Raw genomic sequence first — 57,155 nt, forward strand, 5'->3', positions numbered from 1 at the left:
AAAGCTTTTCTGTAAAGCTTGTAAAAGCTAGGCACACGGTTCTCTGTGGATAACTGGCTAAAGGCCTTGTTTCAAGCGATGTACAGAGAATGACAACTACAGTGGAAAACCGTGTTCAGCCTGTGCTGCGCTGTCGGATAACCTGTGTGTGGAATGGGTTGTTATCCACAGGCTGGTTATCCACCGAGTTTCGCCCCCGGTTGTCCAGTGTGCTCAGATAGGGTTATCCACAGAGCTTATGCACACACCGTCGGTCGCCTTTTTCTCGTTTAACGCATTGATAAATCATGTCCACCGGGCAACCTGCATGTGGATAAGTAGACGACTGGCCGCTACAATGGCCGCTTGTTTTTGCCTCACCGGCTTTCAACTTAGGGGATATCCGTGTCAGTGGAACTTTGGCAGCAGTGCGTGGAGCTTTTGCGCGAAGAGCTGCCTGCCCAACAATTCAACACCTGGATCCGTCCACTACAGGTCGAAGCCGAAGGCGACGAGTTGCGCGTCTACGCACCGAACCGTTTTGTTCTGGACTGGGTCAACGAAAAGTACCTGGGGCGCGTCCTTGAACTGCTGGATGAGCATGGCAACGGTCTGGCACCGTCGCTCTCCTTATTAATAGGCAGCAAACGCAGTTCAGCGCCGCGTGCCGCACCGAATGCGCCATTGGCTGCTGCGCAAGTGTCCCAGGCTCAGGCCAATGCCGCGCCGGCCAGCGCGCCAGCGCCAGCTCCCACGCCTGCACCGACCAAGCGTTCGACGCAGAAAACCGAAGAAATCAGTGAAGAGCCGTCCCGCGACAGCTTCGATCCGATGGCCGGTGCCGCTTCGCAACAAGCCCCGGTTCGCGCCGAACAGCGCACCGTGCAAGTCGAAGGCGCGCTCAAACACACCAGCTACCTGAATCGCACCTTCACCTTCGAAAACTTCGTCGAAGGTAAATCCAACCAGCTCGCCCGTGCGGCGGCCTGGCAGGTGGCAGACAACCCGAAGCACGGCTACAACCCGCTCTTCCTTTATGGAGGCGTGGGTCTGGGTAAGACCCACTTGATGCACGCGGTGGGCAACCATCTATTAAAGAAGAACCCGAATGCCAAGGTCGTATACCTGCATTCCGAGCGTTTCGTGGCCGACATGGTCAAGGCGCTGCAACTGAACGCGATCAACGAGTTCAAGCGTTTCTACCGTTCGGTGGACGCCCTGTTGATCGACGACATTCAGTTCTTCGCCCGCAAGGAACGTTCCCAGGAAGAGTTTTTCCACACCTTCAACGCCCTGCTTGAAGGTGGCCAGCAGGTCATTCTCACCAGTGACCGCTACCCGAAAGAAATCGAAGGCCTTGAAGAGCGCCTCAAATCCCGCTTCGGCTGGGGCCTGACGGTTGCCGTCGAGCCGCCGGAACTGGAAACCCGCGTCGCCATCTTGATGAAGAAGGCCGACCAGGCCAAAGTCGAGTTGCCACACGATGCGGCGTTCTTCATTGCCCAGCGTATTCGCTCCAACGTCCGTGAGCTGGAAGGCGCGCTGAAACGCGTGATCGCCCACTCGCACTTCATGGGCCGCGACATCACCATCGAGTTGATTCGCGAATCCCTGAAAGACCTGTTGGCGCTGCAGGACAAACTGGTCTCTGTGGATAACATTCAGCGCACCGTCGCCGAGTACTACAAGATCAAGATCTCCGACTTGCTGTCCAAGCGCCGTTCGCGTTCGGTCGCTCGTCCGCGTCAGGTCGCCATGGCATTGTCCAAGGAACTGACCAACCACAGCCTGCCGGAAATCGGCGATGTGTTTGGCGGTCGCGACCACACGACCGTGTTGCACGCCTGCCGCAAGATCAATGAACTTAAGGAATCCGACGCGGACATCCGCGAGGACTACAAGAACCTGCTGCGTACACTGACCACTTGATGAACACCAGCGCAGCTTATTAAGGCAAGGGACTAGACCATGCATTTCACCATTCAACGCGAAGCCCTGTTGAAACCCCTGCAACTGGTCGCAGGCGTCGTCGAGCGCCGACAGACCTTGCCGGTACTGTCCAACGTGCTGCTGGTTGTCGATGGCCAGCAACTGTCGCTGACCGGTACCGACCTGGAAGTCGAGCTGGTCGGTCGCGTGCAACTCGAGGAGCCGGCTGAAACGGGTTCCATCACCGTGCCTGCGCGCAAGCTGATGGACATCTGCAAGAGCCTGCCAAACGATGCGCTGATCGACATCAAGGTCGACGAGCAGAAGCTGGTGGTGAAAGCCGGCCGTAGCCGTTTCACCCTGTCGACCCTGCCGGCCAACGATTTCCCGACTGTGGAAGAAGGCCCGGGTTCGCTGACCACCAGCCTGGAACAGAGCAAGCTGCGTCGCCTGATCGAACGCACCAGTTTCGCCATGGCTCAACAGGACGTGCGTTACTACCTCAACGGTATGTTGCTGGAAGTGTCGACCGGTGTGATCCGTGCCGTGGCTACCGACGGTCACCGTCTGGCCATGTGCTCGATGCAGGCCGACATCGGCCAGCAGGATCGCCATCAGGTGATTGTGCCGCGTAAAGGTATTCTCGAACTGGCACGTCTGCTCACCGAGCCGGATGGCAATGTCAGCATCGTGCTGGGCCAGCACCACATCCGCGCGACCACCGGCGAATTCACCTTCACCTCGAAGCTGGTCGACGGCAAGTTCCCGGACTACGAGCGTGTTCTGCCGAAAGGCGGCGACAAATTGGTACTGGGCGATCGTCAGGCGCTGCGTGAAGCATTCAGCCGTACCGCGATTCTGTCCAACGAGAAGTACCGCGGTATCCGTCTGCAACTGGCCAGCGGTCAGTTGAAGATCCAGGCCAACAACCCGGAGCAGGAAGAAGCGGAAGAAGAAGTAGGCGTGGAATACAACGGCGGCTCCCTGGAAATCGGCTTCAACGTCAGCTATCTGCTCGACGTGCTGGGCGTGATGACCACCGAGCAGGTTCGTCTGATCCTGTCCGACTCCAACAGCAGTGCGCTGGTGCAGGAGTCCGACAACGACGATTCGGCTTACGTTGTCATGCCGATGCGTCTGTAATCAGCTGACTCTGGATGTCGCTAAGTCGCGTCTCGGTCACCGCGGTGCGCAATCTGCACCCGGTGACCTTCTCCCCCTCTCCCCGAATCAACATTCTTTACGGCGCCAACGGCAGCGGCAAAACCAGTGTTCTGGAAGCCATTCACCTGCTGGGGCTTGCCCGTTCGTTTCGTAGCACGCGGCTGTTGCCGGTCATCCAGTACGAACAACTCGCCTGCACCGTATTCGGTCAGGTTGAACTTGCCGAGGGTGGCCATAGTGCATTGGGGATATCTCGCGATCGTCAGGGCGAGTTCCAGATTCGCATTGACGGTCAGAATGCCCGCAGTGCGGCACAACTGGCGGAGATCCTGCCGCTGCAGTTGATCAACCCCGACAGCTTCCGCCTGCTGGAAGGCGCGCCGAAGATTCGCCGGCAGTTTCTCGACTGGGGCGTGTTCCACGTCGAACCGCGGTTCATGGCCACTTGGCAGCGTTTGCAGAAGGCCTTGCGCCAGAGAAACTCCTGGCTGCGGCATGGTACACTTGACGCCGTTTCGCAAGCGGTTTGGGACAGGGAACTGTGTCAGGCCAGCGCTGAAATCGATGAATACCGCCGCGCTTACATCAAAGCCTTGAAACCAGTCTTTGAACAAACCTTGAGCGAACTGGTTGAGCTCGAAGGTTTGACGCTCAGCTATTACCGAGGCTGGGACAAAGACCGGGAATTGAGCGCTGTACTCGCTGGATCCTTGCAACGGGACCAGCAGATGGGTCACACCCAGGCTGGGCCACAACGGGCTGACTTGCGTCTTAGGTTGGGCGCACACAACGCCGCGGACATCTTGTCCCGGGGTCAGCAGAAGTTGGTGGTCTGTGCATTGCGGATTGCCCAGGGGCATCTGGTGAGCCAGGCCCGACGCGGCCAGTGTATTTATCTGGTGGATGACTTGCCGTCCGAGCTGGACGAGAGCCACCGTCGCGCGCTGTGCCGCTTGCTGGAAGACTTACGCTGCCAGGTTTTTATCACCTGTGTAGATCACGAATTATTGAGGGAAGGCTGGCAGACGGAAACGCCAGTCGCTCTGTTCCACGTGGAACAGGGCCGTATCACCCAGACCCACGACCATCGGGAGTGAAGGCATTGAGCGAAGAAAATACGTACGACTCATCGAGCATTAAAGTGCTGAAAGGCCTGGATGCCGTGCGCAAACGTCCCGGTATGTACATTGGTGACACCGACGATGGCAGCGGTCTGCACCACATGGTGTTCGAGGTGGTCGACAACTCGATCGACGAAGCGCTCGCCGGCCACTGCGACGACATCAGCATCATCATCCACCCGGATGAGTCCATCACCGTTAAAGACAACGGCCGTGGCATCCCGGTAGACGTGCACAAAGAGGAAGGCGTTTCCGCCGCCGAGGTCATCATGACCGTCCTCCACGCCGGCGGTAAGTTCGACGACAACTCCTACAAGGTATCCGGCGGTCTGCACGGTGTAGGCGTTTCGGTTGTGAACGCGCTGTCCGAAGAGCTGGTCCTGACCGTTCGCCGCAGCGGCAAGATCTGGGAACAGACCTACGTCCACGGCGTACCTCAGGCACCGATGGCGATCGTTGGCGACAGCGAAACCACCGGTACCCAGATTCATTTCAAGGCTTCCAGCGAAACCTTCAAGAACATTCACTTCAGCTGGGACATCCTGGCCAAGCGCATTCGTGAACTGTCCTTCCTCAACTCCGGTGTCGGCATCGTCCTCAAGGACGAGCGCAGCGGCAAGGAAGAACTGTTCAAGTACGAAGGCGGCCTGCGTGCGTTCGTTGAATACCTGAACACCAACAAGACTGCGGTCAACCAGGTGTTCCACTTCAACATCCAGCGTGAAGACGGCATCGGCGTGGAAATCGCCCTGCAGTGGAACGACAGCTTCAACGAGAACCTGTTGTGCTTCACCAACAACATTCCGCAGCGCGACGGCGGCACCCATCTGGTGGGCTTCCGCTCGGCACTGACGCGTAACCTGAACAACTACATCGAGCAGGAAGGTCTGGCGAAAAAGCACAAAGTTGCCACCACCGGTGACGATGCCCGTGAAGGCCTGACCGCGATCATCTCGGTGAAGGTGCCGGATCCGAAGTTCAGCTCCCAGACCAAAGACAAGCTGGTGTCTTCCGAAGTGAAGACCGCGGTCGAACAGGAAATGGGCAAGTACTTCTCCGACTTCCTGCTGGAAAACCCGAACGAAGCCAAACTGGTCGTCGGCAAGATGATCGATGCTGCCCGTGCCCGTGAAGCCGCGCGCAAGGCCCGTGAGATGACCCGTCGTAAAGGCGCGCTGGACATCGCCGGCCTGCCGGGCAAGCTCGCTGACTGCCAGGAAAAAGACCCGGCACTGTCTGAACTGTACCTCGTGGAAGGTGACTCCGCGGGCGGCTCTGCCAAGCAGGGACGTAACCGCAAGACCCAGGCCATCCTGCCGCTGAAGGGCAAGATCCTCAACGTCGAGAAAGCACGTTTCGACAAGATGATCTCGTCCCAGGAAGTGGGCACCCTGATCACCGCGCTGGGCTGCGGCATCGGTCGCGAAGAGTACAACATCGACAAGCTGCGCTATCACAACATCATCATCATGACCGATGCTGACGTCGACGGTTCGCACATCCGTACCCTGCTGCTGACCTTCTTCTTCCGTCAGTTGCCTGAGCTGATTGAGCGCGGCTACATCTACATCGCCCAGCCGCCGCTGTACAAAGTCAAGAAAGGCAAGCAAGAGCAATACATCAAAGACGACGACGCCATGGAAGAGTACATGACGCAGTCGGCCCTGGAAGATGCGAGCCTGCACCTGAACGAAGACGCCCCGGGCATTTCCGGTGAAGCGCTGGAACGTCTGGTGAATGACTTCCGCATGGTGATGAAGACCCTCAAGCGTCTGTCCCGCCTGTACCCGCAGGAGCTGACCGAGCACTTCATCTACCTGCCGGCCGTCAGCCTGGAAATGCTCGGCGATCACGCCAAGATGCAGGACTGGCTGGCCCAGTACGAAGTCCGTCTGCGCACCGTCGAGAAGTCGGGCCTGGTCTACAAGGCCAGCCTGCGTGAAGACCGCGAGCGTGGCGTGTGGCTGCCAGAGGTCGAACTGATCTCCCACGGCCTGTCGAACTACGTCACCTTCAACCGCGACTTCTTCGGCAGCAACGACTACAAGACCGTCGTCACCCTCGGCGCTCAACTGAGCACCCTGCTCGACGAAGGCGCGTACATCCAGCGCGGCGAGCGCAAGAAAGCGGTCACCGAGTTCAAGGAAGCCCTGGACTGGCTGATGGCCGAAAGCACCAAGCGCCACACCATCCAGCGATACAAAGGTCTGGGCGAAATGAACCCGGATCAGCTGTGGGAAACCACCATGGACCCAAGCGTGCGCCGCATGCTGAAAGTCACCATCGAAGACGCCATTGGCGCAGACCAGATCTTCAACACCCTGATGGGTGATGCGGTCGAACCTCGCCGTGACTTCATCGAGAGCAATGCCCTGGCGGTGTCCAACCTGGACTTCTGATCCTGGTCAGCACCAACGAAAAGGCCAACGCACCAGCGTTGGCCTTTTTTTATTGCCTGCGATTCACTCCCCTGCCGCCACACTCTCCAACCGATACCCATACCCATAAATCGTCAACAACTGCCAACCCCGATCCGCCGTCAGCCCGAGCTTGTTGCGCAGGCGATAGATATGCGTGTCCAGCGGTCGCGACGTGGACATCTCTTCGTGGGGCCAGAATCGTTCGTACAGGTAATCCCGTGACAGTGGTCGGCCGAGGTTGCTGAACAGACAATGGGCGAGGCGATACTCGCGCTCGGTCATGACGATCGGTTTACCGTCGCGGGTGACGGTGAGTTCGGCGTCGTCGAACACCAGGTCGTTGAAACGCAGAACCTCGGCCGGTGCGCTTCGTTGCAGGCTGTGCCGGCGCAATACCGCCGCCACGCGCGCCTTCAGTTCATTGGGCCGAAACGGCTTGCTGACATAATCGTCGGCACCCGCATTCAGGGCCTGGACGATATCGCTCTCACCATCGCGGCTGGTGAGCATGATGGCCGCCGGCGGGGCTTCCATGTGTTCGCGGGTCCAGCGCAGCAGCGCCAGGCCGGTGAGGTCGGGCAGTTGCCAGTCGAGGATCAGCAGGTCGAAGGTTTCCCGGCGCAACTGTCGCAGCAGGTCTTCACCGCTTTCGAAGCTGTGCAGTGACCAAGGCTGTCCTCCGGCCTCGGCCATTTGTTGCAGGGTCTGCTCGACCCGGCGCAGTTCGGCGGGTTCATCGTCCAGTATCGCAACGCGCATACGCGGTGGTTCCTTGTCGCTCGGGCAATGGGTGCCGACCGGATCGGCTCACTCCATGCAGTGAAAGTAAGCGGCACGCCGAGGGGTGAGCCGCTATGATTCTTCGGGTCTACGTCCTCAGACCGGCCGCCTATGAAACTATTCAACCCGCCCTGCCCTGTTCCCCATGAATAACCACCGCCGACGCGAAAGCCGCGTACCCAGCCAGGTTCAGCGTTTGTTCCGGCAACTGGTGCGCGAGTGGGTGTGGATAAGTCTAGTGCTGTTGCCGCTGACTGCACTGCTTTCCTGGCGTGCGCAGATCAATTTGCATGATCCGGCGCCGTTGATGGGCGCGGGACTTTCAGTTGTCTTGGTCGCGTGCGTACTTGGGTTGTTGCTGTGGCGCCCGCGTCTGGCACTCTGGCTGACATTGGGCGGGATGGCCGGCGTGCTGCTGACCAGTGCGGGTCTGGCGGAGATGAGGCGTTGGTGGTCGCCGACGCCGGCGGTGCTGGGCATGTTATTCGGTTATCTGATCTGGAACTGGCGACGCCTGAGTGTGGTGCTGACCTACTTCGGCTGGGAGCTGGCGCGGCTGGACAGTGAACCGAAAGTCTTTCCCGAACGGCGTCGGGCGCAGTTTCCCAGCGCCGACCGCTTGCAGGGGCAGATCATGGCGCTTGAGCAAGCCATGAGCCGTACCCGCGATACCCGCCGATTCATTGCCGACGGGCTGGAGTATCTGCCGGTCGCGACCCTGATCAGCGATCCACGGGGGCAAGTCTTGTTGGGCAATCGCAAGGCCCGCAGCCTGTTCGATCACAATCTGGTGGGCGAGGATGTGCTCGATCAACTGGCGAGCCTGGGCTATCCGGAGTTGTCCACAGAGTCGCGCCCACCGCTCTCCGAGCTGCCTCTGCTGGAGTTTCGTGACCACAAAGAACGTAGCCTGCGTCTGGAGCGCGCCGCTTTATTGCCGGTCGATGGCGACTTGCCGATCGGTTGGCTGCTGAGCCTCACTGACCTTAGCGCCGAACGCGCCGCCGAGGAGCAGCGCGGTGTGTTGCTGCGTTTTCTGTCCCATGACCTGCGTGCCCCCCATTCGGCGATTCTTGCCCTGCTCGAGGTGCACCGGCATCAGACAGGAACGGATTCGCCGCTGTTCGAACAGATTGAGCGCCAGGTACGCCGGGCGCTGGAACTCACCGACGGCTTCGTTCTGCTGGCCCGTGCGGAATCCGAGGCGTACCAGTTTCAACCGAGCCTGTTCGGGATGCTGGTCATGGACGTTCTGGATCAGGCGTTGCCCATCGCTCAGCAAAAACGCATCGAGCTCTTGAGCGACATGGACGAACAATCACAGGAGCGTCTGATTCTGGCCGATCAAGGCTTGTTGACCCGCGCCCTGTTCAACCTGCTGGAAAATGCGATCAAGTACAGCCCGGCCGGATCCACAGTGAATCTGCATGTCAGTTGCGACAACGACTGGCTGCGTTGTGAGCTGTCCGATCAAGGCAAAGGCATCGCTGCAGAAGAACTGCCTGACCTGTTCAGCCAGTACCGGCGGTTTTCCTCTGCGCAGGGTATCGATGGCGTGGGGCTTGGACTGTCGATGGTCAAAGCCGTTGTGGATCACCATGGCGGCCGAATCGAATGCCTGAGCGTGGTCGATCAAGGCACGACGTTCCGTCTGGAACTGCCACTGATTCCTGAAGAGCAGGCATAAAAAAACCGGCTATATCAGCCGGTTTCCTTACTTCCGAAAAAAACTTATGCACCTTTTACGGTGTTTTATCAGCTTCGGAAATATATAAGTAAATCAGTAAGTTAATTCGATAATTCGGGATTTTGCGAACAAACCGTACACAGGTTATCCACAAATCTCAGACAGCGATCTGATCGTTCGCAGCCGGTGCCTGAGGGGCCGGAGGCAGCGAGCCCATTTCCCGCTGCGTCTTCTCGTTCCACGCCTGCACCCGGTCATTCAGATCGGCGATGGCGCGCGGGCCACTGCCCTCGGCGTACATCGGCTCACCGATGACCACGGTGATCACACCCTGCTTTTTACCCCAACCGATTTTCGGCCAGAACTTGCCGGCATTGTGTGCAATCGGCAGTACCGGAAGCGCCGCATTCACCGCCAATGCGCTGCCACTGCGGGAGAACTTGCCGATGGTGCCATGGGGAACGCGAGTGCCTTCAGGGAAAATCAGCACCCAGACATCGTCCTTGAGCAGCTCGTCACCTTTCGCCGCCACCTGCTTGAGGGCGGCTTTCGGGTTGTCGCGGTCAATCGCGATCGGCCGCAGCATGGCCATCGCCCAGCCGAAGAACGGCACGTACAGCAGTTCGCGCTTGAGCACCTGGCTCAAGGGCGAGAAATAAGCGGAGAGAAAAAACGTCTCCCAGGTGCTCTGGTGGTTCGATTGAATCACGCAGGGCCGGTCAGGCACGTTTTCCGCGCCTTTGACTTCGTAACGGATACCGAGGAACACCTTGGTCAACCACAAGGCGCAACGGCACCAGTACACGTTGATGAAACGATAGCGCGCCTTGAACGGCAGAAAGGGCGCGATAAAAAAGCTCAGGCTGCACCACAGCAGAGCGGTGGTACCCAGCAGCAGGTAAAAGAGGAAGATTCTGATGGCCTGCAGTATCGACATGGCGACGTTTACCGTTACGGGCAATGCCCGACTGTTCAAGCGCACTCCCGATCAATCCCTGGTCAGGAACTTCAGAAGCACTCTAGTTGTGGATAAGTTCTGCGGCAATCGCCGCGAGATCGTCAAAAATCAGGGTGCCCACCGGCAAGGTCTTGGCCTGAGTCTTTTCGCCTTTCCCGGTCTTTACCAAAACGGGCTGTGAATCGACGGCTTTGGCGGCCTCCAGGTCACCAAGGCTGTCGCCGACGAACCAGACATTCGTCAGCGCGACGTCGTAATGCTGGGCGATGGTTTTCAACATCCCCGGTTTCGGCTTGCGGCAGTCGCAACCCTCGTCCGGCCCATGCGGGCAATACACGATCAGCCCGACTTCACCGCCCTGCTCCGCCACCAGTTCGCGCAGGCGCGCGTGCATGGCATCGAGGGTGGCGAGGTCGTAGTAGCCGCGAGCAATGCCCGACTGGTTGGTGGCGACCGCCACCGTCCAGCCGGCCTTGCTCAACTGCGCAATCGCTTCGATCGAGCCGGGGAGCGGAATCCACTCCTCCACCGACTTGATGTAAGCGTCGGAGTCGTAATTGATCACTCCGTCCCGATCGAGAATCAGCAGTTTCAACAGCAATCCCTCAACCCAGCAGCGAAATGTCGGCAACGCCCAGGAACAGGCCACGCAGACGCGCCAGCAGCGCGTAACGGTTGGCCCGCACATTGGCGTCGTCGGCATTGACCATCACCGCGTCGAAGAACGCGTCCACCGGCTCGCGCAGTGCAGCCAGGCGTGCCAGCGATTCGTTGTACTGACGCGCCGCAGCCATTGGTTGTACAGCCTGGTCCGCTTGCTGGATCGCCGAGTACAGCGAGAACTCGTTGGCGTTATCGAAGTACTTGGCCTGGACTTCGGTCGGCACCGAGCCTTCTACCTTGCTCAACAGGTTCGATACGCGCTTGTTCACCGCCGCCAGTGCTGCCGCTTCCGGCAGTTTGCGGAAGGCCTGAACCGCTTGCACACGCTGGTCGAAGTCCAGCGCCGAACCCGGCTTCAGGGCACGCACCGACAGGTAGGTGGCGACATCCACGCCTTCGTCTTCGTAACGCGCACGCAGACGGTCGAAGATGAATTCCAGCACCGCGTCGTTCAGGCCGGCAGCCTTGACCTTGGCACCGAAGGCATTCACGGCGAATGCCACGGCGTCGTTCAGGTCCAGATCCAGTTGTTTCTCGATCAGGATCCGCAGCACGCCCAGTGCCGCACGGCGCAGGGCATACGGGTCTTTGCTGCCGGTCGGCAGCATGCCGATGCCGAAGATGCCGACCAGGGTGTCGAGCTTGTCGGCAATGGCCACGGCCGCACCGGTCAGGGTGGCAGGCAGTTCAGCGCCGGCACCGCGCGGCATGTACTGCTCGTTCAGCGCCAGGGCGACGTCTTCCGGCTCGCCGTCATTGAGGGCGTAGTAGTAGCCGGCGACACCTTGCATCTCCGGGAACTCGCCGACCATTTCGGTCGCCAGGTCGCACTTGGACAGCAGGCCAGCACGGGCAGCCCACGAAGCGTTGCCGCCGATGCGTGCGGCAATGTAGGCCGCCAGTTTCGACACGCGCTCGGCCTTGTCGTAGACGCTGCCGAGTTTTTCCTGGAACACCACGTTCTGCAGGCGATCGTTGAACGCTTCGAGCTTCTGCTTCTTGTCCTGCTTGAAGAAGAACTCGGCGTCGGTGAGGCGTGGGCGAACCACCTTCTCGTTACCGGCGATGATCTGCTGCGGGTCTTTGGATTCGATGTTGGCCACAGTGATGAAACGTGGCAGCAACTTGCCGTCGGCATCCAGCAGGCAGAAATACTTCTGGTTGTCCTGCATGGTGGTGATCAGCGCTTCCTGCGGCACGTCGAGGAAGCGTTCCTCGAACGAGCACACCAGCGGCACCGGCCACTCGACCAGCGCGGTCACTTCGTCGAGCAACGCAGGAGGCACGATCGCGGTGCCTTCCTGACGGGTCGCCAGTTCTTCGGTGCGCTTGCTGATGATTTCGCGACGCTCGTTGGCGTCGGCCAGCACGTAGGCGGCACGCAGGTCGGCCAGGTAGCTCGACGGCGAACCGATGCGCACGCTTTGCGGGTGGTGGAAACGGTGGCCACGGGATTCACGGCCAGCCTTCTGCGCGAGGATCGTGCAGTCGATGACCTGATCGCCGAGCAGCATCACCAGCCATTGGGTCGGACGCACGAACTCTTCCTTGCGCGCCCCCCAACGCATGCGTTTCGGGATCGGCAGATCGTTCAGCGAGTCTTCGACGATGGTCGGCAGCAGGCTGGCGGTCGGCTTGCCGGCGATGTTCTGGCTGTAGCGCAGTTTCGGACCGCTCTGGTCGATTTCGCTCAACTCGACGCCGCACTTCTTGGCAAAACCCAGTGCCGCTTGAGTCGGGTTGCCTTCGGCATCGAACGCGGCCTGACGCGGCGGGCCGTCGAGGTTGATGCTGCGATCCGGCTGCTGGGTGGCCAGCGCAGTGATCAGCACAGCCAGACGGCGCGGCGCGGCGTAAACGGTTTTGCTCTCGTAATTCAGGCCAGCGGCTTGCAGGCCCTTGTCGATACCGGCCAGGAACGCTTCGGCCAAGGTGTTCAGGGCTTTGGGTGGCAGTTCTTCGGTGCCCAGTTCAACCAGAAAATCTTGAGCACTCATTGTGCAGCCTCCAGCTTGGCCAGTACTTCGTCACGCAGGTCCGGGGTTGCCATCGGGAAGCCCAGCTTGGCGCGGGCCAGCAGGTAGGCTTGGGCGACAGAACGCGCCAGGGTGCGTACGCGCAGAATGTATTGCTGACGCGCGGTCACCGAGATCGCCCGGCGCGCATCCAGCAGGTTGAAGGTGTGTGAGGCCTTCAGGACCATCTCGTAGCTTGGCAACGGCAGCGGCTGGTCGAGTTCGATCAGGCGCTTGGCTTCGCTTTCATAGAAGTCGAACAGTTCGAACAGTTTGTCGACGTTGGCGTGTTCGAAGTTGTAGGTGGACTGCTCCACTTCGTTCTGGTGGAACACGTCGCCGTAGGTCACTTTGCCGAACGGACCGTCAGCCCAGACCAGGTCGTAGACCGAATCCACGCCTTGCAGGTACATGGCCAGACGCTCGAGACCGTAGGTGATCTCGCCGGTCACCGGGTAGCACTCGATGCCGCCCGCTTGCTGGAAGTAGGTGAACTGAGTCACTTCCATGCCGTTCAGCCAGACTTCCCAGCCCAGACCCCAGGCGCCGAGGGTCGGCGATTCCCAGTTGTCTTCGACGAAGCGGATGTCGTGGACCAGCGGGTCCAGGCCGACATGCTTGAGGGAGCCCAGGTACAGTTCCTGGAAGTTGTCCGGGTTCGGCTTCAGGACCACCTGGAACTGGTAGTAGTGCTGCAGACGGTTCGGGTTTTCGCCGTAACGGCCGTCAGTCGGACGGCGGCTTGGCTGCACGTAGGCGGCGTTCCAGGTTTCCGGGCCGATGGCGCGCAGGAATGTCGCGGTGTGGAAAGTGCCGGCGCCTACTTCCATATCGTAGGGCTGAAGTACCACACAACCTTGCTCGGCCCAGTACTGCTGGAGCGCGAGGATCAAGTCTTGGAAGGTACGCACGGCTGGCGTAGGCTGGCTCACGAAATTCACCTGTTTCTTGGGCTGCGATTTAAAGAGCGGGAGTATACCCGATTCAGTCGCACCTCCACCCCCTGGAGCCTTATGCCACGCTGCTTTTGGTGCAACGAAGATCCGCTGTACATGGCTTACCACGATCAGGAGTGGGGTACGCCGCTACGCGATGCGCAGGGTTTGTTCGAGTTGCTTTTGCTCGAAGGGTTCCAGGCCGGGCTGTCGTGGATCACCGTGCTGCGCAAGCGCGAGCGATATCGCGAGGTGTTGTTCGGCTTCGACGTACAGCGCGTGGCGCAAATGAGCGACGCGGAAATCGACGAATTGATGCTCGATCCGGGAATCATCCGCAATCGCCTCAAACTCAATGCCGCCCGGCGCAACGCCCAGGCCTGGCTGGCGCTGGAGGATCCGGTGGCCTTCCTCTGGTCGTTTGTGGATAACCGCCCGGTGATCAATCATTTCAAGGATCGCAGCGAAGTCCCGGCGATCACCCCGCAAGCCGTGGCCATGAGCAAGGGCCTGAAAAAGGCCGGTTTCACCTTCGTCGGTCCGACCATCTGCTACGCGCTGATGCAGGCCTCGGGCATGGTCATGGATCACACTCAGGACTGCGACCGCTACGCGCAGCTCGTCAACGGCGGTTAGAATGGCCGCCTCGCGCACAGCACAAGATCAGGAGTGACCTGTGGAAAAGTTTAAAGGCGCCATGCTGGTTGGCGCTCTGCGGCTGTTTGCCCTGCTGCCGTGGCGGGCCGTGCAGGCCGTGGGTTCGGCAATCGGCTGGATCATGTGGAAAACCCCCAACCGTTCCCGCGATGTGGTGCGGATCAACCTCGCCAAATGTTTTCCCCAGATGGACCCGGCCGAACGCGAGCGTCTGGTCGGCCAGAGCCTCAAGGACATCGGCAAGTCCCTGACCGAAAGCGCCTGCGCCTGGATCTGGCCGGCCCAGCGTTCCATCGACCTGGTGCGCGAAGTCGAAGGCCTCGAGGTGCTGAAAGACGCGCTGGCATCGGGCAAGGGCGTGGTTGGCATCACCAGTCACCTGGGCAACTGGGAAGTGCTCAACCACTTCTATTGCAGCCAGTGCAAACCGATCATTTTCTACCGGCCACCAAAGCTCAAGGCTGTGGATGAATTGCTGCGCAAGCAGCGGGTGCAATTGGGCAACCGCGTGGCGGCGTCGACCAAGGAAGGCATCCTCAGTGTCATCAAGGAAGTGCGCAAGGGTGGTCAGGTGGGGATTCCCGCGGATCCGGAACCGGCGGAATCCGCCGGGATCTTCGTGCCGTTCTTCGCCACCCAGGCCCTGACCAGCAAGTTCGTGCCGAACATGCTGGCTGGTGGCAAGGCCGTCGGGGTGTTCCTGCATGCCCTGCGCCTGCCGGACGGTTCCGGCTACAAGGTGATCCTCGAGGCGGCGCCGGAAGCGATGTACAGCACCGACACCGAAACGTCCTGCGCGGCGATGAGTCAGGTAGTCGAGCGTTATGTGGCGGCTTATCCGAGCCAGTACATGTGGAGCATGAAACGCTTCAAGAAGCGTCCGCCGGGCGAGGCGCGCTGGTACTGATCGGCGATGGGTGTTTGTGGATAACCTGAACAAACGGGTTATCCACAGCCGTCATGGCTTCCGCCGATCCAGCTTCTTCAGAAACACCGTCATTTCCTTTTCGGCCTGCTTGTCGCCATGGGCCCGGGCGGCTTCCAGCCCCTGCTCCCACGCCTGCCGCGCAGCCGCCAGATCACCCAGCGCCAGTTGCGCCTTGCCCAACAGCTTCCACGCCGCCGAATACTTCGGATCTAAGCCGACGCAATGCTGGAAATGCTCGGCCGCCTTCGTGTTCTCCCCCTGATCCAGATAACCCTTGCCCAAGCCGAAGCGCAGCAGCGAGTTATCCACACCCTTGGCGAGCATTTTTTCCAGGGATTCGATCATCGGTCTCGTCTCTAGGTCGATCAGAAGAAACTCAGGCCCACGTGGAACAGCTTCTCCACATCGCGAATATGCTTTTTATCCACAAGGAACAGAATCACATGGTCGCCGGCGGCAATCACCGTGTCGCCATGGGCGATGATCACTTCTTCATCACGGATGATCGCGCCAATGGTAGTTCCCGGCGGCAGCGCAATGTTTTCGATGGTCTTGCCGATCACCTTGCTCGACTTCGAATCTCCGTGGGCCACCGCTTCGATGGCTTCCGCCGCGCCCCGGCGCAATGAGTGCACGCTGACGATATCGCCGCGCCGCACATGCGCCAGCAAGGTGCCGATGGTTGCCAGTTGCGGGCTGATGGCGATGTCGATGTCACCGCCCTGGATCAGGTCGACGTAGGCCGGGTTGTTGATGATCGTCATCACCTTCTTCGCGCCCAGGCGCTTGGCCAGCAGCGACGACATGATGTTGGCTTCGTCATCGTTGGTCAGGGCGAGGAAGATGTCGGCGTCGGCGATGTTCTCTTCCAGCAGCAGGTCGCGATCCGACGCGCTGCCCTGCAACACCACGGTGCTGTCGAGGGTGTCGGAGAGATAACGACAGCGCGCCGGATTCATCTCGATGATCTTCACCTGATAGCGGCTTTCGATGGCCTCGGCCAGCCGTTCGCCGATCTGCCCGCCACCGGCGATGACGATGCGCTTGTAGCTCTCGTCTAGCCGGCGCATTTCGCTCATCACCGCGCGAATGTTCGCACGGGCGGCAATGAAGAAGACTTCGTCGTCTGCCTCGATCACCGTGTCGCCCTGGGGAAGAATCGGTCGATCGCGGCGGAAAATCGCGGCCACCCGTGTTTCCACATTCGGCATGTGTTCGCGTAACTGGCGCAGCTGCTGGCCTACCAGCGGCCCGCCGTAGTAGGCGCGCACCGCGACCAGTTGTGCCTGGCCTTCGGCGAAATCGATCACCTGCAATGCGCCGGGATGCTGGATCAGACGCTTGATGTAGTTGGTGACGACCTGCTCGGGACTGATCAGCACGTCGACCGGAATCGCCTCGTTCTGGAACAGCTGCTCCTCGCGGGTCAGATAAGACGCTTCGCGCACCCGGGCAATCTTGGTCGGGGTGTGGAACAGGGTGTGAGCGACCTGGCAGGCAACCATGTTGGTTTCGTCGCTGTTGGTCACCGCGACCAGCATGTCGGCGTCGTCGGCACCGGCCTGACGCAGAATGTTCGGCAGCGAGCCTCGGCCCTGCACGGTGCGGATGTCGAGGCGATCGCCAAGATCGCGCAAACGGTCGCCGTCAGTGTCGACCACCGTGATGTCATTGGCCTCGCTGGCCAGATGTTCAGCCAGCGAACCGCCGACCTGTCCCGCACCGAGGATGATGATTTTCATCCAGTCACTCCATTGAATCCGTTTAGCCGCGCGCGGCAGCGATCTTGATCAGCTTGGCGTAGTAGAACCCGTCATGCCCGCCCTGCTGGGCCAGCAATTGGCGACCATGGGGCTGCTTGATCCCGGCGGCGGTGGCCAGATCCAGCTCCCGCGCGCCCGGCGTACGCTCAAGGAACGCAGCGATGACTTCGGTGTTTTCGGTCGGCAAGGTCGAGCAGGTGGCGTAGAGCAGGATGCCGCCCACTTCGAGGGTTTTCCACATCGCGTCGAGCAACTCGCCTTGCAGGTGCGCGAGGGCGGCGATGTCGTCGGCCTGACGGGTGAGCTTGATGTCCGGATGACGGCGAATCACCCCGGTGGCCGAGCATGGCGCGTCGAGCAGGATGCGCTGGAACGGTTTGCCGTCCCACCAAGCTGCCGTGTCGCGACCGTCGGCGGCGATCAGTTCAGCGTTCAGACCGAGGCGTTCGAGGTTTTCCTTCACCCGCACCAGCCGCTTGGCTTCCAGGTCCACCGCCACCACGCCGGCCAGTGCCGGTTCGGCTTCGAGGATGTGGCAGGTCTTGCCGCCCGGCGCGCAGCAGGCGTCCAGCACTCGCTGGCCCGGCGCGAGGTCGAGCAGGTCGGCGGCCAGTTGCGCGGCCTCGTCCTGTACGCTGATCCAGCCTTCGGCGAAGCCCGGCAGGCTGCGTACGTCGGCGGCAGTGTCGAGGATGATGCCGTCGCGGCTGAAGGTGCATGGCTGTGCGGCGATACCCGCTTCAGTCAGCAGACTCAGGTAGGCATCGCGGCTGTGATGACGGCGATTGACCCGCAGGATCATCGGCGGATGCGCGTTGTTGGCTTCGCAGATCGCTTCCCATTGCTCAGGCCAGAAGGCCTTGAGGGATTTTTGCAGCCAGCGCGGGTGAGCGGTGCGCACCACCGGATCGCGTTCCAGTTCGGCGAAGATCGCCTCATGTTCGCGCTGCGCATTGCGCAGTACGGCGTTGAGCAGGCCTTTCGCCCAAGGCTTTTTCAGCTTGTCGGCGCAACCGACGGTTTCGCCGATGGCGGCGTGTGGCGGGACGCGGGTGTAGAGCAGTTGATAGAGACCCACCAGCAGCAGCGCCTCGACATCGGCGTCCGCCGCCTTGAACGGTTTCTGCAGCAGTTTTTCCGCCAGCGCCGACAGCCGTGGCTGCCAGCGGGCGGTGCCAAACGCCAGGTCCTGGGTGAAACCGCGATCGCGATCCTCGACCTTGTCCAGTTGCGTCGGCAGGGAACTGTTGAGCGAAGCCTTGCCGCTGAGGACAGCGGCGAGTGCCTTGGCGGCGGCCAGACGCGGGTTCATTGCGCGTCCACCGCTGCGCCCAGCACGGTGCCGTTGGCGAATTTCTCACGACGGCTGTTGAACAGATCGCTGAAGTTCAGCGCCTTGCCGCCGGGCAATTGCAGGCGGGTCAGGCACAGCGCCTGTTCGCCGCAAGCGACGAGCAGACCGTCCTTGCTGGCGCCGAGGATGGTGCCCGGTGCGCCTTTGCCTTCGGCCAGTGTCGCCGCCAGCACTTTCAGCGCTTCTCCGTTGAGCGTGCTGTGGGTGATCGGCCATGGATTGAAGGCGCGGACCAGACGTTCCAGCTCAACGGCCGGTCGGCTCCAGTCGAGGCGTGCTTCGTCCTTGTTCAGTTTGTGCGCGTAGGTGGCGAGCTCATCGTTCTGCACTTCGCCTTCCAGGGTGCCGGCGGCCAGACCGGCAATCGCCTGCACCACGGCAGGCGGGCCCATTTCGGCCAGGCGATCGTGGAGGCTGCCGCCAGTGTCTTCGGCGCTGATCGGGGTGACGACCTTGAGCAGCATCGGCCCGGTATCCAGGCCCGCTTCCATGCGCATGACGGTCACGCCGCTCTCGGCGTCGCCCGCTTCCACGGCGCGCTGGATCGGCGCCGCTCCGCGCCAGCGTGGCAGCAGGGAGGCGTGGCTGTTGATGCAGCCCAGGCGCGGAATATCCAGCACCGCTTGCGGCAGGATCAGGCCGTAGGCGACCACCACCATCAAGTCAGGCTTCAGCGCAGCAAGCTCGGCTTGAGCGTCAGCGTTGCGCAGGGTCGGCGGCTGCAACACCTGGATATTGTTTTCCAGGGCGAGCTGTTTGACCGGGCTCGGCATCAGTTTTTGCCCACGACCGGCCGGACGATCCGGTTGGGTGTAGACCGCAACGATCTCGTAAGGGCTGTCCAGCAGGGCCTTGAGGTGTTCGGCGGCGAATTCCGGGGTGCCGGCAAAAACGATGCGCAGTGGCTCAGTCATGGGGAGTCTCATAAAAAGAAAAAGGCTTGCCGCAGCAAGCCTTTGGAGAGGGGCATCAAGCGTTCTGGCGGTGCTGCTTTTCCAGTTTCTTCTTGATCCGGTCGCGTTTGAGCGTGGACAGGTAATCGACAAACAACTTGCCGTTGAGGTGGTCGCATTCATGCTGGATGCATACTGCGAGCAGGCCTTCGGCGATCAGTTCGTAAGGCTTGCCATCACGGTCCAGAGCCTTGATTTTGACCTTCTGCGGGCGGTCAACGTTTTCGTAGAAACCCGGCACCGAGAGGCAGCCTTCCTGGTATTGCTCCATTTCGTCGGTCAGCGATTCGAACTCGGGGTTGATGAACACCCGCGGTTCGGTGCGGTCTTCGGAAAGGTCCATCACGACGATACGTTTGTGCACGTTGACCTGGGTCGCGGCAAGGCCGATGCCCGGCGCTTCATACATTGTTTCAAACATGTCATCGACCAGCTGACGCACTTCGTCGTCCACTACAGCCACAGGTTTGGCGATAGTGCGCAGACGCGGGTCCGGAAATTCGAGGATGTTCAAAATGGCCATAAGCTTGATTGCTGCACGTGTGAGGTAAAGTCGGGCGATGGCCTGGCGGGTCCGAAGATGCAGGCTACCGTTGTGAAACGTAGCTCCTTGATTTTCAGCATAGAGCAGGGAGCGAGCCACGGGGGCTCTGGCGTTTCACGCGAACGCACATAATAAAGGGATTCACCGCATGAGGAAATCACTACTCGCCCTGCTGTTTCTGGCCTCGGCCAGTACCGCGCACGGGCAAGTGCAACTCAAGGAAGGTTTTCCACAGCAATACACGGTGGTTTCGGGGGATACGCTCTGGGACATCTCCGGTAAATATTTGCGCGAACCCTGGCAGTGGCCGCAGTTGTGGCGGGCCAATCCGCAGATCGAAAACCCCAACCTGATCTATCCGGGCGACACGCTGACGCTCAGTTACGTCAACGGCCAGCCGCGCCTGACCGTCAATCGCGGCGAGTCACGCGGCACCATCAAGCTGTCGCCGCGCATCCGCACCAGTCCGGTGGCCGATGCGATTCCGAGCATTCCGCTCAAATCGATCAACAGCTTTCTGCTGAGCAACCGCATCGTCGACAAGGTCGAGGACTTCGACAAGGCGCCGTACATCGTCGCCGGCGATGCCGAACGGGTGCTCAGCGGCACCGGTGACCGGATCTTCGCCCGTGGCCATTTCGATCCGAACCAGCCGGTCTACGGCATCTTCCGCCAGGGCAAGGTCTACACCGATCCGCAGAGCAAGGAGTTTCTGGGGATCAACGCCGACGACATCGGCGGTGGTGAGATCGTCGCCACCGAAGGCGACGTCGCCACCCTCGCCCTGCAACGCACGACCCAGGAAGTGCGCCTCGGCGACCGCTTGTTCAGCGGCGAAGAGCGTTCGATCAACTCGACCTTCATGCCCAGCGCGCCCTCCACCGACATCAACGGCCTGATCATCGATGTGCCGCGCGGCGTCACGCAGATCGGCGCGATGGACGTGGTGACCCTGAACAAAGGCAAACGCGACGGTCTGGCCGAAGGCAACGTGCTGGTGGTGATGAAAACCGGGGAAACCGTGCGCGACCGGATCACCGGCCAGCCGCTGAAAATCCCGGATGAACGTGCCGGATTGCTGATGGTGTTCCGCACCTACGACAAACTCAGTTACGGCCTCGTGCTGAACGCATCGCGCTCGCTGGCGGTGCTGGACAAGGTGCGAAATCCTTAGCTGGCTTCACAAGTTACCAACAGAGTTATCCACAGCTTGTTCCGAAAGGTTCGGGCCTTATAACGATCAAGGATGATCCATGATGATGCCTGTCTCCCCGTCGGTTTCGCCGGCAGAACTGGAAGCGCGCCTGCGCCTGCACCGCTTGCCGGAAATCGGTCCCAAGCGTTTCACCAAATTGCTCGAAGCCTTCGGCTGCGCCTCGAAGGCGATCGGCGCGCCGGCCAGCGCCTGGCGCTCGCTGGGTTTGCCGGCGGCTTGCGCCGAGGCCCGACGCTGTTCTGAAGTTCGCGACGGCGCCAGCCACGCATTGCGCTGGCTAGAGCGTCCGGATCAACATTTACTGATGTGGGACCAAGCGGATTACCCGACCTTGCTGGCGCAGATTCCTGACCCTCCGCCCCTGCTGTTCGTCGCTGGCGACCCGCAGATTCTGGAAAAGCCGCAACTGGCGATGGTCGGCAGTCGCCGCGCTTCCCGCCCGGGCATGGACACTGCCGCTGCGTTTTCCCGCAGTCTCGCGGGGGCCGGATTTGTCATCACCAGTGGCCTGGCGCTGGGCATCGATGCGGCTGCGCATCAAGCCGCTGTGGATGTCGGTGGGCAAACGGTCGGCGTGCTCGGTACCGGCCTGGAAAACTTTTATCCACAGCGCAACCGTCGGCTGGCGGACGCGATGATTGCGTCCGGCAGTGCGGTGCTTTCGGAATTTCCTCTGGACACCGGGCCGACGGCGAGCAACTTCCCGAGACGCAACCGCATCATCAGCGGCTTGTCCCTCGGCGTGCTGGTGGTCGAGGCCAGTGTCGCCAGCGGTTCCTTGATCACCGCACGGCTGGCGGCGGAACAGGGGCGCGAGGTGTACGCCATTCCGGGTTCGATCCATCACCCCGGCGCTCGGGGCTGTCATCAACTGATACGTGACGGAGCCGTGTTGGTGGAAACCATCGAGCATATTCTCGAAGCCCTGCGCGGCTGGCAGCAGTTGCCGCTGTCCGCCTCGGCGCCGGATCCCGATCATCCTCTACTGGATCTGTTGCACGCCGCACCGCACACCAGCGAGGGTCTGGCCGACAGCAGTGGCTGGGCGTTGCCCAAAGTGCTGGCGGCATTGACCGAACTGGAGATGGATGGCCGCGCCGTGTGCGAAAACGGCCGCTGGTTTGCGCGCGTAAGCTAGGTTTTACATTGAAGATCGGTAAACTGCGCGAAACCTGTTTGCGGAGAGTTTTTCATGGTCAACAGTTGGCGTGTGCAACAAGCCGCACGAGAGGTTCGCGCCGGGGCGGTGATTGCCTATCCAACCGAAGCCGTCTGGGGGCTGGGGTGCGATCCTTGGAATGAAGAAGCGGTGGATCGCCTGCTGGCGATCAAGAACCGTTCGGTGGACAAGGGCTTGATCCTCGTCGCCGACAACATTCGTCAGTTCGATTTTCTGTTCGAGGATTTCCCGCAGGACTGGATCGACCGCATGGCCAGCACCTGGCCGGGCCCGAACACCTGGCTGGTGCCGCATCAGAACCTGTTGCCGGAGTGGGTGACCGGGGTGCATGACACCGTGGCGCTGCGGGTCAGCGATCATCCGCAGGTGCGGGATCTGTGCTCGCTGGTAGGGCCGTTGATTTCGACGTCGGCCAATCCGCAGGGGCGGCCGGCGGCGAAGAGTCGCTTGCGGGTCGAGCAGTATTTCCGTGGTCAGGTCGATCTGGTGCTTGGCGGAGCGCTTGGCGGTCGCAAGAATCCGAGTCTGATTCGGGATCTGGCCACCGGCAAGATCGTGCGCCCGGCCTGATATCACCCTTGGTTGATTCTGTGAGTACTCCTCGGCTTCCATGGCGAGGAGTACTACGCGCGTCTACGATTTTTCCTTCATATGGCTGAAGTTACAGCCCGGTTTTTGCTTTGAATTTCTCCTTTCTACGTCAGATGAATCTTTAAGTATTCAATTGTTGTAATTTTTCCGACGTTATTCTCAGAAGCCACACAGTGGCGATTTTTCTAAAACCATTCATTATTTCAATGCGCTCAGAAAACTTCGAAAAGTTAACGGCTGCGGAGAAGAAATGGATATCAGGGATTCGCAATTAACGGATTATCTGCAGGAGATTCAGACGACCTTTAAAAGGCGTCATGAAAACTATCGCATCGTTATTCTTGAAGCAGGATCAGACACACGAGAGTTTGAACGGTTTGTTTCCCGTCATTTTCGATTGCGATTGCAACACTACATGTTGACACCCAGAGCCAGGTCACTTGAAACACGCCTGGCGATTATTTCGCGCAGTACCCACTTTCTGTTGTATCAGCACGACAGGCCCACGGCCGTATTGAGAGTGACCCCTGCGCCGTTCGAATGGGCCTCACTGGCGCAGCAGCAACTGTCTCCCGCCACGACGCTGTCGCGCCATGTCGAGTTCAGTCGCTTGATCAGTCACTCGCAAACTCAGTTCCCCATGTCGATCAACGGCCTGCTGGCCGCTGCCACGGAATGGGCGGTCACGCGGGGTTATGAGGGCGTTACCGCGCTCTGCCGATCACCGCAGCGGCGACTGTTCCAGCGCTTCGGCCTGACGCCCATCACCACCGACGCGCTTCGCATCGAACAGCGCCAACGCGGCGATTACTGGCTGCTCTCGGCTCAATGGCAGCAAATCCTCACGGCACTTCAACAGTCTGCCCACCTGCTCGCCAACCCATTGGAGACCCCCATTGATGAATACGCCTCTCAGTTTTGAACAACAATTAAGCCTGCTCGATGAGCGAATCGAAAAGTCATGGACCGATATTCTGGAAAGTTCGCGGCTGGTGAAAGCCATCCGTGAGGGCAGCGTTTCCAAAGCCTTGTACGCGATCTATATGATTCAGACTTTTCACTACACGGCGCACAATGCGCGAAATCAAGGATTGGTCGGTGTCCGACATGCGGATAATCCGGTGTATGCCAAGTTCTGTTTTGAACATGCGGCACAAGAAGTCGGCCATGAAAAAATGGCACTGCACGATGTCATGAGTCTTGGTTTGAAGAATGAAGTGTTTGATATTCCGCCTGCACTTCCGGCCACTGATGTGCTGATCGCTTATTTATATTGGATCTCCTTTACCGGTAACCCGTTACAACGGCTTGGTTATAGCTATTGGGCAGAAAATGCCTACCAGTTCATTACTCCGCTCATCGATAGCCTGAGTGAAACACTGTCGCTAAAACCCGCTCAACTTACATTCTTCATTGCACATTCCGACATTGATATCGAGCACTTCAACGAAATCAAACTGATGCTGCAGCGCACCTGCAAGCGACAGGAAGACTGGGATGCGATCACCACTGTCATGGAAACCAGCCTGCGCCTGACGGGCAATATGCTCGAGGCGGTTTATGAGCAGTTCGAGACATGGCAACACGGGCTGGCGCCCCGCTATGACTTCCTCCATGCGCTGGACAACCAATGACAGCCTCACACCCATGTTCAGATCAGAAGGCTGGGGGCAGACATGGCTGATTATTTCGACCGGCTCAACTACACGCTCGGCGATGAGGACACCGCGCTTGAGTACACGATCCTGCCCAGACATGCCGGTCACGTGCTGGGTATCGCCGGATGCGGCGGCCGGCTCTTGCCGTTATTGGCCGCCGCCCCGGCACGCATGACCTGTACCGATATCAGCGCGCCGCAACTGGCGTTCACCCGATTGCGTTTTGCCCTGCTGGAACAGACCGATCACGAGTCGTTCATGGCGTTCATGGGCTATCGAACGGAAGGCCTGAGGTCGAAACGCCGATCCATTTTCCAGCAACTGGTTTTACCGCCGGAGGATCGTCGCTGGTTGTCCGGGTTGTTCCAGGCCCGGCACTGGGAAGCGCCGATTTACATGGGCGCATTCGAGCAGACCCTGAAGCGGTTGGCGAAGATCACCGGACTGTTTACCGGCAAGGCCGGCCGGGGCATTTTTCAGTTCAGTCAGCTTGACGAACAAACGGAATATTACCGAAAGCGCTTTCCGCTCAAGCGCTGGAAAGCCGTGATCGCGTTGCTGGGAAACGCAGCAGTCCTCAATTCGCTGCTGTACAAGGGCGCGTTTCCACCCAACAACCTGGGGATCAGTTCCCGCGCGGCGTATCTGGAAATTTTCCATACGTTGTTCACCACTCAGGTGGTCCGAGAGAGCTTTTTCCTGCAAATGCTGTTTTTTGGTGAGCTGCGTTATCCACAAGGCTTTCCGCTGGAGTGTGATCCGGCAATTTTCCAGCAGGCCCGTGAGGGGCTTCGGCAGTGCGAGTTACGCGTGGTGCAGGCTGACATCCTCGACTGCGTTGCCGGGGAAACAGCCATCGATTTCGTATCGCTGTCGGACGTGCCTTCCTTCATGCCCGAAGCGGCCGGCAAGAACCTTTTGCAGCGCCTGGCACCGGCGCTGGCAGGAAACGCACAGGTGGTCATGCGGGGGCATTTGCATGTAGTGCGGCCTGATTGCGCAGGCTTCTGCGATATCACCCACCAGTACCAGGCAGACATTGCACGAGAAAGAACCCAGCTTTGGCATGTCCAGGTCTATCGCCGCTCTCCCTCTTTGCAGGTATCTCGATGAACACCTTTCAACCGACCGTCAATTGGGTCAAAAACCGTGTCCGGCAAGCGCGTGACGATCAGCAGCAGCTGTTCGATGCAGGGCTGAATGGCCTGAAGCTGGCTAAACGTGAAGGCAAAGAGATCGAACTCGAAAGCGGTGAACGGCTGACCGAGTTTCTCTCGTGTTCTTATCTGGGGCTGGAGTGTGATCCTCGCTTGATTCAGGAGGCGATGCACTCCGTCGAGTCCTTCGGCGTGCAGTTCGCCGCCGCACGAACCCGGGCGCTGTTGCCACCCATGCGTGAGCTGGATGAACTGCTCAACCGGATATTTCAGGGGCATTCGGTCACCTTCAACTCGGTGGGCAGTGCGCACCTTGGCTGTCTGCCGCTGCTCGGCTCCGGCGAGATGCCCTCATATCCCATGCGTCGTGGCCCCTGCTGGATTGTCGACCGTTCCGCTCATGCTTCGATGCAAGTGCTGCAAGGCATTCTCTGGCAATTCGGCCCGATACAGCGCCGCGATTGCAGCGATGTAGAGCAGGTCGAAGAAGCGTGTTCAACGGCAGTCGCGGCGGGTAATACGCCCATCATCCTGACCGACAGCATTGGCTCGATGCGCGGTGTTTACCCGATCAATCGCCTGTTGCAACTGGCGGAGCGTTTCGACGGTTATCTCTATGCGGATGACGCCCACGGTACCTCGATCCATGGCGTGGGCGGAGGTGGTTACGCGCTGGACGCGGCGGAAGAACGACAGCGTGGCCGGCTGATCCTGGTGTCGTCGCTGTCGAAGGCGTTCGGTGCAACCGGTGGGGCAATCACCGTGCGCACCGAAGCGGATGCCGAAATGATCCGGCGTCATGCGTCGACCTACACGTTTGGCGGACCATTATCCGTTGGCGGGGTGGGCGCGGCAGTCGCTTCGGGGAAAATCCATTTGTCGCCGGAGCTGGGTCATTTGCAGGTAGCGCTGTGGCGAAACATCGCCACGGTCGACAGGTTGCTGGGGCCGGTGCTGGGCAATCATCACGTCGCGTCTCCCATTCGTTTTATCCGTGTCGGGGCCGAGAGAGATGCGATAAGCCTGGCGCAGCATTTGCGCCGGCAGGGCATGGCGGTCACCACCGCGGTGTTTCCGGTGGTGGCCAAGGGCGAGGCCATTTTGCGTCTGGCCATCAGCGCGAGCCACAGTCAGCTCCAGTTGGAGTCTCTGGCGAACGCCGTCCGTAGCGGATTCGATGAGTTGGGCATTCGTCAGGGAGGGCGCGGCAATGAGCAATGAACCGATCACCGATGTTTTGGCCGAGGCGTTTGCGAATAAATTGGCTCACGCACGCTCACTGTCGTGGTTCCGTGCGCTGTATCCGCGAATCCTGGAAGTGCGGGGATTGGCCGATCTCCATCGATTGCCGGTTCTGGCGGTGGAAGACGAGTCCGGCGGCGTATTGTTTTCCACCCTCGGTGAAGCCTCCCATCGAGCACCGGGCGGCGGGCTGACCCTGACCTCGGGAGGCAGCACCGGCAATCGCAAACAGATCACCCATTCCTGGGCGTTCAACGCTGCAATCGTGCCCTTGGGGGCACGGATGTTCGGTGCGACGGACGAACGCCCCGAGGTGGTCGTCAACTGCCTGACAGCCGGGGAAATGCAGGGTGCCTTTCAATACGCGGCAGCTATCGTCCAGCACATTGGCGCACGCGTGCTGCCTGCCGGTTCACAGATGGGCGTGCAGCGCGTTGCCGAGCTTATTGAGGCACACAAGGCTGATGCGTTGATATGCACTCCCTCCTTCGCCGCCGCGTTGTTCAATCATGAGAAAGTCGGCGCTGTGCAATTGTGCAGCCTGAAGTGGCTTTACTACATTGGAGAACCTTGCAGTCAAACGCTGCGCGACCAGTTGGCCCGGGACTGGCCGATGCTGAAGATCCGCTCGCTGGGCTACAGCTCGACGGAGACCGGTCCCATCGGTTTTCAGTGTGCCCATCTGGAGCACGGTTTTTTTCACCTGCATGCGGACGCCATGCTGCTCGAGGTGGTTGATTCTCTGACCCTGCAAGCTGTAACTGAAGGGGAAGCCGGTGAGTTTCTGCTGACGCCATTGCTTCCTGATCATGTGCCGTTGTTGCGTTACCGGATCGGCGATCGTGGGCGAATCCTGCGCACAGTGACGAAGTGCGACTGTGGCAGTTCCATGCCGGTACTGGCGCTTGAGGGGCGGGTGGAAACATCGATCAAACTGGGGGGCGCGATCATCACTCAGTCACAGGTGTTGCACGCACTCCGACAGCTTTTGCCGCAGCTGCAGAACACCGATGTCCAGGTGCAGATTGATCGACAGCCCGAGGGGGCACGCATGCGTCTGGTCATAGCCGAGGACGCACTGACAGCCAACACACAGAGCGTCATTGAAGATGCGTTGCAAGTCGAAGGACAGGCCAGTGCATTGCTCAGGCTGCCGGGCGTTTTGGGGTTGGAGGTGAAGCGTCTTGCCCGTCAGGAATTCGAAACTACCCTGGCCGGCAAGACGCCGTTTTTCGTGACGACGGAAAAGACCCCGGTACCGTCATGAAGATGCGCCGAGGTCATTGGTGGTCAGGGCAGCAGGACAGTGGAGCCCGTGGTGCGCCGCGCCGACAGCTCGGTCTGCGCTTTCGCCGCGTCAGCCAATGGATAACGCTGGCTGATATCCACTTTCAGCTTGCCGCTGGTAATCATCCCGAACAGCTCGTCGGCCATGCGCTGCAGGTTTTCGGCGTTATTGGCGTAGGTCGCCAGGGTCGGACGGGTGACGTACAGCGAACCTTTCGCCGCCAGAATCCCCAGGTTCACCCCGTCCACCGCGCCCGACGCATTGCCGAAGCTCACCAGCAGGCCACGGGGCGCCACGCTGTCCAGCGAAGCCGGCCAGGTGTCCTTGCCAACGCCGTCGTAGACCACCGGGACTTTTTTCCCATCGGTCAATTCCAGCACTCGTTGGGCGACGTTTTCGTGGCTGTAATCGATGGTTTCCCAGGCGCCATGGGCCTTGGCCAGATCGGCTTTGGCTTTCGAGCTGACGGTGCCGATCAGCTTCACGCCCAAGGCCTTGGCCCATTGACAGGCGAGCAAACCGACGCCGCCGGCCGCTGCGTGGAACAGAATGGTTTCGCTACCCTTGAGTTCGTAGGTCTGGCGCAGCAGGTACTGCACGGTCAGGCCCTTGAGCATCACGCCGGCGGCAGTTTCGAAGCTGATGGCGTCCGGCAGGTGCACCAGATTCGCTTCCGGCAGAACGTGAACGTCGCTGTACGCGCCCAACGGGCCGCTGCCGTACGCCACACGGTCACCGACCTTGAACCGGGTGACCTCGCTGCCCACGGCCTCGACAATGCCGGCGCCCTCCGCACCCACGCCCGACGGCAAGGCCGGTGGCGCGTAAAGACCGCTGCGGTAGTAGGTGTCGATGAAGTTCAGGCCGATGGCCTTGTTGCTCACGCGAACCTGCTGCGGACCGGGTTCGGCCGGTTGATAGTCAACGTACTCGAGCACTTCGGGGCCGCCGTGGGCGCGGAACTGGATTCGCTTGGCCATCTGCCTACTCCTTGGGTCATTTGGGAAGGTCCCTATCGAACGCTCATGCTTGATCTTCGTCAACTGCGGCGTGCCGGTTTGCGATGGTATGCTACGCGCCCATTTGCGCGGGGCGCCGCGCAGTTCCGCCCGATCCAAGGTGAAGCCATGACGACCCGCACCGACGCCGTAAAGGCCTATCTGCTCGACCTGCAAGACCGCATCTGCGCCGCGCTGGAGACCGAAGACGGTGGCACGCGCTTCGTCGAAGACGCATGGACCCGTCCGGCCGGCGGTGGCGGTCGGACCCGGGTGATCGAGAATGGTACGGTGATCGAAAAGGGCGGCGTCAACTTTTCCCACGTCTTCGGCAGTGGCCTGCCACCGTCCGCCAGTGCCCATCGGCCGGAGCTGGCCGGGCGTGGCTTCGAAGCCCTCGGCGTGTCGCTGGTGATCCACCCGCACAATCCGCATGTACCGACGTCCCACGCCAACGTGCGCTTTTTCATTGCCGAGAAGGAAGGTGAAGAACCGGTCTGGTGGTTCGGCGGTGGCTTCGACCTGACCCCGTACTACGGCAACGAAGAAGACTGCATCCACTGGCACCGCGTCGCCGAGCAGGCCTGCGCGCCGTTCGGCCCGGACGTCTACCCGCGCTACAAGGCCTGGTGCGACACCTACTTCCACATCAAGCATCGCCACGAACCGCGCGGTATCGGCGGGTTGTTCTTCGATGACCTGAACGAGTGGGACTTCGACACCAGTTTCGCCTTCATGCGCGCCATCGGCGATGCGTACATCGACGCTTACTTGCCGATCGTGCAACGGCGCAAGAACGACGCCTTCACCGCCAAACAGCGCGAGTTCCAGGAATTCCGCCGTGGCCGCTACGTCGAATTCAACCTGGTTTACGACCGTGGCACCCTGTTCGGCCTGCAATCGGGCGGGCGCACCGAGTCGATCCTGATGTCGCTGCCACCGCAAGTGCGCTGGGCCTACGACTGGAAAGCCGAGCCGGGCAGCGAAGAAGCGCGCCTGACCGAGTACTTCCTGCAAGACCGCGACTGGCTGGCTCAGGCCTGAGGACTTCTGATGGATCGTTACGTCGTTTTCGGTAACCCGATCGGCCACAGCAAGTCGCCGATGATTCACAAACTGTTCGCCGAACAGACCGGGCAGCGTCTCGACTACAGCACCCTGCTGGCGCCGCTCGAGGACTTTTCCGGCTGCGCCACGGCGTTTTTCCAGGAAGGTCGCGGCGCCAACGTGACCGTGCCGTTCAAGGAAGACGCCTATCGCCTGGCCGACAGCCTGACTGCCCGCGCCAAACGCGCGGGTGCGGTGAATACTTTGAGCAAACTGGCCGACGGCAGCCTGCTCGGCGATAACACCGACGGCGCCGGGCTGGTGCGCGATCTGACGGTCAACGCCGGGATCAGCCTCGCCGGCAAACGCATTCTGCTGCTCGGCGCCGGTGGCGCGGTGCGCGGTGCGCTGGAGCCGTTGCTGGCGGAGAAACCAGCCTCGGTGATCATCGCCAATCGCACGGTGGACAAGGCCGAGCTACTGGCCGAACTGTTCTGCGACCTGGGGCCGGTGTCGGCCAGTGGTTACGATTGGTTGCGCGAGCCGGTGGACGTGATCATCAACGCCACCTCCGCCAGCCTCACCGGCGATGTACCGCCGATTGCCCCAAGCCTGATCGAGCCCGGCAAGACCCTGTGCTACGACATGATGTACGGCAAGGAACCGACCGCGTTCTGCCGCTGGGCCAGCGAGCATGGCGCGGGCGTGGTGATGGACGGGTTGGGCATGTTGGCGGAACAGGCTGCGGAAGCCTTTTTCCTTTGGCGCGGTGTGCGTCCGGACACTGCGCCGGTCCTGGCGGAATTGCGTCGGCAATTGGCGCAGTAACCCCTGTAGGAGCGAGCCTGCTCGCGATGACGTCGCCAGATCCAGCATCAATCTGACAGACAGACAGACAGACAGATCGCCATCGCGAGCAAGCTCGCTCCCACAACGGGTTCTTCTTCAATCTTCAAAGCGGATCGGGCATTTCTCCGGCCCTTCGAGTTTGCGCAACTCGTCCACCACCTGCGGTCGCGCCTGACGCAAGGTCAGGCTGCGATCCTGGCGCAACAGGCGCCGGGCTTCCTGATGGAGCATTTCCACGCCGGAATAGTCGATGAAGTTGATCTGTTGCGCCTCGATCACCACCCGCGCGCCGTGCATCCGTTGCAGGCGCACTTGCAGGTAGTGGCTGGCGCCGAAAAAGATCGAGCCGCCGACCCGCAGTACATCATCTTCGCCATCACGCCAGTGTTGTACTCTCGGCTGCGAGGTGCGCTTGAGGTAGAAAAACAGCGAGGCGAGCACGCCGGCATAGATTGCCGTCTGCAATTCCAGCAGCAACGTGGCAATGCAGGTCAGGCCCATCACCACGAATTCCGCCCGGCTGACCCGCAGCAGCGCACGAATGCCGCGATGATCCACCAGTCCCCAGGCGATCAGCAGAATGCTGCCGGCCATGGCCGGGATCGGAATATGCGCGATCAGCCCCGCACCGAAAATCGCGAACAACGCCACCCACAACGCCGAAAACACCCCGGCCAATGGCGAACAGGCCCCGGCCTCATAGCTCAGCGCGGAACGGGTGAACGAGCCGGCGGACAACGATCCCGAAAAGAACGCCCCGACAATGTTCGAAAGCCCTTGCGAGCGGACTTCCTGATTGGCATCGAGCAGCTGTTGCGAGCGTGCGGAAATCGAACGGGCAATCGACAGGCTGGTGACCAGCCCGAGCATGCCCACCGCCACGGCGCTGGGCAGCAGGCGCAGGATCAGATCCATATCCAGCGGCAGTCCACTGAACGGCGGCAAGCGCCCGACAAACGCGCTGACCAACTGAACGTGGCCGAACATCGCCGGCCACAGCCACACCACCAGACTGCCGAGCACCAAGGTCATCAACAGCGTTGGCCAGCGTGGCAGCCATTGTTTGAGCAGCGCACCGACCACCACCGTGGCGACACCGAGGACCAGCGACGGTTTATCCACAGCCCCGAGATGGCGCAGCAGATCCATCAGGCTGGCCAGCGCCGTGGCCTTGGCCGGCAGATCCAGTCCCAGCAGGTTCGGCAATTGACCGATGGCAATCACCACCGCCGCGCCGAGGGTGAAACCCAGCACCACGGAATGCGAGACGAAATTCACCAGCGCGCCGAAGCGCAACAGGCCAAGCAGCCACTGGAAAATCCCGGCGAGAAAGGTCAGCAGCAGGATAAGGGTGATGTAGTCCTGTGATGCAGGCACCGCCAGTGGGCTGACACTGGCGAACAGCACAATCGAAATGGCCGCTGTCGGGCCGCAGATCAAGTGCCACGACGAGCCCCACAGGCAGGCGATCAAAACCGGAACGATGGCGGCGTAGAGCCCGTACTCCGGTGGGAGACCGGCGATCAGCGCGTAGGCAATCGACTGAGGCAACGCGAGAATCGCCCCGCTGAGACCGACGACCAGGTCCCGCCCGACGCTGGCGCGGGTCTGCCGGGGCAGCCAGGTCAGGAAGGGGAAAAGTGAGCGACGGCTGGGGAGGGCCATGGATCCTCTCGGTTTGGAATGGGTGGTGTGTGAAGGGTATCAGGGTGTCAATCAGGAACAGCCCCCTCACCCTAACCCTCCCGAAACGTCGGACCGCCCGGAGGGAGAGGGAACTTACCGAGGTGTCTTTTCGAAATCCATCGACCTGAAAGTCTTCAGTCGAACTCAGGTTCTGAAACCAACGACGGTCAGCTCCCTTTCCCCCTCGCCCCCCTTGGGGGGAGAGGGTTGGGGTGAGGGGGGAAAAGATCTAAAGCGAACTCAGACCTTCAGCACACCGCGATCAAAGCTTCGCTTTAACCGCCGCCAACGCATCTTTGCCATCCACCGTCTTCACACCATCAAGCCACTTATCCAACACCGCCGGATTCGCCTTGATCCAAGCCTTCACCGCCTCCGCATTGCTGACCTTCTTGTTCACCACCTCGGCCATGATGCTGTTCTCCATCTCCTGAGTGAACGAAAGATTGGTCAGCAATTTACCCACATTCGGACAGGCCTCGGTGTAGCCCTTGCGGGTCAGGGTGTAGACGCTGCCGGTGTCGCCAAAGTACTTCTCGCCGCCCTTGAGGTAGTGCATTTTCAGCTGCACGTTCATCGGGTGCGGGGTCCAGCCGAGGAAGGTGACGAATTTCTGTTTCTTCACCGCCCGCGAGACTTCGGCGAGCATCGCCTGTTCGCTGGACTCGATCAGCTTCCATTGGCCCAGGTCGAAGTCGTTTTTCTTGATGATCTCTTGCAGCGAGATGTTCGCTGGCGCGCCGGAGCCGATGCCGTAAATCTTCTTCTCGAATTTATCGGCGTACTTATTCAGGTCGGCAAAGTTATGCACACCCGCGTCCCACACGTAATCCGGCACGGCCAGGGTGAATTCGGTGCCGTCGAGGTTCTTCGCCAGTTGGGTGACGTCACCGGTGGCGACGAACTTGTCGTAGAAACCCTGCTGCGCCGGCATCCAGTTGCCGAGGAACACGTCGACCTGGCCATCCTTCAAGCCGCCGAAGGTGATCGGCACCGCGAGGGTGTCGACCTTGGCCTTGTAGCCCATGCCATCCAGCAGAAACCCGGTGATGGCATTGGTCGCGGCGATGTCGCTCCAGCCGGGGTCGGCCATTTTCACCGTGTCGCAGCTCTCGGCGAACGCGGATGCGCTGCCCAGTGCCAGCAGGCTGACCGTCAGGACTGTGGATAACTTGACCATGGACTTCCCCTTAACGTTATTGGTTTTGGCAGGGTTGTGGATAACGGGCCTTGCGCTCCAGGTCATCGAGGTCGATGTGGTTGCGCATGTATTGCTGACTGGCGTCTACCAGCGGCTGGTGATCCCAGCTCTTCAGCTTGCCGATCGTCAGCGCCTCGGCGACGAAACGCCGACGACGCTGGCTTTCGAGGACTTCGCGGTGGATTGCCGGGATGTCCCACCTGGCCCGTGCTTCGGCGAGAAAATCGTCGAACAGCCGGCGATGTTGCGGTGATTGGCTGAGTTCTTCCTGCTCGCGTGGATCGTTATCCACATCGAAGAGTAGGCAAGGGTCGGATTCGCTGTAGATAAATTTGTAGGCGCCACGACGGATCATCATCAGCGGACTGACGGTGCCCTCGGCCATGTATTCGCCGAACACCTCGTCGTGACCGCCCTGCCCTTGCAGGTGCGGAACCAGCGAACGGCCGTCCAGCGGCAGGTCAGGCTCCAGGCTGCCGCCGGCCAGCTCGACGAAGGTCGGCAACAGATCGGCGGTGGACACCGCGGCGCTGACACGGCCTGATTGGAACTGGCCAGGTGCACTTATCAACAGGGGCACCCGCGCAGCCATCTCGAACCAGTGCATTTTGTACCAGAGGCCGCGTTCGCCGAGCATGTCCCCATGGTCACCGGAGAACACAACGACGGTGTCGTCCGCCAGCCTACAGTCCTCGAGGGTTTGCAGAAGTTTGCCGACATTGGCGTCGATATAGCTGCATGCACCGAAGTACGCCCGACGGGCGTCGCGGATTTTATCCACAGGCAGCGGCTTGTCCCACAGATCATAAACCTTGAGCAAACGCTGGGAGTGCGGATCGAGTGAACGCTGATCCGGCGTCGTCGGAAGCGGGATATCCGCATCGTCGTACAAATCCCAGAACGCCTTGGGAATCGTGTACGGGTCGTGGGGGTGAGTCATCGACACGGTCAGGCAAAACGGCTGATCGCCATCCTCGCGGATGTGGTCGAACAGGTATTGCTGAGCCTTGAACACCACCTCTTCGTCGAAGTCGAGCTGGTTGGTGCGTACGCACGGGCCGGCCTGCAACACCGACGACATGTTGTGATACCAGCTCGGCCGCACATCAGGCTCGTCCCAGTTCACCGCCCAGCCGTAGTCGGCCGGATAGATGTCGCTGGTCAGGCGCTCTTCGTAACCGTGCAGTTGATCGGGGCCGCAGAAATGCATCTTGCCCGACAGCGCGGTGCGATAGCCGAGGCGGCGCAGGTAATGGGCGTAGGTGGGAATGTCGGCGGGGAAATCGGCGGCGTTGTCGTAGGCGCCGATCTTGCTCGGCAACTGGCCGCTGACCAGGGTGAAACGCGACGGTGCGCACAGCGGGCTGTTGCAGTAAGCGGCATCGAATACCACGCCTTGTTCGGCGAGGCGGCTGAGATTCGGCAGTTTGATCGGCGACGGGCCGTAGAACGGCAACATTGGCGCGGCCATTTGATCGGCCATGATGAAAAGAATGTTCTTGCGCTTCATGTGATCGCGGCATTCCATAGTGAATATTTATGCGACATTGCTGCGATCGAGCATGGATTCCACGCAATATCCGGTAAAGCCTGCGCCGGACAATGACTAGGATAAGCACAGCTTATGTATGAAGCTCTCGGTGATTTGTCGCTGGACCTGCTGCGCGCCTTCGAGGCGGCGGCCCGTCATCGCAGTTTTACCGCTGCGGCGGTGGAGCTCGGCACGACGCAACCGGCCATCAGCCAACAAATCAAACGATTGGAAGAACAGCTCGGCACGCGGCTGTTCGATCGTATCTACCGGGGCATCGAACTGACTGAGGTCGGATCGATCCTGTTCGAGCAAGTTACCCTTGGTTTGCAGAATATCGACGCGGGATTAAGCGCAATCAGCACGCAGCAGCAACATGAAGTGCTGCAGGTTGCCACCGATTTCGCCTTCGCCGCGTATTGGCTGATGCCGCGTCTGCACCGCTTCCATGAAGCTTATCCACAGGTGGACGTGAGCCTGGTCACCAGCGAGCGCAATCACAACATGCTGCGTCCGGATATCGACGTTGCCGTGCTGTTCGGCGACGGTCGCTTCAAACAGGGCGAAAGTCACTGGTTGTTCAGTGAAGAAGTGTTTCCGGTGTGCAGCCCGCAATTGCTCAAGGATCGCCCCCTGCCCTTGCCGGCCCAGGCATTGATGGAGTTTCCGCTGCTGCACCTGCGCGGAGAAAACAGCAGTAACTGGTTCGACTGGAGCGGTCTGTTCCGCGCGCTGAATATCAGCGCGCCGCCAGCGCCGGGCCAACTGCGCTTCGACAATTACACCCTGCTGATTCAAGCGGCGATTGGCGGTCAGGGCGTGGCGATTGGCTGGCGGCACCTTGTGGATAACTTGCTCACTCAAGGTCTATTGTGCCGGCCGATCGCCGAAACCACCCTGTCGCGTCTCGGTTATTACGTGGTGCTGCCACAGCGCAAGCGCCGGGGCGCGTTGATTCAGACGTTCGTGGACTGGCTGATGGCCGAACAGGCCAGCAGCGCCGAATCCCTGGCCGGGCTGCCGCTGCCGTCAATTGCGGTATAACGATCAGGAGGCGGCAACAAAATCCACGTGTTGATGGATATGCAGATTCAGTCGCAGCTCATCGGCAATCCCCACCGCCACCCGGTTCAGGCGTTCCAGCGGTTCAGCCAGTCCCGGCTCCAGCGTGCGGCCGACCTGACTGAAATGCTCGATCGTCAGCCCGGCGACGCTGCGCGGTGCGTTCACCAGCGTCCAGTGCAACGGGCTGCTTTGCAGGGCTTCGCGCACTTCCAGAGCGGCGTGGCGTTGCAGCGGTTCGGCGTTTTCCGGATCATCCAGTGCTTCGAATTCGCCGATGACAAACAGCCGCGAGACGTTTGCCGCCTGTAGCCCATCGATAAGCGCATCCACCGCCAGCACCTGTTCCACCGGCCCCAGCACCACGGATTTTTCGACATGATCGCTGCTCAGCGGCAAGCCCGGCGCATTCAGCAGGCAGATCACTGCCGAGCTGCCGGCGACACTCTGGTTGACCCGCTCGGCATCGAGCAGATCGCCGCTTTTGGTGCGCAGCCCCGGCCGTGGCGCGAGCGCCGTCAAATCGTCGAGGATGGCGATGACTTCGTGCTGGCGACGCAGCAGTTCAGCCATCAACGCGCTGCCCAGGCTACTCATGGCACCATAGAGCACCACTTTCACCGCCGGGGTTTCGGCATTTTTCATGGCTGAGGTTCCTTTTGTTTTCCCTTGTATGGCGTGTGACATACGGGCAACGCCGAGGGTTCGAACCGATTCAGAGGGTTTGCGATGCAGACGATCAAGGGTTATCACGCCCACGTTTATTACGACGCCAGCACGATCGAACAGGCGCGGGCACTGTGTGAGCAGGCCGCGCAATTATTTCCATTGAAGATGGGCCGCGTGCATGAACGCCCGGTCGGCCCGCACCCGGACTGGAGCTGCCAGCTGGCCTTCGGCCCGGAGCTGATCGGCGATGTGCTGCCGTGGCTGGCACTCAATCGCAAGGGATTGGTGGTGTTCCTGCACCCGGACACCGGTGATGACTTGCTCGACCACACCGACCATGCAATCTGGATGGGCGCGATGCGGCCGCTGGATCTGTCTGTTTTTTAATCAGATGGTTTCTTCGGGCTCGCCAGGTAAATGCTCGTCCAGGTGCAGCCATGGCAACTGGCTGTCGGTCCAGATATGCCGCTCGGCGGCGGCCTGCTCCGGATGATCCAGTGTGGCGACCGTCAGATCGATGCTCTCGGGGCTGAGCAGCGTCACCAGCGCCAGTTGTGCGCCGCAGTTCGGGCAGAAGAACCGTGCGCAGCTGTCTGAAGAGTCGTAGCGCGAAGGTGTTCCGGCCAGCCACAGGAAGTTCGCTGCCGGCAGCGTGATCCAGGTGGTGACGATGCCACCGCTGACTTTTCGGCAAATCGAACAATGACAGTGGGCGATGTCGTGCAATGCTCCGCTGAACTGATAGCGGATATGTCCGCAGTGGCAACCACCGCCGTGCAAATCAGTCATCGCCCTGCCCTCCGCTTCCCGTGTTCATTGACTCTAGCCCGCATCCGACGGCCGGTTGGCCGTTCGCCCAAAGCTTTCTTGCGCGAAAGGTAGCTGAAAGGTTCCCCGATTAGGATCGCCCCCACTGCCGGCAACAGACCGGTTGGCCAACGCGTGTGATTGCTCGCACGACAGGCCCAATTAACAACAACAATGGTGATTCTGATGTCCTCTGTAACCCGCCTCCTCGCTCCGACTCCGCCCGTACGCCTCGTGCTTCCCGTTCTGCGCTGATCCAACCCGATCCGCTCACTTACTTAGCCGCGCTACGCCTGGAGTATTCCCATGCTGACTTTCCTTGGCTTCGCCATGGTCATAACGTTCATGTTCCTGATCATGACCAAGCGCCTGTCTGCGCTGATCGCTCTGATCATCATCCCGATCCTGTTCGCCCTGTTCGGTGGCTTTGCTCCGAAGATCGGCCCGATGATGCTCGAAGGTATTACCAAGCTTGCGCCGACCGGCGTGATGCTGATGTTCGCGATTCTGTATTTCGCCCTGATGATCGACTCCGGCCTGTTCGACCCGGCCGTGCGCAAGATCCTCAAACTGGTCAAGGGCGACCCGCTGAAAGTTTCGGTCGGCACCGCCGTACTGGCGCTCGTCGTTTCCCTCGATGGTGACGGCGCGACCACTTACATGATCTGCGTGGCCGCCATGCTGCCGCTGTACAGCCGCATCGGCATGAGCCCGCGGATCATGGCCGGTCTGATCATCCTCGCCGGTGGCGTGATGAACATGACCCCATGGGGTGGCCCGACTGCCCGTGCCGCCAGTGCCCTGCACGTAGACCCGTCGGACATCTTCGTGCCGATGATCCCGGCGATGGCTGCCGGTGTGGTGGCGATCCTGATCATTGCCTACTTCTACGGCAAACGTGAGCGTGCGCGTCTGGGTGAGCTGCACCTGATCGGCGACGAAATCGATCACAGCGAAATCAGCGTCTCGCAATTCCCGGATGCCCGCCGTCCGAAACTGATCTGGTTCAACGGCCTGCTGACCCTGGCCCTGATGTGCACGTTGATTGCCGGCCTGTTGCCGCTGCCGGTGCTGTTCATGGTGGCGTTCAGTATTGCCATGATCGTCAACTACCCTTGCCTGCAAATGCAGAAGGATCGCGTCGCCGCCCACGCCGGCAGCGTGCTGTCGGTGGTCAGTCTGATCTTCGCGGCGGGCATTTTCACCGGTATCCTGTCGGGCACCGGCATGGTCGATGCGATGTCGAAAAGCCTGCTGGCGGTGATCCCTGATTTCCTCGGCCCGTACCTGGCGGTGATCACGGCGCTGGTGAGCATGCCGTTCACGTTCTTCATGTCGAACGACGCGTTCTACTACGGTGTGTTGCCGGTGTTGTCCGAAGCGGCCAGCCATTACGGCATCACCGCGGTGGAAATGGCCCGTGCCTCGATCGTCGGTCAGCCGGTTCACCTGCTGAGCCCACTGGTGCCGTCGACATACCTGCTGGTGGCACTGGCGGGGATCGAGTTCGGCGATCACCAGCGTTTCACCCTGAAGTGGGCAGTGCTGGTCTGCCTGTGCATACTGGTCGGCGCCTTGCTGTTGGGGACTTTCCCGCTGTTCAGCACGTTGTAACGGCACCAAACTCACCCGGACGCCAGCTGATTGCTGGCGTCCTGGTTTAACACTCGCTCAAAGGAATACACATGGAATGGCTGACCAACCCTGAGATCTGGGTTGCCTTCTTCACCCTGACCGCCCTGGAAATCGTTCTGGGCATCGATAACATCATCATGATTTCGATCCTGGTCAGCCGCATGCCCAAACACATGCAGCAGCGCACCCGGATCTTCGGTCTTGGCCTGGCCATGATCACGCGGATCCTGTTGCTGCTGTCGATCACCTGGGTCATGCGCCTCACCGCCGACCTGTTCGAAGTGTTCGGCCAGGGCATTTCCGGTCGCGACCTGATCCTGTTCTTCGGTGGCCTGTTCCTGCTGTGGAAAAGCTCCCAGGAGATGTACCACGCACTGGAAGGTGAAGATGAAAGCGACGACGAGCCTTCGGGCAAGGGCGGCAACTTCCTCTACACCATCATCCAGATCGCAATCATCGACATCGTGTTCTCGCTGGACTCGGTGATCACCGCCGTCGGCATGGTGTCCCACGTTCCGGTCATGGTCGCGGCGATCATCGTGGCCGTGCTGGTGATGATGCTGGCCTCGGGCAAGATCAGCGAATTCATCGACAAGCACCCGTCGCTGAAAATGCTCGCGCTGTCGTTTCTGCTGGTGGTCGGCACCGTGCTGATTGCCGAATCGTTCGACGTGCACGTACCGAAAGGCTACGTCTACTTCGCCATGGCGTTCTCGCTGGCGGTCGAAGCGATCAACATCAAGATGCGCACCGCCATCGCGAAAAAACGCAAACAGCAGGATCCGGTGAAACTGCGCAAGGATATTCCGGGTCAGTAACCCGAATGCTGCGCAACAGATCAAAGGGCCTTCGGGCCCTTTTTTCATGGCCGCATGAACCTGTTTTCATGACACTTTTGTTTCAATCCCCGCTTTAGCTGTGCAATGCTGGCGCCCAGACCGTTAGCCAACTACAGCTTAAGTATCAGAACGTAGAAATTGCGCGGTACCGTCAACTTGCCCCTCTGGGGCGCTGCCATTACAGGGGGTCTGCATGCTCACCCTGCTCAATTTGCTGTCTGCCGTGGCCCTGCTGATCTGGGGCACGCACATCGTTCGAACCGGCATCCTGCGGGTGTACGGCACCAATCTGCGCCACGTGATCGGCCAGAACATGTCCAGACGCTGGCTGGCCTTTGTCGCCGGCATCGTTGTCACTGCGATGGTGCAGAGCAGCAACGCCACCGCCATGCTCGTGACGTCGTTTGTCGGTCAGGGCCTGATGGCGTTGACCCCGGCCCTGGCGACCATGCTCGGTGCCGACGTCGGTACGGCGCTGATGGCGCGGGTGCTGACGTTCGACCTGTCGTGGCTGTCGCCGCTGCTGATTTTTATCGGGGTAATTTTCTTTCTGTCGCGCAAACAGACGCGGCTCGGGCAGATGGGCCGCGTGTCCATTGGGCTGGGGCTGATCATTCTGGCGCTGCAATTGATCGTCGAGGCCGCTGCGCCGATCACCCATGCCCAAGGGGTGAAGGTGATTTTCGCCTCGTTGACCGGCGATATCCTGCTCGACGCCTTGGTCGGCGCGCTGTTCGCGATGATTTCCTACTCCAGCCTGGCGGCCGTGCTGCTGACCGCTACCCTCGCCGGCGCTGCGGTGATCAGCCTGCCGGTGGCGATCGGTCTGGTGATCGGCGCCAACATCGGCAGCGGCGTGCTGGCGTTCATGAGCACCAGCATGCAGAACGCCGCCGGCCGGCAGGTGGCGCTGGGCAGCCTGCTGTACAAGCTGATCGGGCTGCTGCTGATCATTCCGGTGCTCGACCCGCTGGTGCACTGGATCGACAGCCTGGATTTCAGCCCGCAGGAAATGGTCATCGGCTTCCACCTGCTCTACAACACTGCGCGCTGCCTGATCCTGCTGCCGAGCGTCGGGCCGATGGCGCGGCTGTGCGCCTGGCTGCTGCCGGAGCGGCCGGAGGTCAACGGCACCGCCAAGCCCCGCCACCTTGATCCCACCGCGCTGGTCACGCCGAGCCTGGCACTGGCCAACGCCGCCCGGGAAACCCTGCGCATGGGCGACCTGATCGACAACATGCTCGACGCGACCCTCGACGTGCTGCGCGGCAAGCAGACCGCCATCACTCAGGAAATGCGCAAGCTGACCGATGACGTCGAAGCGCTGTACAGCGCGATCAAGCTGTACCTGGCGCAAATGCCTCGCGAAGATCTCGGCGAGCAGGACAGTCGGCGCTGGGCGGAGATCATCGAGCTGGCGATCAACCTCAAACTGGCCAGCGACCTGATCGAACGCATGCTGCGCAAAGTGCAGCAGCAGAAGACTTCGCAACGCCGGTCGTTTTCCGAAGACGGACTGGAAGAACTGGCCGGCCTGCAACAGCAATTGATCGCCAACCTGCGGCTGGGGCTGTCGGTGTTCCTCAGCGGCGACAAGGAAAGCGCCCGCCAGTTGCTGCGCGAGAAACGTCGCTTTCGCGCCCAGGAACGGCGTCTGGCCCACGCCCATGTCAGCCGATTGCAACGCAAGATCGTGCAGAGTATCGAGACCAGTTCGTTGCACCTGGAGCTGATTGCTGACATGAAACGTTTGAACTCGCTGTTCTGCAGCAGCGCCTATGTGGTGCTGGAAACTTCCGATACCGGCGCGCTGGCGGCGGACGATATGGCGGACATCACGCATTCGCCTTGAACGTCTGGGGTTGTGGTCAGTCAGTAACTCAAGGTTCGGCCTCGCGGCCGGACTGACGACACGGATCTCCAATTCAGCCGTATGGAAGCTCGTTATGCGTTGCCTGTTGTTCGCTTGTCTGCTGCTCGGTTCCCTGCCCGCCTTCGCCCTGGATCGTTTTCAGGTCGAAGGCTATGCGCTGCCCAACGGTTTGCAATTGCTGCTCAAGCCCGGCACCGAGCGTGGGCACGTGGCTATCCGGTTGGTGATCGGCGTCGGTCTCGACGATTTCGACTGCAATGAAAAGGAGCTGCCGCACCTGCTCGAACACTTGCTGTTCAGCGGCATCGACGCCACCGGTGAAGGTGGTCTCGAAGAGCGCATGCAGGCACTCGGCGGTGACTGGAACGCCTTTACCAGCAACGCCGACACCACGTTCGTCATCGAAGCCCCGGCGAAAAACCAGCGCAAGGTCCTCGACCTGCTGCTGGACCTGCTGACCCAGACCCGCTTCGACGACAACGCGATCAACGCGGCCAAACGGGTGGTCGAGCGCGAGGACGGCGGCCATTACACCCGGCTGCAACGCTTCCTCGACCGGCAGGACCTGGGCCACACCGCGAGCAATCAACTGGCGGTCGAACTGGGCCTGAAATGCCCGCAACGGGCCGAAGTCGATGGCCTGACCCGCGAACAACTGGAGAAGGTGCGCAAGGCCTGGTACGCGCCGAACAACATGACCCTGATTGTCGTCGGCGACCTCGACAAACTGCTGCCGGCCTATCTGGAACGGGCGTGGGGCGCGCTGGAAGCGGTCGAGCCGAGCGAACACCGTCCGTTGCCGGACATCCGCGCCAGCGCCGCTCACGAACGCACGATCACTCGCGGCTTCATCGGCAACAGTGCCAAGCTGCACTGGCTGGTGCCGGAGCCGGTGCTGGACGACCAGTACGACGAAACCTTCGACCTGCTCAAGGAATACCTGGAGTGGGCGCTGTACCGCCAGTTGCGCCTGAACCACGGTTTATCCTACGGGCCATGGGCCGAACGCGAAGTGTTCGGCGGCGTCGGTTTCATGAGCCTCAACGCCGATCTTGATCGCGGTGATATCGCCGAAGCCGAACAAGTGCTGGAAGACCTCAAGGCCGACCTGCTGAAAAACGGCCTCGACGCCGACACCTTCAATCGCTTGAAACAAGCCGCCATCGCCCACCAGGCCTGGGCCGTGCAAGGCACCAGCGCCATGGCCGACTATTACTGGAGCGCGCTGGGCGACTACGAGGATGGCCGCTTTGCCGATCCTGCGCGGGAGCTGCAAGGCGTGACGCTGGAGGCGGCGAACAAGGCCATGCGCGAGTTGCTGCTGCAACCGGGTTATCTGCGGATCGAGAAACCGCTGCTCAGTGACGATCAGGTGTTGTGGCTGCTGGCGGGCGGATTGGGCGTGCTGGTGCTGATTCTGCTCGGCTGGCGCCTGCATCGGCGCAAGTCCGTGCATCCGGAATGACCGGCAGCCTCGCCACACGGCCCGGCGGGCGGTACTCTGTCGGGGTTTTTTCCTCGACTCTTGTGAACCGCCCAAATGTCTAAATTGACCCTCCTGATCCAGCGCATTCTCGAACTGATGAAGCGCTACCCCGGGGTCATTGCGCTCGGCGGTTTCATCTCCGGGGTCGGCAGCTTCATTCTGGTCGACCGGCAACAGGGGCTGGCGAGCTGGATCACCACGATCATGCTGCTGAGCTGGATCTGGCTGATGCTGGAAAACAGCCTGACCAAACTGTTCACGCGGATCTTCAAACGGGAAATCCCCCAGCCGCTGCTGCGTTACGCGACGCAGATGATTCACCAGGAAAGCCTGTTTTTCGTCCTGCCGTTCTTCTTCATCACCACTACCTGGAACAGCGGCCAGCTGTTTTTCACCGGGCTGCTGTGCATCGCGGCGCTGGTCTCGATCGTCGACCCGCTCTACTACAAGTGGCTGGCGCCACGGCGCTGGGCGTTCCTCGCGCTGCACACCCTGACCCTGTTTGCCGCCCTGCTCACGGCGCTGCCGGTGATCATGCACCTGACCACTTCGCAGAGCTTCAAATGGGCGCTGGGGATTGCGGTGGTGTTGTCGTTCCCGAGCCTGGCGTCGATCTTCCCGATCCGCACCGTGCGCAATGCCCTGGCGATCCTGTGCATTACGGTCGGCATCGGTGGTGTGGGCTGGGTCCTGCGTTCGTGGGTGCCGCCGGCGACGCTGTGGATGACCGACGTGGCGATCAGCACTCAGGTGCAGGACCGGGTGCCGGGGGCCAGCCTCAAGGAAGTCAGCGCCGAACAGATCCGTGGCGGCGGGCTCTACGCCTACACCGCGATCAACGCGCCGCGCGGGCTCGACGAGCGGATTTATCACGTCTGGCAGTTCAACGGCAAAGAGGTCGACCGCATCGCCCTCGACATCCACGGCGGGCGCAAGGAAGGCTACCGGGCCTGGACCCACAAGCAGAACTTCCCCGGCAACCCGGCAGGCAAGTGGCAGGTGCGGGTGTTGACCGAAGACGGTCAGGTGATTGGCGTGCTGCGCTTCGAGGTCACGGACAGCACACCGACCAAAGAAAAGTAACCGGGTTCGTGCTATTACGTAGGTTCGTCTCGATAGCCGAACAAGCACGGAGCTTATGACCAGCAGCCCAATGACCGGCAGTGCCCGCCTGGACACCTCGATCACCCCTGCCCGCCTGCGGGTGACCGGGGACTGGACGCTTGCCCATTACGCCGACCTCAAGCAACTGAGCGAAACGCTCCACGGCCAGTACGACGCCAACACCCCCATCGATCTCAACGGCCTCGGCGCCCTCGACACCGCCGGTGCGTCGCTGCTGGTGGAGCTGCTCGGCTCGGAGCGGCTTGGCAAGTCCGCCGAACACCCCGACTGCACGATTTCCAGCGCCGACCGCGCCCTGCTGCAAACCGTGTATCGCTCGCTGACCGATTTCTGCGTGCCGATCAAGGAACCGGAAATCAGCGTCAGCGTGCAACTGCTGACGCGCATCGGTCGGGCCGTCGACACGGTCTGGCGAGACACCCTGCAATTGCTCGGCTTCGTCGGCCTGATTCTCGAAACCATCGCCCGCAGCCTGTTCCGGCCCAAGCGCTGGCGGATCACGCCGATGATCGCCCACATCGAACAGACCGGCCTCGACGCCGCGCCCATCGTCGCGTTGCTGACCTTTCTGGTGGGCGCGGTGGTGGCGTTCCTCGGGGCGACGGTACTGGCCAGTTTCGGCGCCAGCGTGTTCACCGTGGACCTGGTGGGCTTCGCCTTCCTGCGCGAGTTCGGCGTCTTGCTCACAGCGATCCTGATGGCCGGCCGCACGGCCAGTGCCTTCACCGCGCAGATCGGCTCGATGAAGGCCAACGAGGAAATCGACGCGATTCGCACCCTCGGCCTCGACCCCATGGAGTTGCTGGTGGTGCCCAGGGTGCTGGCGCTGCTGGTGGCGCTGCCGATGCTGACCTTTCTGGCGATGATCTGCGGGATCGTCGGCGGCGCAGTGGTTTGCGCGGTGTCGCTGGATATCTCGCCGGCGATGTTCCTGTCGCTGCTGCAAAGCGACATAGGGATTCAACATTTCCTGGTGGGTCTGGTCAAAGCCCCGATCTTCGCGTTCCTGATTGCCGCCATCGGCTGTCTGGAAGGCTTCAAGGTCAGCGGCAGCGCCGAATCGGTCGGCGCCCACACCACCTCCAGCGTGGTGCAATCGATTTTCGTGGTGATCGTGCTCGATGCGGTTGCCGCGCTGTTTTTCATGGAGATGGGCTGGTGAGTCGTCTACCCCGCGCGCCCTCTGAGGCGGTGATCGAAGTTCGTGGCCTGTGCAATCGCTTCGGCCGCCAGAGCGTGCACGAGAACCTCGATCTCGACTTGTACAAAGGCGAAATCCTGGCCGTGGTCGGCGGTTCCGGCAGCGGTAAATCGGTGTTGCTGCGCAGCATCGTCGGCTTGCGCCAGCCCAGTGAAGGCATGGTCAAGGTGTTCGGCCAGAACCTGCCGAGCCTGCCGGAGCATGAGCGCTCGCTGATCGAACGGCGCTTTGGTGTGTTGTTCCAGAAAGGCGCGCTGTTTTCGTCGCTGACCGTCACCGAGAACGTCGCCCTGCCCCTGATCGAACACGCCGGTCTGAGCCGCGACGACGCCGAGCATCTGGCGGCGGTGAAGCTGGCGCTGGCCGGTCTTCCGCTGTCGGCAGCGGACAAGTACCCGGCTTCGCTGTCCGGCGGCATGATCAAGCGCGCGGCACTGGCCCGGGCGCTGGCGCTGGACCCGGACATCCTGTTTCTCGACGAACCCACCGCCGGCCTCGATCCGATTGGCGCCGCGCAGTTCGACCAATTGATCCTGACCCTGCGCGATGCCCTGGGCCTGAGCGTATTTCTGGTGACCCACGACCTCGACACGCTCTACACCATCACCGACCGCGTCGCGGTATTGGCGCAGAAGAAGGTGCTGGTGGCCGGTCCCATCGACGTGGTCTCGGAAACCGACGACGCGTGGATTCACGAATACTTCCACGGCCCTCGCGGCCGCTCGGCGCTGGACGCCGCCAAACAGCTCAACGAGGTCTGACATGGAAACCCGAGCCCATCATGTGTTGATCGGCCTGTTCACGGTGATTGTGGTGGCAGGCGCCCTGCTCTTCGGTCTGTGGCTGGCCAAGTCCAGTGTCGACACCGAGTTCAAGGATTACGAAGTCGTGTTCAACGAGGCGGTCAGCGGCCTGTCCCGGGGCAGCCCGGTGCAGTACAGCGGGATCAAGGTCGGCGACGTGGTCAGCCTGCGCCTCGACCCGCAGGACCCACGTCGGGTGCTGGCACGCATTCGCCTGGCCGGCGACACGCCGGTCAAGGAAGATACCGAAGCCAAACTGGCCCTGGCCGGGATCACCGGCACCTCGATCATCCAGCTCAGTGGAGGCACGCCGCAAAGTCCGAAACTCAAGGGCCATGACGGCAACCTGCCGACCATCGTCGCATCGCCCTCGCCCATCTCGCGGCTGCTCAGCGACAGCAACGATTTGATGAGCGGGGTCACGACGTTGCTCAGTAATGCCAATCAGATGTTCTCTGCCGACAACATCGAGCGCGTGAGCAAGACCCTTGAGCATCTGGAGCAGACCACCGGTTCGATCAACGATCAGCGCGGCGACCTGCGTCAGGCCATGCAGCAACTGGCGACGGTCGGCAAACAGGCCGGCAACATGCTCGAACAGACGTCCGCGCTGATGCGCAACGCCAACGGCCTGCTCAACGATCAGGGCAAACAGGCGCTCGGCAGTGCCGAACAGGCGATGAAATCCCTGGAGCAAAGCAGCGTCACCATCAACGGCCTGCTCAGCAAGAATCAGAATTCCCTCGACAGCGGCATGCAGGGCCTCAACGGCCTGGCCCCGGCGATTCGCGAACTGAGGGAGACACTGAATTCGCTGCGCGCCATTTCCCAACGCCTGGAGGCCAACCCCAGCGGTTACCTGCTGGGCAGTGACAAGAACAAGGAGTTCACGCCATGAAGCTGACTCGCCTCGCCCTCCTCGCCGGCTTCACGCTGATCAGCGCGTGCTCGATCCTGCCCAAGTCCGAACCGTCGGATGTCTATCGCCTGCCGGCGGCACAGGCACCCGCCTCGGCCGGTTCGGCGGCTGCTCAGCACTGGTCGCTGCGCCTGAACAAACTGCAGGCCAGCGAAGCGCTGAACCGGCCGAGCATTGCGGTGATTCCTCAGGGAGATGTGATCAGCAGCTACAAGGCCTCGCGCTGGAGCGATCCGGCACCGGTGCTGATGCGTAATCGGTTGCTTGATGGATTCCAGCGCGATGGCCGGGTATCGCTGTTGAGCACCGACGACAGCAACTTCCAGGCGGATCTGGAACTGGGTGGCAGCCTGCAGGCGTTTCAGACCGAGTATCAGGGCACGCAGGCCAGCGTGGTGGTGCGGGTCGATGCGCTGCTGGTGCGCGGTTACGACCAGCGGATTCTCGCCAGTCGCCGCTTCGAAGAACGTCAGCCGCTCAGTGATGTGAAGGTTCCGGCGGTGGTGGCCGGATTCGGGCAGGCCAGTGATCGTCTCACCGCGAAAGTCGTGGCGTGGGCGGTGGAGCAAGGGCAGAAAGTTGCCCCACCTGCCCGGCCTTGAGCCTTAACCGAAGAACCAGTAGCAGACGCCGATTGCGCCGAGCACACCCGCCAGCTCGGCCAGCAGCGCACAACCCACGGCATGCCGGGCGCGCTGGATGCCCACCGCGCCGAAGTACACCGCCAGCACGTAGAACGTGGTTTCGGTGCTGCCCTGAATGGTTGCGGCCACCAGCGCCGGGAAGCTGTCCACGCCCGAGGTCTTCATCGTTTCGATCAGCATCGCCCGGGCGGCGCTGCCGGAGAACGGTTTGACCATGGCGGTCGGCAGCGCATCGACGAAGCGCGTGTCCCACCCTGCCCACTCCACCAGATGGCGGATGCCGTCGAGGCCGAAGTCCAGCGCGCCCGATGCGCGCAATACGCCGATCGCGCAGAGCATCGCCACCAGATACGGCAGCAGGTTCTTGGCAACGTCGAAACCTTCCTTCGCACCTTCGACGAACGCTTCGTAGACCTTCACCTTGCGCAAGGCGCCGATCACCAGGAACAGCATGATCAGGCCGAACAGCGTCAGGTTGCCGAGGATCGACGACAGGCCCGCCAGCGCAGTGGCCGACATTGTCGCGAGCAACGCCATGAAGCCGCCGAGGATCAGCGCGCCGGGAATCAGGTAGGCCAGCACCACGGGGTCCCAAACCCGCAGGCGCTGCATGAACGCCACCGACAGGAAGCCGACGATGGTCGAGCAACTGGTGGCCAGCAGGATCGGCAGGAACACCAGCGTCGGGTCCGGCGCGCCTTGCTGGGCGCGATACATGAAGATCGTCACCGGCAGCAGGGTCAGGGACGAGGCATTCAGTACGAGGAACAGGATTTGCGCGTTGCTGGCGATGGTCGAGCTGGGATTGAGCTCTTGCAGCGCCTTCATGGCTTTGAGGCCGATCGGCGTGGCGGCGTTATCCAGGCCCAGGCCGTTGGCGGCGAAGTTCAGGGTAATCAGGCCGATGGCCGGGTGGCCCGCCGGCACTTCCGGCATCAGCCGCAGGAACAGTGGCCCGAGCACTTTGGCCAGCCATTCAACGATGCCAGCCTTCTCGGCGATGCGCAGGAAACCCAGCCACAGGGTCAGCGTGCCGAACAGCAGCACCATGACTTCGACCGACAGCTTGGCCATGGCAAAAATGCTTTCCACCATCGCCGCGAAGATCCCGGCATTGCCGCCGATCAGCCATTGCCCCAGCGCCGAAACGGCTGCCACGATGAAGAAGCCAAGCCACAGGCCATTAAGCATCAGTCAAATCCCCCGGAAGATGCGGCGAATGATAGCGGGGTCGCCAGAAACGACAAACCCCGGATTTCTCCGGGGTTTGTCAGGGTGCCTTGCGGGCGGGGATCAGTTGTTCGAAACGTCACCGGCCGGCAGTTTTTCCTTGCTGCGCCAGTGCGGCAGCGAGTTCCAGTAGCGCTGGCCCTTGGCGTCGTCGTACATGCCTTCCCAACGAGCGATGACCAGTACGGCGAGGGCGTTGCCGATCACGTTCAGGGCGGTACGCGCCATGTCCATCACACGGTCGACACCGGCGATGAAGGCCAGGCCTTCCAGCGGAATACCCACGCTGCCCAGGGTGGCCAGCAGCACCACGAAGGACACGCCCGGCACGCCGGCGATGCCTTTGGAGGTAACCATCAGGGTCAGGACCAGCAGCAGTTGCTGGCTGATCGACAGGTCGATGCCGTACAGCTGGGCAATGAAGATCGCCGCGATGGACTGGTACAGGGTCGAGCCGTCGAGGTTGAACGAGTAGCCGGTTGGTACTACGAAGCTGCAGATGGCTTTCGGTGCGCCGTAGGCTTCCATCTTCTCGATCACCCGTGGCAGCACGGTTTCCGAGGAGGCGGTGGAGTAGGCCAGGACCAGCTCATCCTTGAAGATGCGCATCAGCTTGATCACCGAGAAACCGAACATCTTGGCGATCAGGCCCAACACCACAAAGGCGAAGAAGGCGATGGCGACGTAAACCAGGATCACCAGCTTGGCCAGCGGCAGCAGCGAGGCGAAACCGAAGTTGGCCACGGTCACCGCGATCAGGGCGAACACGCCGATTGGCGCGTAGTTCATGATCATGTGGGTGACTTTGAACATGCTTTCCGATACGCCCTGGAACATCTTCACCAGCGGCTCGCGCAGGTCCGACTGCAGGCTCGACAGACCGAGACCGAACAGCACGGAGAAGAAGATGATCGGCAGCATTTCGCCGCGAGCCATGGCCGCGAAGATGTTCGACGGGATCAGGTTGAGGATGGTCTCGATGAACGCGTGTTCATGCTGCACTTCGGCGGCGGTCGCCTGGTACTTGGAGATGTCCACAGTGCCCAGGGTGCTCATGTCGATGCCGGCACCCGGATGGAACAGGTTGGCCAGCAGCAGGCCGACGACGATGGCGATGGTGGTGACGATTTCGAAGTAGATGATGGTTTTCAGGCCGATGCGCCCGAGTTTCTTGGCGTCGCCCACGCCGGCGATGCCGACGATCAGGGAAGAGATGACGATCGGGATCACGATCATCTTGATCAGACGGATAAAGATATCGCCTGCCGGTTGCAGGACGTTGCTGATCCACCAGGCCTTTTCGGCGCTGAAATGGTTAAGCAACGCGCCGATTGCAATCCCCAATACCAGACCGATGAGGATCTGCCAGGCGAGGCTAAGCTTTGCCTTCTTCATTATCTTTACCCTTACTTGCGTTTGACTCAGGCACATGCAGGAACTGGAACGCTCATCAGCGGAAAAGTCTGTGCATCTGCCTCCGTATAAGGTGCCCCGAAGCGCGTATTTACGGCTCTCCGGCAGGCGAAAAAAGGCGCAACTATTCCGATGCAAGGTTGCGCCGTCTAATGCCGTAAACGCCTACCCTATGCCGAATCGGCATGAGCTTTTTTTTATGAAACTGGCGTCCCAACCGGTTCGAATACGACATTTCGGCAGGCATAAGTGCCGTGAACCGGCCATTACAGCGTAGGTTGGTTATTTTTTGAACGAGTGATTTCGACGAAAAATTTAGGAAAAAGCCTACGTTCGGAAACTAAATGTCCGACTTACTCGATCGACTCTTTCTCGATATACGGTCGCCAGGAAACACCGCGAAATGCTTTCGCATGCAGTGTGAGCGATAAAAAAGTTGAGCAGAACGCTCTGGATCAACGTTTTGTCACGTTGAAAGCCCAGCGCAAGTCCGTCGAACCACTCCGGTTGGCGAACTTGCGTCGCAGCTTTTACCCTGACCCGGCCCTCATCGCAGGCACTCCCTGTACCCGTAGGTCACTCCGACCCTGCAACAGTCAGAACGTCCCGGCCCCCTGGTCATGCACCGGCCTTCCTCGGGCCGACGCAATGGAGGACAGCCTTTCGGCTGCCCTCGTGTTCAATACCAGTTCGGATCTTTCTTCAGCGTTTCCATCAGAAGGTTTTGCATGCCCTGATCGGGTTTGCCGAGGAAGCGGTAGGTGGCATGTCGCGTTGGCGACTTGTCTGCCGGCAGTCCTTCAGGCACATCCACAAGCATGGCGTAAGCGTCTTTCTTGTCGAAACTGAACGCGACGATCAAGCGATGGTTCATGCATTTGTCTGCGGATTCGCAGAGCGGACCGACCAGATACTTGTCGCCATTTTCGGTCACGGCATTCATCTGCTGGTCAGGCGTGCCGGACAGGTTCATCACCCATTCCGGCAGGCGCTCTTCCTTCTTCACCACGCCTTCCCAGGTTTCCCTGTATTGCGGGTCGGAACTCAACAGTTCGTTGACCCGCGCCTGGCCGTCATTGGCCGCGATTGCCATGGCACTACCGCCCAGGAGCAGGGCGGCTGCCAGTGTCTTTAACCCCTTCATGTTCAACCTCGACCGCGACGGCCAAAGAAGAAGGAAGCGATGAACATCACCAGGAACACGACAAACAGAATCTTGGCGATACCCGTGGCGGTGCCCGCGATACCACCGAAGCCCAGTACTGCGGCGATGATGGCAATGATCAGGAATGTGATTGCCCAGCTCAACATGGTGATTCTCCTTGCTTCTATTTAGGGATGTTGCCGGTCTCGGCGCGGGGGCGCCCAGATTCGTTAATCAGAAAACCCAGCGTTCTTCACGGGGCATGTCGCCCAGCGGTTGTGGCTGGTCGACGTCCATCATGCGCATCGCGCCGTTGTCGGCCTGGCTGCTGCTGACGGCGCTGAAGTGCGTCTGCGTCGCATGTTGCATGGAAATCAGGGGCTCAGGCTGCTGGCTCTGCTCCCAGCGCAGATATTGCTGGCAGGCGATCAGAGTGATCAGCAGCGCAAGTGCGCCAAACAGGGCCTGCTGCAGATGCAGTGGCGAAATACGCATTTGGGCGGCACGTTGGCGAGTCATCCTGGGTTCCTCACTCTTGTTCGGTGGGGGCAGTGCATTTCTGCCCGGGCTGAAAGATGTATTGCAGCCCGCATGCCAGCTTTTTTGTTTAAAAAAATCTAATAAAATCAGATAGTTATAGATGCGGTAAAAGTTACTGACGACGCATCCTGCACGATGACCCTCGCAGCGTCGTGCGTAATGCACGATTATTTCGTAGGAGAAATCATTCTTTTTGAATTGAGAGCAGGGTGCGGATGTCAGAAAAGGAGGCAGGAAACCGTCCTGAAACTGTGCGATGTTTAAAAAATCAACAAAATCAGTGGATTAGCCGTGAGGGCAGGAGAGAGCTACCCTGCTATGACTGGAATCGATCAGAATCAACCATGCAACTTGCCCGATTTTTCCGGGACTAACCCAAGACATTCATTTATGGAGCGTAGGAAAAATGGAATCAGCCACTGAGCACCAAGGCCGCATTCTGCTGGTGGATGATGAATCCGCCATCCTGCGAACCTTTCGTTATTGCCTCGAAGACGAAGGTTATTCTGTCGCCACTGCCAACAGTGCGGCCCAGGCTGAAGCGCTGTTGCAACGCCAGGTGTTCGATCTGTGCTTTCTGGATTTGCGTCTGGGCGAAGATAACGGCCTGGATGTATTGGCGCAGATGCGCATTCAGGCGCCGTGGATGCGGGTGGTGATCGTCACCGCCCATTCGGCCGTCGACACCGCGGTGGACGCCATTCAGGCCGGCGCTGCCGATTATCTGGTCAAACCCTGCAGCCCGGATCAATTGCGCCTCGCGACCGCCAAACAGCTTGAAGTGCGCCAGCTGTCGGCGCGTCTGGAAGCCCTCGAAGGCGAGATCCGCAAACCCAAGGATGGCCTCGATTCCCACAGCCCGGCGATGAAAGTCGTCCTGGAAACGGCGCGGCAAGTGGCGGGCACCGATGCCAACATCCTGATCCTTGGTGAGTCGGGCACAGGTAAAGGTGAGCTGGCCCGAGCCATCCACGGCTGGAGCAAGCGCGAGAAGAAATCCTGCGTCACCATCAACTGCCCGTCGCTGACCGCCGAACTGATGGAAAGCGAGCTGTTCGGTCACAGTCGCGGCGCGTTCACCGGGGCCAGTGAAAGCACGCTGGGTCGAGTCAATCAGGCCGATGGCGGTACGCTGTTTCTCGACGAGATCGGCGATTTTCCGCTGACATTACAACCCAAGTTGCTGCGCTTTATTCAAGACAAAGAATACGAGCGGGTAGGGGATCCGGTCACCCGTCGCGCCGATGTGCGTATTCTCGCCGCCACCAACCTGAACCTTGAGGACATGGTGCGCGACGGACGTTTCCGCGAAGACCTGCTCTACCGTCTGAACGTCATCACCCTGCATTTGCCGCCGCTGCGCGAGCGGGCCGAAGACATCCTGACCCTGGCCGACCGGTTCCTCGCCCGCTTCGTGAAGGAATACGCGCGTCCGGCCCGGGGCTTCAGTGACGAAGCTCGCGAAGCACTGCTGGGCTATCGCTGGCCGGGCAACATCCGCGAGCTGCGTAACGTGGTCGAGCGGGCCAGCATCATCTGCCCGCAGGAACGTGTGGAAATCAGCCACCTCGGCATGGCGGAGCAACCGGCCAACAACGCGCCACGGGTCGGCGCTGCGTTGAGCCTCGACGAGTTGGAGAAAGCCCACATCGGCGCGGTACTGGCGACCGCCGGAACTCTCGATCAGGCCGCCAAGACCCTGGGGATCGACGCCTCGACGCTGTATCGCAAGCGCAAGCAGTACAACCTGTGAGCATCCGCCGATGAAACTGGCGATGAAGTTGCGGACTCGCTTGTTCCTGAGCATTTCCGCGCTGATCACCGTGGCCTTGCTCGGGCTGATGCTCGGGCTGGTCAGTGTGATGCAGATGGCCGGCACTCAGGAGGCGCTGATCCGCAACAACTTCGTCACCCTCGATCTGGGGCTCAAGCTGCGCCAGACCCTCGGCGATCAACTGATCATGATGCTCGCCGAAAAGCCCGACCCCGTGGCGTTCGAAGCGTCCAAACAGCATTACTTCCAGTTGCTCGACGAGGGCATCGCCCAGGAGCAGAAAGACGACGATCGCCAGTATGGATTCAGTCAGGCCAAAGCCGATTACCTGAGCTTCCTCCAGGCGTTCGACATCTCCCGCGACCCGGCTGCTGCCCTGAGTGGCGGTGGCGACTTGCGTGAGCGCTTCAACACCCTGCGCAACGGATTGATTACCGAGCACAAGCACGCACTGGAGAACATCAATTCCGTCCAACATGCCGCCCGCGACCGCGCGTTGCTGATCGCTGGCCTGTTGGGACTGGTGGGGCTGGCGGTGCTGATCATTGGCTTCGTGACCGCCCAGGGCATTGCCCGGCGTTTTGGTGCGCCGATCGAAGCGCTGGCCAAAGCGGCGGACAATATCGGCCAAGGCAATTTCGAGGTGACCCTGCCGGTGTCCTCGGCCATGGAAATCAACCTGCTGACCCGGCGCTTCGGGCTGATGGCCGAAGCCCTGCGCGAACATCAGGCGACCAATGTCGACGAATTGCTCGCCGGCCAGCAGCGCCTGCAAGCGGTGCTCGACAGCATCGATGACGGTTTGCTGATGATCGACCGTCAGGGTCGTCTGGAACACTTGAACCCGGTGGCCCAGCGACAACTGGGCTGGGACAGCGACCGTTTCGGCGAAGGCCTCGGCACGGCGCTTCAGCGACCGGAGCTGGATGCACAGCTGCAACTGGTGTTGCGCGGCGGCAACCTTGAGCGGGCGCCGGAAGATTTGAGCATTGAGGTCGATGGCGAAATGCGCCTGCTGACCTACAGCCTGACGCCGGTCAGCCATACCCAGGGGCATATTCTCGGCGCCGTGATGGTCCTGCACGACGTCACCGAGCAGCGCGCCTTCGAACGGGTGCGCAGCGAATTCGTGTTGCGCGCCTCTCACGAATTGCGCACGCCGGTCACGGGCATGCACATGGCGTTCGGACTGTTCCGGGAGCGGGCGAAGTTTCCTCCGGAGTCGCGTGAGTCCGACCTGCTCGACACGGTCAATGAAGAAATGCAGCGCCTGATGCAGTTGATCAACGATCTGCTCAACTTTTCGCGTTATCAGAGCGGTTTGCAGAAACTCACACTGGCGCCGTGCTCCATCGAGGATCTGCTGGAGCAGGCGCGTTTGCGTTTCGCCGATTCGGCAGCGCAGAAGGGCGTTACCTTGACCGTCGAAGCGCAGAGCCCGCTGCCACGCTTGCAGGCGGATCAGGCGCAGCTCGATCGAGTCCTCGACAACCTGATCGACAACGCCTTGCGCCACACGGCGCGCGACGGGCTGATCCGCTTGCAGGCCCGTCGCCATGGCGAACGGGTGATCATCAGCGTCGAAGACAACGGCGAAGGGATTGCCTACGGTCAGCAAGGGCGGATTTTCGAACCTTTCGTTCAGGTGGGCCGCAAGAAGGGTGGGGCCGGGCTGGGTCTGGCGCTGTGCAAGGAAATCGTCCAGTTGCACGGTGGGCGGATGGGCGTTTACTCGCGGCCGGGGCAGGGCACGCAGTTCTATATGGCGCTGGCGGTTTAGGCTTCGTCGTCGATCCGGCGGCCGGCGAGTCGCCGTCCACGGGTAATCAGTTCGATGAACTGCACCGCGCTCAAGGCGTGGGCGAACAACCAGCCCTGACCGAACTTCACCCCTTCGCTGCTCAGCAGCGCCGCTTGTGACTCGAATTCGATCCCTTCGGCAATCACCTTCAGGTCCAGCGCCTGGGCCATGTGAATGATGTGTGGCGCGACACCGCTGCTGGCGGCGTCATGGCCGAGGGCGTCGATAAATGCCTTGTCGATCTTCAGGCAATCCACCGGCAGGGTTTGCAAATAGGCCAGGCTGCAATAGCCGGTGCCGAAATCGTCGATCAGCACCTGATGCCCGACATCGCGCAGCGCCTGCAGGTTTTCCCGGGCTACCACCACATCGATCAGGCCGCGCTCGGTCACCTCGAAAGCAATCTGCCGCGCCGCCACCCGATGCAGGGTCAGCAGCCGCGCCATGACCTGGCCGATGCGCGGCACCATCACGTCGCAGGCGGCCAGATTCACCGAGATGTACAGCTGCGGATTGGCCCGCAGCAACTGACCCAACTGCTCGAGCAGGCGTTGCAGGACGAAGTCGGTCATCTGGCGAATCTGTCCGGTGTTCTCGGCCATCGGGATGAACAGGTCGGGGCTGGTCAGCGTGCCGTCCGGCCGGCGCCAGCGCAGCAGGGCTTCGGCACCGACGCAGTTGCGGCTGTCGAGATCG

At 60.8% G+C, this 57,155-nt stretch carries 52 protein-coding genes (1 of these 52 running past the window's edge); 30 read left to right on the forward strand and 22 right to left on the reverse strand.

What is annotated here, in order from left to right; all coding sequences use genetic code 11:
• The first annotated feature begins 384 nt into the window (after positions 1–384).
• The 4 genes from dnaA to gyrB are packed head-to-tail and all read left to right on the forward strand — an operon-like array spanning position 385 to position 6,592.
• Positions 385–1,908 (forward strand): chromosomal replication initiator protein DnaA, encoded by a 1,524-nt coding sequence (gene dnaA, locus PDR5_RS00005; protein ID WP_064592399.1) that lies wholly within the window; start codon positions 385–387, stop codon positions 1,906–1,908.
• Between the two features lie 39 nt (positions 1,909–1,947).
• The gene (dnaN, locus tag PDR5_RS00010; RefSeq protein WP_011331733.1) at positions 1,948–3,051 is read left to right on the forward strand and encodes a DNA polymerase III subunit beta; all 1,104 of its coding nucleotides are present in this window, start codon (positions 1,948–1,950) and stop codon (positions 3,049–3,051) included.
• Between the two features lie 14 nt (positions 3,052–3,065).
• Entirely contained in the window at positions 3,066–4,169 is a 1,104-nt protein-coding gene (recF, locus tag PDR5_RS00015) for a DNA replication/repair protein RecF (RefSeq protein ID WP_007911886.1), read from the forward strand.
• Between the two features lie 5 nt (positions 4,170–4,174).
• Positions 4,175–6,592: a DNA topoisomerase (ATP-hydrolyzing) subunit B gene (gyrB, locus tag PDR5_RS00020; protein ID WP_011331734.1), complete on the forward strand. Its 2,418-nt coding sequence runs from the start codon at positions 4,175–4,177 to the stop codon at positions 6,590–6,592.
• A 63-nt stretch (positions 6,593–6,655) separates the two neighbouring features.
• Here the strand turns inward: gyrB and PDR5_RS00025 are convergent, their stop codons facing one another.
• A complete protein-coding gene (locus PDR5_RS00025) occupies positions 6,656–7,372 on the reverse strand; it encodes a response regulator transcription factor (RefSeq protein WP_064592400.1) in 717 nt (238 codons plus the stop codon).
• A gap of 166 nt (positions 7,373–7,538) precedes the next feature.
• Between PDR5_RS00025 and PDR5_RS00030 the strand changes: the two genes are divergently transcribed.
• Positions 7,539–9,080 carry a sensor histidine kinase gene (locus tag PDR5_RS00030; protein ID WP_064592401.1) on the forward strand — a complete coding sequence of 514 codons (1,542 nt, stop codon included), beginning with the start codon at positions 7,539–7,541 and terminating at the stop codon, positions 9,078–9,080.
• 157 nt (positions 9,081–9,237) lie between these two features.
• On the opposite strand, the gene PDR5_RS00035 is transcribed toward PDR5_RS00030, so the two are convergent.
• The 4 genes from PDR5_RS00035 to glyQ form a co-directional block, all read right to left on the reverse strand.
• Positions 9,238–10,017, reverse strand: a complete 780-nt coding sequence (locus tag PDR5_RS00035) for a lysophospholipid acyltransferase family protein (RefSeq protein ID WP_064592402.1) — start codon at positions 10,015–10,017, stop codon at positions 9,238–9,240.
• Between the two features lie 82 nt (positions 10,018–10,099).
• Positions 10,100–10,639, reverse strand: a complete 540-nt coding sequence (gmhB, locus tag PDR5_RS00040) for a D-glycero-beta-D-manno-heptose 1,7-bisphosphate 7-phosphatase (protein ID WP_165369524.1) — start codon at positions 10,637–10,639, stop codon at positions 10,100–10,102.
• A 4-nt stretch (positions 10,640–10,643) separates the two neighbouring features.
• Positions 10,644–12,698, reverse strand: coding sequence for a glycine--tRNA ligase subunit beta (gene glyS, locus PDR5_RS00045; RefSeq protein ID WP_064592404.1), 2,055 nt, complete (start codon positions 12,696–12,698; stop codon positions 10,644–10,646).
• On the reverse strand, positions 12,695–13,648 hold the full coding sequence (glyQ, locus tag PDR5_RS00050) for a glycine--tRNA ligase subunit alpha (protein ID WP_003187265.1): 954 nt from the start codon (positions 13,646–13,648) through the stop codon (positions 12,695–12,697). Before glyQ ends, glyS begins: the two co-directional genes overlap by 4 nt.
• A gap of 81 nt (positions 13,649–13,729) precedes the next feature.
• Between glyQ and tag the strand changes: the two genes are divergently transcribed.
• Positions 13,730–14,287: a DNA-3-methyladenine glycosylase I gene (gene tag, locus PDR5_RS00055; protein WP_064592405.1), complete on the forward strand. Its 558-nt coding sequence runs from the start codon at positions 13,730–13,732 to the stop codon at positions 14,285–14,287.
• Positions 14,288–14,327: 40 nt separating this feature from the next.
• On the forward strand, positions 14,328–15,215 hold the full coding sequence (locus tag PDR5_RS00060; protein ID WP_064592406.1) for a lysophospholipid acyltransferase: 888 nt from the start codon (positions 14,328–14,330) through the stop codon (positions 15,213–15,215).
• A 51-nt stretch (positions 15,216–15,266) separates the two neighbouring features.
• Here the strand turns inward: PDR5_RS00060 and PDR5_RS00065 are convergent, their stop codons facing one another.
• The 5 genes from PDR5_RS00065 to def are packed head-to-tail and all read right to left on the reverse strand — an operon-like array spanning position 15,267 to position 19,829.
• Entirely contained in the window at positions 15,267–15,581 is a 315-nt protein-coding gene (locus tag PDR5_RS00065) for a tetratricopeptide repeat protein (protein WP_064592407.1), read from the reverse strand.
• Positions 15,582–15,601: 20 nt separating this feature from the next.
• The gene (gene trkA / locus PDR5_RS00070; RefSeq protein ID WP_064592408.1) at positions 15,602–16,978 is read right to left on the reverse strand and encodes a Trk system potassium transporter TrkA; all 1,377 of its coding nucleotides are present in this window, start codon (positions 16,976–16,978) and stop codon (positions 15,602–15,604) included.
• A gap of 22 nt (positions 16,979–17,000) precedes the next feature.
• The gene (gene rsmB, locus PDR5_RS00075; protein ID WP_064592409.1) at positions 17,001–18,311 is read right to left on the reverse strand and encodes a 16S rRNA (cytosine(967)-C(5))-methyltransferase RsmB; all 1,311 of its coding nucleotides are present in this window, start codon (positions 18,309–18,311) and stop codon (positions 17,001–17,003) included.
• Positions 18,308–19,267, reverse strand: coding sequence for a methionyl-tRNA formyltransferase (gene fmt, locus PDR5_RS00080; RefSeq protein WP_064592410.1), 960 nt, complete (start codon positions 19,265–19,267; stop codon positions 18,308–18,310). The genes rsmB and fmt overlap by 4 nt, the downstream gene beginning before the upstream one ends.
• A 55-nt stretch (positions 19,268–19,322) precedes the next feature.
• Positions 19,323–19,829 carry a peptide deformylase gene (gene def, locus PDR5_RS00085; RefSeq protein ID WP_007954104.1) on the reverse strand — a complete coding sequence of 169 codons (507 nt, stop codon included), beginning with the start codon at positions 19,827–19,829 and terminating at the stop codon, positions 19,323–19,325.
• A 169-nt stretch (positions 19,830–19,998) separates the two neighbouring features.
• On the opposite strand from def, the gene PDR5_RS00090 reads away from it, so the two are divergent.
• From PDR5_RS00090 to PDR5_RS00125, 8 genes are all read left to right on the forward strand, one after another.
• Positions 19,999–21,024 carry a LysM peptidoglycan-binding domain-containing protein gene (locus PDR5_RS00090; RefSeq protein WP_064592411.1) on the forward strand — a complete coding sequence of 342 codons (1,026 nt, stop codon included), beginning with the start codon at positions 19,999–20,001 and terminating at the stop codon, positions 21,022–21,024.
• Between the two features lie 79 nt (positions 21,025–21,103).
• Positions 21,104–22,204 carry a DNA-processing protein DprA gene (gene dprA / locus PDR5_RS00095; RefSeq protein WP_064592412.1) on the forward strand — a complete coding sequence of 367 codons (1,101 nt, stop codon included), beginning with the start codon at positions 21,104–21,106 and terminating at the stop codon, positions 22,202–22,204.
• Positions 22,205–22,258: 54 nt separating this feature from the next.
• Complete coding sequence (locus tag PDR5_RS00100) at positions 22,259–22,816, forward strand: L-threonylcarbamoyladenylate synthase (RefSeq protein ID WP_064592413.1); 558 nt, start codon at positions 22,259–22,261, stop codon at positions 22,814–22,816.
• Positions 22,817–23,087: 271 nt separating this feature from the next.
• Positions 23,088–23,759: a hypothetical protein gene (locus PDR5_RS00105; RefSeq protein WP_064592414.1), complete on the forward strand. Its 672-nt coding sequence runs from the start codon at positions 23,088–23,090 to the stop codon at positions 23,757–23,759.
• Complete coding sequence (locus tag PDR5_RS00110) at positions 23,737–24,471, forward strand: iron-containing redox enzyme family protein (protein WP_064592415.1); 735 nt, start codon at positions 23,737–23,739, stop codon at positions 24,469–24,471. The genes PDR5_RS00105 and PDR5_RS00110 overlap by 23 nt, the downstream gene beginning before the upstream one ends.
• A 42-nt stretch (positions 24,472–24,513) precedes the next feature.
• Positions 24,514–25,608, forward strand: a complete 1,095-nt coding sequence (locus tag PDR5_RS00115) for a DUF3419 family protein (RefSeq protein ID WP_064592417.1) — start codon at positions 24,514–24,516, stop codon at positions 25,606–25,608.
• Positions 25,605–26,873 carry an aminotransferase class I/II-fold pyridoxal phosphate-dependent enzyme gene (locus PDR5_RS00120; protein WP_064592419.1) on the forward strand — a complete coding sequence of 423 codons (1,269 nt, stop codon included), beginning with the start codon at positions 25,605–25,607 and terminating at the stop codon, positions 26,871–26,873. Before PDR5_RS00115 ends, PDR5_RS00120 begins: the two co-directional genes overlap by 4 nt.
• Positions 26,863–28,161: a phenylacetate--CoA ligase family protein gene (locus PDR5_RS00125; protein WP_064592421.1), complete on the forward strand. Its 1,299-nt coding sequence runs from the start codon at positions 26,863–26,865 to the stop codon at positions 28,159–28,161. The genes PDR5_RS00120 and PDR5_RS00125 overlap by 11 nt, the downstream gene beginning before the upstream one ends.
• Before the next feature lie 23 nt (positions 28,162–28,184).
• Here PDR5_RS00125 and PDR5_RS00130 read toward each other — a convergent pair whose 3' ends face one another.
• The gene (locus PDR5_RS00130) at positions 28,185–29,162 is read right to left on the reverse strand and encodes an NADPH:quinone reductase (RefSeq protein ID WP_064592426.1); all 978 of its coding nucleotides are present in this window, start codon (positions 29,160–29,162) and stop codon (positions 28,185–28,187) included.
• A 147-nt stretch (positions 29,163–29,309) separates the two neighbouring features.
• Here PDR5_RS00130 and hemF point away from each other — a divergent pair, with 147 nt between their 5' ends.
• Positions 29,310–30,224, forward strand: coding sequence for an oxygen-dependent coproporphyrinogen oxidase (hemF, locus tag PDR5_RS00135; RefSeq protein ID WP_007954079.1), 915 nt, complete (start codon positions 29,310–29,312; stop codon positions 30,222–30,224).
• A gap of 9 nt (positions 30,225–30,233) precedes the next feature.
• Positions 30,234–31,055: a shikimate dehydrogenase gene (gene aroE, locus PDR5_RS00140; protein ID WP_064592428.1), complete on the forward strand. Its 822-nt coding sequence runs from the start codon at positions 30,234–30,236 to the stop codon at positions 31,053–31,055.
• Positions 31,056–31,172: 117 nt separating this feature from the next.
• Here the strand turns inward: aroE and PDR5_RS00145 are convergent, their stop codons facing one another.
• The 3 genes from PDR5_RS00145 to betC all read right to left on the reverse strand — a co-directional run bounded on the left by PDR5_RS00145 (position 31,173) and on the right by betC (position 35,473).
• Positions 31,173–32,741 carry a SulP family inorganic anion transporter gene (locus PDR5_RS00145; RefSeq protein WP_064592430.1) on the reverse strand — a complete coding sequence of 523 codons (1,569 nt, stop codon included), beginning with the start codon at positions 32,739–32,741 and terminating at the stop codon, positions 31,173–31,175.
• Positions 32,742–33,024: 283 nt separating this feature from the next.
• Entirely contained in the window at positions 33,025–33,942 is a 918-nt protein-coding gene (choX, locus tag PDR5_RS00150; protein ID WP_064592432.1) for a choline ABC transporter substrate-binding protein, read from the reverse strand.
• Positions 33,943–33,958: 16 nt separating this feature from the next.
• The gene (betC, locus tag PDR5_RS00155) at positions 33,959–35,473 is read right to left on the reverse strand and encodes a choline-sulfatase (RefSeq protein ID WP_064592434.1); all 1,515 of its coding nucleotides are present in this window, start codon (positions 35,471–35,473) and stop codon (positions 33,959–33,961) included.
• Between the two features lie 114 nt (positions 35,474–35,587).
• Here betC and PDR5_RS00160 point away from each other — a divergent pair, with 114 nt between their 5' ends.
• Positions 35,588–36,538 (forward strand): choline sulfate utilization transcriptional regulator, encoded by a 951-nt coding sequence (locus PDR5_RS00160; protein ID WP_064592436.1) that lies wholly within the window; start codon positions 35,588–35,590, stop codon positions 36,536–36,538.
• Positions 36,539–36,541: 3 nt separating this feature from the next.
• Here PDR5_RS00160 and PDR5_RS00165 read toward each other — a convergent pair whose 3' ends face one another.
• The gene (locus PDR5_RS00165) at positions 36,542–37,201 is read right to left on the reverse strand and encodes an NAD(P)-dependent oxidoreductase (protein WP_064592438.1); all 660 of its coding nucleotides are present in this window, start codon (positions 37,199–37,201) and stop codon (positions 36,542–36,544) included.
• Positions 37,202–37,285: 84 nt separating this feature from the next.
• On the opposite strand from PDR5_RS00165, the gene PDR5_RS00170 reads away from it, so the two are divergent.
• A complete protein-coding gene (locus PDR5_RS00170; protein ID WP_039764906.1) occupies positions 37,286–37,612 on the forward strand; it encodes a DOPA 4,5-dioxygenase family protein in 327 nt (108 codons plus the stop codon).
• Here the strand turns inward: PDR5_RS00170 and PDR5_RS00175 are convergent, their stop codons facing one another.
• Entirely contained in the window at positions 37,613–38,014 is a 402-nt protein-coding gene (locus tag PDR5_RS00175) for a GFA family protein (protein WP_064592441.1), read from the reverse strand.
• A 324-nt stretch (positions 38,015–38,338) separates the two neighbouring features.
• Between PDR5_RS00175 and PDR5_RS00180 the strand changes: the two genes are divergently transcribed.
• From PDR5_RS00180 to PDR5_RS00220, 9 genes are all read left to right on the forward strand, one after another.
• Positions 38,339–39,646: a CitMHS family transporter gene (locus PDR5_RS00180; RefSeq protein ID WP_064592442.1), complete on the forward strand. Its 1,308-nt coding sequence runs from the start codon at positions 38,339–38,341 to the stop codon at positions 39,644–39,646.
• 71 nt (positions 39,647–39,717) lie between these two features.
• Positions 39,718–40,485, forward strand: coding sequence for a TerC family protein (locus tag PDR5_RS00185; protein WP_064592444.1), 768 nt, complete (start codon positions 39,718–39,720; stop codon positions 40,483–40,485).
• Positions 40,486–40,699: 214 nt separating this feature from the next.
• A complete protein-coding gene (locus PDR5_RS00190) occupies positions 40,700–42,358 on the forward strand; it encodes a Na/Pi cotransporter family protein (RefSeq protein WP_064592449.1) in 1,659 nt (552 codons plus the stop codon).
• 94 nt (positions 42,359–42,452) lie between these two features.
• Positions 42,453–43,844 carry a M16 family metallopeptidase gene (locus PDR5_RS00195; RefSeq protein ID WP_064592451.1) on the forward strand — a complete coding sequence of 464 codons (1,392 nt, stop codon included), beginning with the start codon at positions 42,453–42,455 and terminating at the stop codon, positions 43,842–43,844.
• Positions 43,845–43,919: 75 nt separating this feature from the next.
• On the forward strand, positions 43,920–44,948 hold the full coding sequence (locus tag PDR5_RS00200) for a DUF5924 family protein (RefSeq protein ID WP_064592453.1): 1,029 nt from the start codon (positions 43,920–43,922) through the stop codon (positions 44,946–44,948).
• A 55-nt stretch (positions 44,949–45,003) separates the two neighbouring features.
• On the forward strand, positions 45,004–46,152 hold the full coding sequence (locus PDR5_RS00205) for an ABC transporter permease (protein ID WP_064592455.1): 1,149 nt from the start codon (positions 45,004–45,006) through the stop codon (positions 46,150–46,152).
• A complete protein-coding gene (locus PDR5_RS00210) occupies positions 46,149–46,952 on the forward strand; it encodes an ABC transporter ATP-binding protein (RefSeq protein ID WP_064592457.1) in 804 nt (267 codons plus the stop codon). Before PDR5_RS00205 ends, PDR5_RS00210 begins: the two co-directional genes overlap by 4 nt.
• A 1-nt stretch (position 46,953) precedes the next feature.
• Positions 46,954–47,892, forward strand: a complete 939-nt coding sequence (locus PDR5_RS00215; protein WP_039764886.1) for an MlaD family protein — start codon at positions 46,954–46,956, stop codon at positions 47,890–47,892.
• Entirely contained in the window at positions 47,889–48,515 is a 627-nt protein-coding gene (locus PDR5_RS00220) for an ABC-type transport auxiliary lipoprotein family protein (protein ID WP_064592458.1), read from the forward strand. The genes PDR5_RS00215 and PDR5_RS00220 overlap by 4 nt, the downstream gene beginning before the upstream one ends.
• Positions 48,516–48,518: 3 nt before the next feature.
• On the opposite strand, the gene PDR5_RS00225 is transcribed toward PDR5_RS00220, so the two are convergent.
• From PDR5_RS00225 to PDR5_RS00245, 5 genes are all read right to left on the reverse strand, one after another.
• Positions 48,519–49,748, reverse strand: a complete 1,230-nt coding sequence (locus tag PDR5_RS00225) for a nucleoside recognition domain-containing protein (protein ID WP_064592460.1) — start codon at positions 49,746–49,748, stop codon at positions 48,519–48,521.
• 102 nt (positions 49,749–49,850) lie between these two features.
• Positions 49,851–51,182, reverse strand: coding sequence for a glutamate/aspartate:proton symporter GltP (gene gltP, locus PDR5_RS00230; RefSeq protein WP_064592462.1), 1,332 nt, complete (start codon positions 51,180–51,182; stop codon positions 49,851–49,853).
• A 697-nt stretch (positions 51,183–51,879) separates the two neighbouring features.
• Entirely contained in the window at positions 51,880–52,344 is a 465-nt protein-coding gene (locus tag PDR5_RS00235; RefSeq protein ID WP_064592464.1) for an inhibitor of vertebrate lysozyme family protein, read from the reverse strand.
• Positions 52,345–52,346: 2 nt separating this feature from the next.
• Positions 52,347–52,511: a DUF1328 domain-containing protein gene (locus tag PDR5_RS00240; protein ID WP_003177151.1), complete on the reverse strand. Its 165-nt coding sequence runs from the start codon at positions 52,509–52,511 to the stop codon at positions 52,347–52,349.
• 67 nt (positions 52,512–52,578) lie between these two features.
• Positions 52,579–52,863 carry a hypothetical protein gene (locus tag PDR5_RS00245; protein WP_039764878.1) on the reverse strand — a complete coding sequence of 95 codons (285 nt, stop codon included), beginning with the start codon at positions 52,861–52,863 and terminating at the stop codon, positions 52,579–52,581.
• 427 nt (positions 52,864–53,290) lie between these two features.
• On the opposite strand from PDR5_RS00245, the gene algB reads away from it, so the two are divergent.
• Positions 53,291–54,637, forward strand: a complete 1,347-nt coding sequence (gene algB, locus PDR5_RS00250) for a sigma-54-dependent response regulator transcription factor AlgB (RefSeq protein WP_039764876.1) — start codon at positions 53,291–53,293, stop codon at positions 54,635–54,637.
• A gap of 10 nt (positions 54,638–54,647) precedes the next feature.
• Positions 54,648–56,438 (forward strand): KinB sensor domain-containing domain, encoded by a 1,791-nt coding sequence (locus PDR5_RS00255; RefSeq protein WP_064592469.1) that lies wholly within the window; start codon positions 54,648–54,650, stop codon positions 56,436–56,438.
• Here PDR5_RS00255 and PDR5_RS00260 read toward each other — a convergent pair.
• Positions 56,435–57,155, reverse strand: partial view of an EAL domain-containing protein gene (locus tag PDR5_RS00260; protein WP_170928281.1) — the end only. The gene runs 893 nt beyond the window's last position; only the last 721 of its 1,614 coding nucleotides appear in the window; the start codon falls outside the window, past its right edge; the stop codon is at positions 56,435–56,437. The two genes, PDR5_RS00255 and PDR5_RS00260, sit on opposite strands and share 4 nt — an antisense overlap.

Origin of the sequence: Pseudomonas sp. DR 5-09 (assembly GCF_001655595.1) — a bacterium.
Lineage (GTDB): Bacteria > Pseudomonadota > Gammaproteobacteria > Pseudomonadales > Pseudomonadaceae > Aquipseudomonas > Aquipseudomonas pharyngis.

What these genes read in the sequence shown, in the direction of transcription:
- PDR5_RS00205 (WP_064592455.1), top strand. Translation starts at nt 45,004, where the DNA reads ATGACCAGCAGCCCAATGACCGGCAGTGCCCGCCTGGACACCTCGATC.
- PDR5_RS00030 (WP_064592401.1), top strand. Translation starts at nt 7,539, where the DNA reads ATGAATAACCACCGCCGACGCGAAAGCCGCGTACCCAGCCAGGTTCAG.
- PDR5_RS00185 (WP_064592444.1), top strand. Translation starts at nt 39,718, where the DNA reads ATGGAATGGCTGACCAACCCTGAGATCTGGGTTGCCTTCTTCACCCTG.
- PDR5_RS00170 (WP_039764906.1), top strand. Translation starts at nt 37,286, where the DNA reads ATGCAGACGATCAAGGGTTATCACGCCCACGTTTATTACGACGCCAGC.
- PDR5_RS00245 (WP_039764878.1), bottom strand. Translation starts at nt 52,863, where the DNA reads ATGACTCGCCAACGTGCCGCCCAAATGCGTATTTCGCCACTGCATCTG.
- PDR5_RS00125 (WP_064592421.1), top strand. Translation starts at nt 26,863, where the DNA reads ATGAGCAATGAACCGATCACCGATGTTTTGGCCGAGGCGTTTGCGAAT.
- PDR5_RS00090 (WP_064592411.1), top strand. Translation starts at nt 19,999, where the DNA reads ATGAGGAAATCACTACTCGCCCTGCTGTTTCTGGCCTCGGCCAGTACC.
- PDR5_RS00110 (WP_064592415.1), top strand. Translation starts at nt 23,737, where the DNA reads ATGAATACGCCTCTCAGTTTTGAACAACAATTAAGCCTGCTCGATGAG.
- PDR5_RS00215 (WP_039764886.1), top strand. Translation starts at nt 46,954, where the DNA reads ATGGAAACCCGAGCCCATCATGTGTTGATCGGCCTGTTCACGGTGATT.
- PDR5_RS00200 (WP_064592453.1), top strand. Translation starts at nt 43,920, where the DNA reads ATGTCTAAATTGACCCTCCTGATCCAGCGCATTCTCGAACTGATGAAG.
- PDR5_RS00195 (WP_064592451.1), top strand. Translation starts at nt 42,453, where the DNA reads ATGCGTTGCCTGTTGTTCGCTTGTCTGCTGCTCGGTTCCCTGCCCGCC.
- betC (WP_064592434.1), bottom strand. Translation starts at nt 35,473, where the DNA reads ATGAAGCGCAAGAACATTCTTTTCATCATGGCCGATCAAATGGCCGCG.
- PDR5_RS00025 (WP_064592400.1), bottom strand. Translation starts at nt 7,372, where the DNA reads ATGCGCGTTGCGATACTGGACGATGAACCCGCCGAACTGCGCCGGGTC.
- PDR5_RS00145 (WP_064592430.1), bottom strand. Translation starts at nt 32,741, where the DNA reads ATGGCCCTCCCCAGCCGTCGCTCACTTTTCCCCTTCCTGACCTGGCTG.
- fmt (WP_064592410.1), bottom strand. Translation starts at nt 19,267, where the DNA reads ATGACTGAGCCACTGCGCATCGTTTTTGCCGGCACCCCGGAATTCGCC.
- dprA (WP_064592412.1), top strand. Translation starts at nt 21,104, where the DNA reads ATGATGATGCCTGTCTCCCCGTCGGTTTCGCCGGCAGAACTGGAAGCG.
- PDR5_RS00035 (WP_064592402.1), bottom strand. Translation starts at nt 10,017, where the DNA reads ATGTCGATACTGCAGGCCATCAGAATCTTCCTCTTTTACCTGCTGCTG.
- aroE (WP_064592428.1), top strand. Translation starts at nt 30,234, where the DNA reads ATGGATCGTTACGTCGTTTTCGGTAACCCGATCGGCCACAGCAAGTCG.
- PDR5_RS00225 (WP_064592460.1), bottom strand. Translation starts at nt 49,748, where the DNA reads ATGCTTAATGGCCTGTGGCTTGGCTTCTTCATCGTGGCAGCCGTTTCG.
- PDR5_RS00220 (WP_064592458.1), top strand. Translation starts at nt 47,889, where the DNA reads ATGAAGCTGACTCGCCTCGCCCTCCTCGCCGGCTTCACGCTGATCAGC.
- PDR5_RS00160 (WP_064592436.1), top strand. Translation starts at nt 35,588, where the DNA reads ATGTATGAAGCTCTCGGTGATTTGTCGCTGGACCTGCTGCGCGCCTTC.
- hemF (WP_007954079.1), top strand. Translation starts at nt 29,310, where the DNA reads ATGACGACCCGCACCGACGCCGTAAAGGCCTATCTGCTCGACCTGCAA.
- PDR5_RS00255 (WP_064592469.1), top strand. Translation starts at nt 54,648, where the DNA reads ATGAAACTGGCGATGAAGTTGCGGACTCGCTTGTTCCTGAGCATTTCC.
- PDR5_RS00105 (WP_064592414.1), top strand. Translation starts at nt 23,088, where the DNA reads ATGGATATCAGGGATTCGCAATTAACGGATTATCTGCAGGAGATTCAG.
- def (WP_007954104.1), bottom strand. Translation starts at nt 19,829, where the DNA reads ATGGCCATTTTGAACATCCTCGAATTTCCGGACCCGCGTCTGCGCACT.
- choX (WP_064592432.1), bottom strand. Translation starts at nt 33,942, where the DNA reads ATGGTCAAGTTATCCACAGTCCTGACGGTCAGCCTGCTGGCACTGGGC.
- glyS (WP_064592404.1), bottom strand. Translation starts at nt 12,698, where the DNA reads ATGAGTGCTCAAGATTTTCTGGTTGAACTGGGCACCGAAGAACTGCCA.
- PDR5_RS00065 (WP_064592407.1), bottom strand. Translation starts at nt 15,581, where the DNA reads ATGATCGAATCCCTGGAAAAAATGCTCGCCAAGGGTGTGGATAACTCG.
- PDR5_RS00190 (WP_064592449.1), top strand. Translation starts at nt 40,700, where the DNA reads ATGCTCACCCTGCTCAATTTGCTGTCTGCCGTGGCCCTGCTGATCTGG.
- PDR5_RS00235 (WP_064592464.1), bottom strand. Translation starts at nt 52,344, where the DNA reads ATGAAGGGGTTAAAGACACTGGCAGCCGCCCTGCTCCTGGGCGGTAGT.
- PDR5_RS00175 (WP_064592441.1), bottom strand. Translation starts at nt 38,014, where the DNA reads ATGACTGATTTGCACGGCGGTGGTTGCCACTGCGGACATATCCGCTAT.
- PDR5_RS00100 (WP_064592413.1), top strand. Translation starts at nt 22,259, where the DNA reads ATGGTCAACAGTTGGCGTGTGCAACAAGCCGCACGAGAGGTTCGCGCC.
- PDR5_RS00115 (WP_064592417.1), top strand. Translation starts at nt 24,514, where the DNA reads ATGGCTGATTATTTCGACCGGCTCAACTACACGCTCGGCGATGAGGAC.
- algB (WP_039764876.1), top strand. Translation starts at nt 53,291, where the DNA reads ATGGAATCAGCCACTGAGCACCAAGGCCGCATTCTGCTGGTGGATGAT.
- tag (WP_064592405.1), top strand. Translation starts at nt 13,730, where the DNA reads ATGCCACGCTGCTTTTGGTGCAACGAAGATCCGCTGTACATGGCTTAC.
- PDR5_RS00240 (WP_003177151.1), bottom strand. Translation starts at nt 52,511, where the DNA reads ATGTTGAGCTGGGCAATCACATTCCTGATCATTGCCATCATCGCCGCA.
- dnaN (WP_011331733.1), top strand. Translation starts at nt 1,948, where the DNA reads ATGCATTTCACCATTCAACGCGAAGCCCTGTTGAAACCCCTGCAACTG.
- trkA (WP_064592408.1), bottom strand. Translation starts at nt 16,978, where the DNA reads ATGAAAATCATCATCCTCGGTGCGGGACAGGTCGGCGGTTCGCTGGCT.
- PDR5_RS00180 (WP_064592442.1), top strand. Translation starts at nt 38,339, where the DNA reads ATGCTGACTTTCCTTGGCTTCGCCATGGTCATAACGTTCATGTTCCTG.
- recF (WP_007911886.1), top strand. Translation starts at nt 3,066, where the DNA reads ATGTCGCTAAGTCGCGTCTCGGTCACCGCGGTGCGCAATCTGCACCCG.
- rsmB (WP_064592409.1), bottom strand. Translation starts at nt 18,311, where the DNA reads ATGAACCCGCGTCTGGCCGCCGCCAAGGCACTCGCCGCTGTCCTCAGC.
- PDR5_RS00130 (WP_064592426.1), bottom strand. Translation starts at nt 29,162, where the DNA reads ATGGCCAAGCGAATCCAGTTCCGCGCCCACGGCGGCCCCGAAGTGCTC.
- PDR5_RS00165 (WP_064592438.1), bottom strand. Translation starts at nt 37,201, where the DNA reads ATGAAAAATGCCGAAACCCCGGCGGTGAAAGTGGTGCTCTATGGTGCC.
- PDR5_RS00120 (WP_064592419.1), top strand. Translation starts at nt 25,605, where the DNA reads ATGAACACCTTTCAACCGACCGTCAATTGGGTCAAAAACCGTGTCCGG.
- gltP (WP_064592462.1), bottom strand. Translation starts at nt 51,182, where the DNA reads ATGAAGAAGGCAAAGCTTAGCCTCGCCTGGCAGATCCTCATCGGTCTG.